Below are 55,526 nucleotides of genomic sequence, written 5' to 3'. Positions count from 1 at the left end.
GGTTCTCTACAATAGACTGAACAGGGATAAGATGAATCAATTTTTCTGGAGATTGAACGGTTCCCTGAAAGTCGGCTGTGAGGCATTCGGTTGGAGAATGTTTATCCATTAAGCCATTGATGCGGAAGAACGTCTTTTTCGAAAGGCCTGTGTGAAGAGAGAAAGCGACAAAAGGAGGCCACAATTATGATGTTTGGACGATTTACAGAACGGGCTCAAAAAGTGCTTGCACTTTCTCAGGAAGAGGCCATGAGGCTGGGCCACAATAATATTGGAACAGAACATATTTTACTCGGACTTGTCCGGGAAGGGGACGGAATTGCGGCAAAAGCCCTTCTCGCGCTGAACTTGAGTCCGGAAAAAATTCAAAAGGAAGTTGAAGCGCTGATCGGCCGGGGAACTGAAACGGTTCAGACCCCTCACTATACACCCCGAGCAAAACGGGTGATTGAATTGTCTATGGATGAGGCGAGAAAAATTGGCCACTCCTATGTCGGGACCGAGCACATCCTGCTCGGATTGATTCGCGAAGGGGAGGGTGTTGCCGCCCGAGTGCTGAACAACTTGGGCGTCAGCCTGAATAAAGCAAGACAGCAGGTGCTTCAGCTGCTTGGAAGCCATGAAGCGACTGCCGGAGGAGTGCAGGGAAGAAATACGGCTCATGCCAATACGCCGACTCTTGACAGCCTCGCCCGCGATTTGACAGCGATGGCAGGAGAAGGAAGTCTTGATCCTGTGATTGGTAGAAGCAAGGAAATTGAACGGGTGATTGAAGTACTCAGTCGTCGTACAAAAAATAATCCGGTTCTGATCGGTGAACCGGGTGTCGGAAAGACAGCAGTAGCCGAAGGGTTGGCACAGGAAATCATTAATAATGAAGTTCCAGAGATTCTGCGCGATAAACGTGTCATGACTCTTGATATGGGTACGGTCGTCGCCGGGACGAAATATCGCGGTGAATTTGAAGACCGGCTGAAAAAAGTGATGGATGAGATCCGCCAGGCGGGAAATATTATCCTTTTCATTGATGAACTTCATACACTGATCGGGGCCGGTGGCGCAGAAGGTGCAATTGACGCTTCAAATATTCTTAAGCCGTCACTTTCCCGTGGCGAGTTGCAGTGTATCGGCGCGACGACACTTGATGAATATCGTAAATACATTGAAAAAGATGCCGCTCTTGAACGTCGCTTCCAGCCGATTAAAGTAAAAGAGCCCACAAAAGATGAGTCTATCCAGATTCTGAAAGGGCTGCGTGATCGGTATGAGGCGCATCATCGGGTGAAAATTACAGATGAGGCCATAGAATCCGCAGTTCAGTTGTCAGATAGGTATATTTCCGATCGCTTTCTCCCGGATAAAGCGATCGATCTGATCGATGAGGCTTCTTCTAAAGTCCGGCTGCGTTCGTACACGGCTCCGCCAAATCTCAAAGAGCTGGAGCAGAAGCTAGAAACGGTGAAAAAGGAAAAAGACGCCGCGGTTCAGAGCCAGGAATTTGAGAAGGCGGCTTCGCTTCGCGATAGCGAACAGAAACTGAAAGAACAAGTAGATGTATGTGAAAAAGACTGGAAAGAAAAGCAGGGTAAAGAAAACACCCAGGTTCTTCCAGATGATGTGGCACAGGTTGTCGCTAACTGGACGGGAATTCCTGTTGTCCGTCTGGAACAGAAAGAAAGCGAGCGTTTGCTTCATATGGAGGACATTCTCCATAAAAGAGTTGTGGGGCAGGACGAAGCGATCAAAGCGATTTCCCATGCGATCCGCAGAGCACGCGCCGGTCTCAAGGATCCTAAGAGACCCATCGGATCATTTATTTTCCTTGGGCCTACTGGTGTCGGAAAAACTGAGCTGGCACGGGCAGTTGCTGAAACGCTTTTCGGTGATGAAGAGGCCATCATCAGGATTGACATGTCCGAATACATGGAGAAACATACTACTTCGCGGCTTGTCGGATCACCTCCGGGCTATGTCGGCCATGAGGAAGGCGGTCAGCTGACCGAAAAGGTGCGCCAGAAACCTTATTCTGTCATTTTGTTTGATGAGATCGAAAAAGCGCATCCGGATGTGTTCAACATTCTGCTTCAGGTGCTTGATGACGGACGTCTCACGGATTCAAAGGGAAGAACAGTTGATTTCCGCAATACGGCGATTATCATGACTTCCAACGTGGGCGCGAGCGAATTGAAGCGAAATAAATACGTCGGGTTCTCCGTGGACAGCGAAGGACGCGAATATAAAGAAATGAAAGACAAAGTGATGAGTGAGCTGAAGCGTGCCTTTCGTCCAGAGTTCCTCAACCGCATCGATGAGATCATTGTCTTCCACGAATTGAAAAAAGAACAGCTGCAGGAAATTGTCACGCTGCTGGCTGATCAACTGAAAAATCGTTTGTCAAGTCAGGGCATCGTTATTGACCTGACTGAGGCGGCGAAAGGCCAAATCGTGGAGGAAGGCTATGACCCTGAATACGGTGCGAGACCGCTTCGCAGAGCACTCCAGAGGCGTGTGGAGGACAAATTATCCGAAGAGCTGCTCATGGGAAATATTGAAAAAGGAACGCACGTCGTCATTGACTATAAAGATGGTGATTACGTCGTCAATAAAAAGGAAGAGGCTGTGGCAAAGTCCTGATGTGCCACAAACGGTCTGACGGAGTCATGCAGCAATGATAAAGGAGCCAAAGTTTGATATAAGCCTTGGCTTCTTTATCTATTCAGACAGACCGCTCATTGTAGCCGATGGATTAAATACTGGCTCCGGCCAGGGAACGGACGGGTGAACCCGATGGCAAAATCAAAGACAGTTTTCATCTGTCAAGAATGCGGTTATGAAAGCCCGAAATGGATGGGACGCTGTCCCGGTTGCCAAAATTGGAATACAATGGTAGAAGAGACAATCCGCCCTGCATCGTCCGCGGGTATTTCCTCGGTCGGAAGGGATAATAAACCGTCGCTGTTGAACCAGATTATACTTGATGAAGAGCCGAGAATCGTTACCGAGCTAAAGGAGTTCAACCGGGTTATGGGCGGCGGGGTTGTTCCGGCTTCGCTGACACTGGTCGGCGGGGATCCGGGGATTGGTAAATCGACACTGTTGCTTCAAGTTTCGGATCAGCTCGCAAGGAAGGGACATACCGTACTCTATATTTCAGGAGAGGAATCCGTCCGCCAGACCAAGATGAGGGCGGGACGTCTGAATGTCGCTTCGGACAATTTGTATGTGCTTTCAGAAACAGACATCAGGCAGATCGAGGCTCATATGCAGGATGTTCAACCTGAAATTATGATTATCGACTCCATTCAGACCATTTACAATTCCGAAATGTCCTCGGCACCCGGAAGCATCTCGCAGGTTAAGGCGTGCACCGGCGATCTTCTGCGGATTGCAAAAACCCGCGGCACGGCGATTTTTATTGTCGGTCATGTCACAAAAAACGGGGCACTTGCCGGACCAAGGACTTTGGAGCACATGGTGGACACGGTTCTCTATTTTGAAGGTGAAAGGCATCATACATTTCGCATCCTCAGGGCGGTTAAAAACCGTTTTGGTTCGACGAATGAAATGGGTGTGTTTGAAATGAAGGAGTCCGGGCTTGCGGAAGTCGCCAACCCCTCAGAAATTTTTCTTCAGGAACGGGCCAGGGGAGCGTCCGGGTCAGCAATTGTGGCCGCAATGGAAGGCACACGCCCGATTCTGGTTGAGGTACAGGCTTTGGTGTCACCGACGAGTTTCGGAAATCCGCGCAGAATGGCAACGGGGATGGACGATCACCGGATATCGCTGCTGATGGCTGTGCTTGAGAAGCGGGTCGGGCTGTTGCTGCAGAATCAGGACGCCTATGTCAACGTGGCGGGAGGTATCAAGCTCGATGAACCGGCGACTGACCTGGCCGCCGCGGTCAGCATTGCTTCGAGTTTCAGCAACCGTCCTACCGGGATATCCGATGTGTTCATCGGTGAAGTGGGTCTGACAGGTGAAATCAGAGGGGTTTCACGCATTGAGCAGAGAGTGAACGAGTCCTGTAAATTAGGCTTTTCCAGAGCCTTTATTCCCGAAAAAAATCTGAGTGGCTGGTCACATCCTGAAGGAATGGAAGTCATAGGTGTTGCGTCTCTGGCCCAGGTTATGGGTCTGGCGCTTGGAGGGACTGAAAGCGGCGCGCCCGACCCCGCTTATTTCCCGGCGGATCTGTAAAGTACTCGTCGGCCCCGTATTGTGATTCGGGTGTCCTTTAAAAAGTTATTTATCTCGCAAATTGTTTTGATTTCATTTATTTGTCAATAATGCTTTAAGGAGGTGATGGAATGTGTTTAAAAGAGTCATTCAGCTGTTCTTAATTCTTCTCGGAGGCACACTAGGCTTTGTCTATATACCGAAAATTATCCTGCTTCTGAATTTTGGCAACGATATTCCGAGGTGGTTCGAATCCCCTTTTTCAGGAATGGTCATCGGGGCACTGATTGTAGCACTTTTAACTTTTTGGTTTGTGGACTCATTGGTAAATTTATTGAAGGCTTTTGAAGACAGGATCATTAAAGCTCCGGTTACGGATGTCGTTTTCGGTACGATTGGCCTGGTTTTCGGCCTTGTTATTTCTTTTCTGATTCAGCTTCCTTTGTCAGGTCTGAATATCGCGGGAATTAGCACAGTACTACCGATTTTTATTTACATCTTTCTGGGCTATTTTTTCTTTCAGGTTGGTTTCAAAAAGCGTGACGAACTCATCGGTCTTTTTCATCTGCCTGCAAGATCTAGAGAGAAGAAACGCGACGTAAAATCAGAAGGGACTCAGCAGACAGACTTTGTTCCCTATAAAATTTTTGACACAAGCGTGATCATTGACGGAAGAATCGCTGATATCTGTCAAACTGGTTTTTTGGAAGGCACGATGGTCATTCCGCACTTCGTTCTCGAAGAACTCCAGCATATAGCGGATTCATCCGATGTACTGAAGCGGAACCGCGGACGACGGGGACTTGACATCCTCAATAAGATTCAGAAAGACCATTCAATTCATGTGGATCTCTATGAAGGGGACTACGATGATATCACGGAAGTAGACAGCAAGCTTGTCCGTCTCGCAAAAGCGATGGGCGGCATTGTGGTGACTAACGATTTTAACTTGAATAAAGTATGCGAGTTTCAGGGAGTCCGCGTTCTGAATATCAATGATCTGGCCAATGCGGTCAAACCGGTTGTGCTTCCGGGGGAAGAACTGCAGGTGCAGGTGATCAAAGATGGGAAAGAACAGAACCAAGGTGTCGGGTATCTTGACGACGGCACAATGATTGTGGTAGAAGAAGGACATAGGTATATTGGCAAGACAATTGACGTGATTATTACCAGTGTTCTGCAGACTTCTGCAGGACGGATGATTTTTGCCAAACCTAAATTGCTTGAAAAGGCGTTGTGATTCCACTAAAACACGGATCAGCGCCGCCTATCCGGAGGTTTCGGCAGATGAATTATCAAGTAGTGGTTGTTGCGGCGGGTCAGGGCTCTCGCATGGGGGCGGATAGAAATAAAGTATTGCTTCCTTTGAAGGGGACACCGGTGATTATTCACACGCTTCGGATTTTTGAAAAGGATCCCTGCTGCGAAGGTATAGTCCTGGTTGTTAGAGAGAGCGAGAGGGACCTGTTCCGCGGACTGCTCGAAAAATACGGGATTCACAAGGTCGTCGCCTTGGCGGCGGGCGGAAGTGAACGCCAGGAAAGTGTTTTTAATGGACTCAAGAGTTTGAAAAGTTCTGATGATCGTATTGTTCTCGTGCATGACGGCGCGCGGCCGTTTATCGACCGACGCCGGATTGCGGGGGTTGTGGAAGCGGCGGACAAGCATGGTGCGGCGCTTCTTGCTGTGCCTGTAAAAGATACGATCAAACAGGTCGATAGCGGTGAAGTCCGGAAAACTTTGGAACGTAAAAGCCTGTGGGCTGCTCAGACACCCCAGGCTTTTCGGCTTTCAGTCATTTTGCGGGCCTATCGGGAAGGAGCTGATCGCCACTTCATGGCTACCGATGATGCTTCACTGGTCGAAGAAATGGGGATGCTAGTGGTGACTGTCTCCGGAAGCTATCGAAATATTAAGCTGACAACACCCGAAGACATGATCATTGCAGAAAAATTTCTTGAAGAGGAGAAAGAAGATGCGTGTGGGCCACGGATTTGATGTGCATCAATTTGCTGAACAACGGAAACTGATTATAGGAGGGGTGACCATCCCTTATCAGCTCGGATTAGCCGGGCATTCCGATGCCGACGTTCTGCTCCATGCGATCAGTGATGCGCTGCTGGGAGCCGCCGGCGAGGGGGACATCGGGGGACATTTTCCCGATACCGATGAAGCCTATAAAGATGCGGATTCGAAGGCTTTGCTGACTGAAGTTCTGGCTATTATCCGTGCCAAAGGATATACCGTCGGCAATGTCGACTGCGTTGTGATCGCCCAGAAACCGAAACTCGCACCGTATATCGGGGACATGCGGCAGACGATTGCAGCTATTCTGGAGACAGAGCCTGATCGGATCAATGTCAAGGCGACGACAACTGAGAAGCTGGGTTTTACGGGAAGAGGGGAAGGTATCGCTGCTGAAGCTGTTTGCCTTCTTGAAACCAGTCCGGAGAAAGATTGAGTCAAGACTTTCAGCGAAAGTCGTTGGATTCCGGCTGAATCTGCCGGATTCACATGGAAAAAGTAGAAAAAAATGATACTCCGGCCGTCATCCGTGCTAAAATAAAAAAGAATAACAGAAAGTGGTGAATACAGTGACAGAAGAAGTCAGGGTACGCTATGCACCGAGTCCGACAGGCTTTTTGCATATTGGCAACGCGCGTACCGCAATATTTAATTATCTTTTCGCACGCCACGCAGGCGGAAAATTTATCATCCGTATCGAGGATACCGACCTAAAACGTAATGTTGAGGGCGGGGAGGAAAGCCAGCTGAAATACTTGAAGTGGCTAGGCCTTGAATGGGATGAAAGTGTCGATGTAGGCGGCGAATACGGTCCTTATCGGCAGATGGAAAGGCTGGATATTTATAAAAAATATTGGCAGGAACTGCTCGACAAAGGGCTGGCCTATAAGTGTTACTGTACGGAAGAAGAGCTAAAAGCTGAACGGGAAACCCAGATGGCAAACAAGCAGGCGCCGCATTATTCCGGGAAATGCCGGCACCTGACCAAAGAGCAGATCGCGCAGTATGAAGCGGAAGGCAGAAAACCAACGATCCGCTTCAGGATACCTGATGATCAGAAAATTGAGTTTGACGACATTGTTAAAGGGCATGTCTCCTTTAATTCAAGTGACGTCAGTGATTTTGTAATCGTCAAGCAGAACGGCGTGCCAACCTATAACTTTGCGGTCGTCGTCGATGACCATCTGATGAAAATGACCCATGTCCTGCGCGGTGAAGAGCATATTTCGAATACCCCGAAACAAATCATGCTTTTCCACGCCTTTGGTTGGGAGCCGCCGGTTTTTGGTCATATGACGCTGATTGTAAACGAACAGCATAAGAAGCTGAGCAAGCGCGACAATAGCATTGTTCAGTTTATTGAGCAGTATAAAAATATGGGTTTCCTCCCTGAAGCGCTTTTTAATTTCATCACGCTTCTTGGCTGGTCACCAAAAGGTGAAGAAGAAATCTTCTCGCGTGAAGATTTTATCAAGTTATTTGATGCTGAGAGATTAAGTAAATCACCGGCCATGTTTGATAAATCAAAACTGGAATGGATGAATGGGCAGTATATCAATCAGCTTCCGGCTGATGAGTACGTAAAGTTCACCATTCCATACTTAGTTGATGCGAAACTTCTTCCGGCGCAGATGTCTCCAGAACAGCTGAAGTGGGCGGAGCGTGTTGTATTGCTTTATCAGGAACAGTTGCACTATGGTGCGGAAATCGTTCAGGTAAGCGATATGTTCTTCAACAAAAGCATTGTGAACGATGACCTGACCAAGGATGAGGAGAAAATCCTTTCCGGAGAACAGGTTAACGATGTGATCTCATCGTTCACAGATGAACTTAAAAGTTTGACGGAGTGGACGGCGGAAGCGATCGCACCGAAGATTAAAGTCGTGCAGAAGGAAACCAAGCAGCGCGGATGGAAACTATACATGCCAATCCGGGTCGTTGCTACAGGTTCTCAGCATGGTCCTGAATTGCCCGAGGCGCTTGAACTTCTGGGAAGGGATCTTGTCCTCAACCGGCTGGATCATTACCTGGACGTTCAGAAAACGGTCTGATTGCTTTTTTAACAGTGACTGCGGCTCTTCCTGTTGCGGGACTGACGGCTCATGCATAATGTAAAAGAAAATAAATCTTAAAGCGTTGAAGAGGTTAAGTAAGGATTGTTTCTTCCTTCACAGAGAGGACGGTTAAAGCGCTGAAAGCCGTCCGGGAGGAACTGTCGCTGAATTGCTCCTCTGAGTTTTTTGCTGAATCTTAAGTAGGCGAAGACGGCGGCCGCCGTTACCGGCAATAGAGTGGAGATTTATTCTCAAACAAAGTGGAACCGCGTCTCAGGGCGTCTTTGTGTCACATCGACATGAAGGCGCCCTTTTTATACAGCAGCTGTTGACGATTGGAAAGTCCGGTGTCCATTAGCTGCACGTATTGAAAAAAGTATCGTTTTATACAGAGATTTTAAAGAAAGGCTATGTTAAATAGTGAATGTTGATTTTGTTGCATTATGGATTCGAGCGGAAAGCGAGTGCCTAGAGCGAAAAACAACAGACACGTTTAACAAAGCCTAAGAAAAGCAGAACATGGAGGTGAATCCAGAGTGCGGAACATTATTGCCGAAGATCTGAAAAATGTGTTTGACCAGGATCCTGCGGCGCGAAGCAAGCTGGAAGTAATTTTGACCTACTCCGGACTTCATGCGATCTGGGCGCACCGGATCGCGCATTGGCTGTGGCGGAAAAATTTATTTTTTGCGGCAAGGGTGTTGTCCCAACTGACCCGCTTTTTGACCGGCATTGAGATCCATCCCGGAGCAAAGATTGGCAGACGTTTTTTCATGGATCACGGGATGGGCATTGTCATCGGTGAAACGTGTGAAATAGGTGATGATGTTACCCTTTTCCAGGGTGTGACACTGGGAGGAACAGGGAAAGAAAAAGGAAAAAGACATCCGACGGTTGGAAACGATGTGCTGATTTCAGCAGGAGCGCGGGTGCTCGGATCGATCACGATCGGCGACCATTCCAAAATAGGCGCTGGTTCTGTGGTGCTGCAGGATGTCCCCGCTGATTCAACAGTTGTCGGCATTCCGGGACATGTCGTCCGCCAGAACGGATTTAAAGTGCATCATCATGATCTGGATCATGCAGATCTTCCGGATCCCGTGGCGGATAAAATCAAACAGCTTGAGAAAGAAATAGAGACCATGCAAATGGAAATTGGCAAATTAAAAACTTTGCAAAAAAAGGAGTGACACCAATGGGCCTCAAAGTATTCAATACGCTGACAAGGAAAAAAGAAGCATTTGTTCCTCTGGAAGAGGGAAAGGTCCGAATGTATGTCTGCGGACCGACGGTGTACAATTACATCCATATTGGCAATGCGAGACCGGTTGTTGTGTTTGACACAGTCAGACGGTACTTTGAATATCGCGGATACAACGTCACTTATGTCTCGAATTTTACAGACGTTGATGACCGACTGATCAATGCATCAAAAGAGCGGCACATTTCCGTTCCGCGGATTGCTGACGAGTTCATCAAGGCATATTTGGATGATGTCGGGGCGCTGAATGTCAAAAAGGCAACCTTCAACCCAAGAGCCACGGAAACGATGCCGGAGATCATTTCTTTTATCAAAAAACTGGTCGATGCCGGTTACGCCTATCCTGTAGATGGGGATGTCTATTTCAGAACGAGAAAATTCCAAGGCTATGGGAAACTGTCCCATCAGTCGGTTGACGACCTGAAATCAGGCGTGCGGATTGAGATTGGTGAAAATAAAGAAGATCCTCTTGACTTTGCACTTTGGAAGGCAGCGAAGCCCGGAGAAATCAAGTGGGAGAGCCCGTGGGGCGAGGGCCGTCCCGGTTGGCATATTGAATGCTCGGCAATGGTTGAGAAATATCTTGGGGATACCATTGACATTCATGCCGGCGGGACAGATCTCGTTTTTCCCCATCATGAAAATGAAATTGCCCAGTCAGAGGCGCTGCATCATAAGACAATGGCGCACTATTGGCTTCACAATGGTCATATTCAGATTAATAACGAGAAAATGTCGAAATCTATCGGCAATGTGATTCTCGTCCATGATCTGATCAAGAAATATGATCCGCAGGTCATCCGGTTTTTCATATTGACCGTTCAGTACAGGCACCCGATTAATTTCAGCGATGAACTGTTGAATGATGCGGTTCAGGCGTTCGGCAGGCTTAAGACAGCGTACTATAATCTTGATCACCGTTTGAAAGGGAACGAAGCTGTTTCGGAAGGGCCATCAGAAAAATTAGATCAGTACCGGTATGATTTTATTGAATCAATGGATGATGACTTTAACACAGCCAATGCGATCGCCGTTTTGTTTGATATCGTCAGAGACGCAAACATTGCACTACAGGATGAAAAATCGGATGCGGTTTCTCTAGCCGGATATCGAGACATTCTTGAGGAATTGTCCGGGGTGCTTGGACTGAAACTTGAAGATCAATCGGAAAGTATATTAGACAGTGATATTGAAGAGTTGATCCAGAAGCGTGAAGCGGCAAGGAAAGAAAAAAGGTTTGACATCGCCGATGAGATACGCGACGCGCTGAAAGAAAAGGGCGTTATTCTTGAGGACACCGCTCAAGGCGTGCGCTGGAAAAGAGGCCATGAATAATCATGAACAAAGAAAAAGTGGATCCGGAGACATTAAACAGTCTCGTTTTGGCTTTTATGGGAGACGCGATTATTGAGACCTATGTCCGGGAGGCGGTCATTGCCGGCGGGAAAACAAAGATTCACGCCTTACATGAACAAACGGTCGGCTACGTATCGGCGAGGGCTCAGTCTGTTTTCCTCCATGAACTGATTGATCATGATTTTCTGACCGACGAAGAACTGGATATCGTCCGACACGGCCGCAATGCCAAATCACACTCCGTGCCAAGAAATACAGATGTCCAGACCTATAATTTCAGCACTGGATTTGAGGCGCTGATCGGTTATCTGCATTTTGGAAACAAGAGGGAACGTATTGATGAGATCATGGATAAAATGTTCGCCAATCATCCGGTAGAAGGGAGCCGAGCCTAGTGAACGATGAATGGATCATGGGCCGCCATCCTGTCGCGGAAGCGATACGGTCTGGGCGCGAAATCAACAAAGTGTGGCTGAATAAGGAGGGCAAAGGATTCAGCGAACTGCTGGATCTCATTAAAAACAATGGGATCGCAGTACAGTTTGTACCGAGACAGAAGCTGGATCAGCTTTCTCAATCGTCCCAGCATCAGGGTGTTGTCGCTTCCGTTGCAGCCTACCATTATTCGGAACTCTCCGATTTATTCGAGCTGGCGAAAGAGCGCGGTGAAAAACCATTTTTCCTGATGCTTGACGATATTGAGGATCCCCATAATCTGGGTTCGATCCTCAGAACGGCCGATGCTTCCGGATGCCATGGTGTGATCATACCACGAAGGCATTCGGTCGGTCTGACTTCGGTCGTGGCCAAAGCGTCCACTGGCGCGATTGAGTACATTCCAGTCGTGCGTGTCGCTAACCTCGCGAATACCATGGACAGCCTGAAAGAGCAGGGGATTTGGTTCGCGGGAACCGCCGCCGACGGAAGCGAAGAGTACTCAGCAGCTGACTATTCCATACCGATATGCCTCGTGATTGGTAATGAAGGATCGGGCATGTCGAAACTTGTCAGAAAGAAATGCGATTTTCTGATCAATATCCCGATGGCCGGGAAAGTAACGTCATTGAATGCTTCCGTTGCGGCCGGCTTGCTCATGTATGAAGTTTTCAGGCACCGGAAACAGGAACAAGGGTGAGAGTCATGAATGACATCCTGATTGTTGACGGATATAATGTGATCGGCGCGTGGATGGAACTGAAATCGCTGAAGACCAAAGAATTTGAAAATGCCAGGGATTTGTTGATTGATAAAATGGCAGAATATCAGGCGGTGACTGGCTGGCGGGTCATCGTTATCTTTGACGCATACCTGATCCCCGGAAAAGAAACTAAGACCCACAAATCAAAGGTTGAGGTCATTTACACGAAAAAAAGTGAAAAAGCAGATCAGAAAATAGAGGGCCTGATCAGAAAACTGCAGAATGTGAAAACGCGGATTCATGTTGCCACATCGGATATGGCCGAACAGTGGGCTGTTTTTTCCCAAGGGGCGCTGAGAAAGCCGTCCAGAGAACTGATCGAAGAAATTAAGAAGATTGACAGAGAAATAGGGGCTGCGACGACGAATAAGCAGGCCCCTGCAAGAGGAACGAAAATTCCGATGGATGAAGCGACACGGGAAAAACTCGAAAAGATGCGGAGAGGTTTTTGAATTTTCTTGACGTTTTGATTTTTGTTACTGTATAATTTTCAAAAAGACATCCAAGTGCTCGGAGGGATAAAGATGAGTTACGATCCGGTAAAGACAGATGCAGCAGTATTTCGGTCACTCGATGATGAAAAAATACTGGAAGTGGTTCACGATGGCAATGGCGACGCGCTGGAGTATCTCATCTATAAGTATAAAAATTTTGTCCGGGCAAAAGCAAAAGCTTACTTTCTTGTCGGGGCAGACCGTGAAGATATCATTCAGGAGGGCATGATTGGCCTCTACAAGGCCATCCGTGATTATAGGGGAGACAAGCTCGCTTCTTTTAAAGCGTTTGCAGAACTATGTATCACACGTCAGATGATTACGGCGGTTAAGACAGCGACCCGTCAGAAACACATCCCCCTGAATTCCTACGTTTCTCTGGACAGGCCTATCTACGACGAGGAATCGGAACGCACATTGATGGATGTAGTCGGTGAAACTCATTCGTCAAATCCGGAACAACTGCTGATCAGCAGAGAAGAATATGACGACATTGAGGCAAAACTCTCAAAGGTTCTAAGTGATCTTGAAAGGGATGTACTAAACCAGTATCTTGACGGAAGGACTTATCAGGAAATATCCGCTGATCTGAAACGCCATGTCAAATCGATTGATAACGCGTTACAAAGAGTGAAAAGGAAACTCGAACATTGCCTGCAACTGAAAGAGCTCAGCCTGTGACGCAGTTCAGACTTTATTGACAGGGCATTTCCCCTGTGATAGATTATGAATAGTGTGTATTAATTTGAAGAGAGGCGGCTGGTCGCCTTTCTTTATTTTACTTTCAGAAAGTAAACGACTGGCAGAAACGGGTAGTCAGTTTCTGATTGCCGGTTAGAAACGCACGGAATTAAAAGTGCCTGCATTGAGAAAAAAGGTTATTCTCTCCTGTTCGGTTTGCCATACGAGAAACGATTCATCTTCAAAAAAAAGAGGATCATGATGCCGGACGGGTTGAAATGAATAGATTCTGCAAAAACTGCTAGTAGCGACACATTGCATCGTGAAACGAAGTAGACTTTTCAGGCGGAGGTATGGATAAGCATGGCTGGTATTGTTAAAGGGACCGGGAAATTTTTTCGGGACATCGTTGCAGAAATAAAGAAGGTTACCTGGCCGACACGCAAAGAGCTTTTCAAATACACGGTCACAGTGGTTGTGACTGTTATTTTTCTCGCTGTTTTCTTTGTCCTGATCGATCTGGGCGTCACACAGCTTTTGCACTTGATCACAAAACAATAATGACCGGACAGGCCGGTCATTTGGAGGAAGAAAGTTATGGAGAAGAACTGGTATGTTATACACACATACTCGGGTTATGAGAATAAAGTCAAAACCAATCTGGAAAAAAGAGTAGAGTCTATGGGGATGGCCGATAAGATTTTTCGTATTCTTGTTCCGATGGAAGAGGAAACGGAAATGAAGAACGGTCAGAAAAAGACCGCTATGAAAAAGGTTTTTCCCGGTTACGTGCTGACGGAAATGATTATGACGGATGACTCATGGTATGTCGTCCGCAATACACCGGGCGTTACGGGTTTTGTCGGATCAACCGGCGCGGGTTCCAAACCGATTCCGCTGCTTCCCGAAGAAGTAGACGCAATCCTGAAGCAGATGGGCCTGAAAGAACGGACTGTTGATGTGGACTTCTCGATTAAGGAACAGGTGAAAGTCAAAGAAGGTCCTTTTGCCGACTTTATCGGGAGTGTTGAGAGCATCGATCAGGAAAAGAGCAAGCTCAAAGTCCACGTAAACATGTTTGGCCGTGAAACACCGGTTGAACTGGACTTCAATCAGGTTAAAAAGCTCGACTGATTTCGTTGGAACCGGTATTTCATGGGTTCGAAATGAATCTTGCATTTTGCCCGGTACATGTGTATAATTTTGATGTTTGTATGATTAATACTGATCTTACCCATCGTCAGTACAGAGTTTGATTCGGCCATAGAGATTTATGAATGAGTGGAAGGGATTGCCCCGTACCACAAACTGTTTCAGGGAGGTGCTCTCATGGCAAAGAAAGTCATTAAATTAGTTAAGCTGCAGATTCCGGCAGGAAAAGCAAATCCAGCTCCGCCTGTTGGTCCGGCGCTGGGCCAGGCGGGCGTTAATATTATGGGCTTCTGCAAGGAGTTCAACGCACGTACATCTGATCAGGCTGGCCTGATTATTCCGGTTGAAATCACAGTATTTGAAGACCGTTCGTTTACGTTTATTACAAAGACGCCGCCTGCGGCTGTTCTTTTGAAAAAGGAAACTGGTGTTGAATCGGGATCCGGCGAACCGAACAAGAAAAAAGTTGCGACAATCAAGCGTGATAAAGTCCGCGCCATCGCGGAACTGAAAATGCCTGATTTGAATGCGGCCAACGTTGAAGCAGCGATGCGGATGGTTGAAGGAACCGCACGTAGCATGGGTATCGTAGTCGAGGACTGATTTTTTCAAGACTATAGGTATCGCGGATCGGATCCGCAGGTTTTATGATCGGTGGGAGGTCAATGCAAACCGCTAGTACCACAAAGGAGGATTTCGAATGGCTAAAAGAGGAAAGAAATATCTTGAGGCAGTTAAGGCTGTCGATCGTTCCAAGGCATACAGCATTGATGAAGCTGTCAGCTTGGTGAAGAAAATTGCTGCTGCCGGATTTGATGAATCTGTTGATGTCGCTGTCCGTCTCGGCGTTGATACGCGTAAAAATGATCAGCAGGTCCGCGGTGCGGTCGTGCTTCCAAACGGAACCGGCAAGACCCAGCGCGTCCTTGTTTTCGCAAAGGGTGACAAAGCAAAGGAAGCTGAAGCGGCAGGCGCAGATTATGTCGGTGAACAGGAATATGTGGAGAAGATCAGCGGCGGTTGGTTTGATTTCGATGTCGTTGTTGCTACTCCGGATATGATGGCTCAGGTCGGCCGTCTCGGACGCGTGCTCGGACCGAAAGGCTTGATGCCGAACCCGAAAACAGGCACCGTTACTTTTGATGTTGAAAAGGCTGTTAAGGAAATCAAAGCCGGTAAAGTTGAATACCGCGCTCAGAAAGACGGAAACGTCCACGTTCCGATCGGCAAAGTTTCATTTGAAGACAGCAAACTGGTTGAAAACTTCAATGTTCTGGTTGGAACACTTGTCAAAGCGAAACCCGCTGCGGCTAAGGGAACGTATCTGAAGCATATTGCGATTTCCTCGACGATGGGACCGGGCGTCGCTGTTTCGACAGCCGTTGCCCGCTGATCCGTCCTGAATGGGGTCTGGTAACAGGTTGACAGGGATCCTGGGAATCACTATAATAAACAATTGTTGAAATCAATTAAATGTTTGATTACCGTAGACAGCAGGGGCATGGTAAATGCTTAATTTATTCCCGGCCGAGGTTCTGAAGAATCCTGATAACTCTTTATGTATCAGATAGAATCTTACCCTCATGTCTGCAAAGACTGAGGGTTTTTTAATGGCTTGCCTGTGGGGAATGATTTTCTGAATACGGAAAATTGAAGCGGGGAGGTGTACCATACAATGAGCAATGATAAAATTCTTGCAGAAAAAAAGAAGATTGTCGATGAAATCGCCGGAAAACTGAAAGAAAGCGTGGCAACGATTGTTGTCAATTATCGCGGACTTTCCGTGTCCGAAGTGACGGAACTTCGGAAACAACTTCGTGAAGCCAACGTGGATTATAAAGTATATAAAAATACTTTTGCCCGTCGTGCGGCTGAAATCGCTGGCGTGACTTCTCTTGATGAAGCTCTTACAGGTCCGACGGCTGTTTCTTTCAGCAAAGATGACGTTATCGCTCCGGCGAAAGTACTTTATAATTTTTCAAAAGATCATGAGGCACTGGAAATCAAAGCCGGTGTGATTGAAGGCAAAGCGGCATCTGTGGATGAAATCAAGGCACTTGCTGAACTTCCGTCCAAAGAAACACTTCTGTCGATGCTGGCAAATGTTCTTCAGGCTCCGATCCGCAATTTTGCAATCGGCGTAAAGGCAGTCGCAGAACAAAAGGGACAGCAGGAAGCCTGATTCCTGCGGCGTGAAACGCACTTAAAAATTAAATTAAAAGGAAATTTAAGGAGGATCTATTCAATGACTAAAGAAGATATCATTGGCGCAATCAAAGAGATGTCTGTTCTCGAACTGAACGATCTCGTTAAAGCAATTGAAGATGAATTTGGCGTGACGGCAGCTGCTCAGGTTGCTGCTCCAGCCGGTGCAGGTGCTGTTGCTGAAGAAGAACAGACTGAATTTGATGTTGTTCTTGCAGAAGCTGGCGAACAGAAGATCAAGGTCATCAAGGTTGTCCGCGAAATCACAGGTCTTGGCCTGAAAGATGCAAAGGCACTGGTTGATGGTGCACCAAAGGCTGTTAAGGAAGGCGCCGCTAAAGAAGAAGCCGAAGAAATTAAAGGCAAACTCGAAGAAGTTGGCGCAAAGGTAGAACTGAAATAAGTTCGAGAAAAAGCCCGCGCTTGCGCGGGCTTTTTTATTTCCTGAAACAGTGAAACTCCTATTCGAATCCCGAATGACTATTCCTCTTATTAAGGTGGGTTGTGCAAATGAGTGAACATTATTATTCAGAACATCCCCATGCGGCAAGCGACCGCCAACGGCTGACGGAGGAATTAAGAGGAACGGCTTTTTCGTTTGTGACTGATTCAGGTGTTTTTTCGAAAAAGGGGATTGATTTCGGCTCAAGACTTTTGATTGAAAGCTTTCATGAGCCGGAAATTCCAGGGAAGATACTGGATATGGGATGTGGCTACGGCCCGATTGGCATTTCGCTGGGCAAGGCATTTCCGCACCGCCAGATAACGATGGCGGATATCAATGAACGAGCTGTAGCACTGGCCAGAGAAAATGCGAGAATAAACAGAGTGGATGCCCAAGTGTTTCAAAGTAATCAGTTTGCAAAAGTTGACGGGACATTTGCTGCAATAGTGACAAATCCGCCCATCCGCGCAGGGAAAAAGATCGTCAGTCAGATACTTGCCGAATCCCTTCAGTTTCTCGAAAGCGGAGGTGAACTGTGGGTGGTTATCCAAAAGAAACAGGGCGCTCCGTCCGCACTCACTTTGCTTCAGGAAATATTTAGTCGGGTTGATGTTATCTCACGCAAAAAAGGCTACCATGTTTTTTGTGCAAGAAAAGATTGACATTGAAAATTGACTATGATATTATGTTTTAATGCTAACATTGATATATTTGTAAGTATGGGCTATCCTATTTTTGGGAAAACTAATTAAATAATTTTTGGACTGCGGTAAGCTCAGTGCTCGGTTTGCCGGTTTTTTCAATATGCTTGATTTGAGGGGTGAAATAGTTGACAGGTCAACTCGTACAATACGGACGCCACCGCCAACGCAGGAGCTACGCTCGGATTAAAGAAGTACTGGAACTCCCTAATCTCATTGAAATTCAGACTGCCTCCTACCAATGGTTTTTGGATGAAGGCATCCGGGAGATGTTTCAGGACATTTCCCCGGTGGAAGATTTTACGGGAAATCTGATTTTGGAGTTTGTCGACTATAGTTTGGGAGAACCCAAATACTCGGTTGATGAATCAAAATCGCGTGATGTAACTTATGCGGCACCACTGCGCGTTAAAGTCCGGCTGATTAATAAAGAGACGGGCGAAGTAAAAGAGCAAGAAGTATTTATGGGTGATTTCCCTCTCATGACGGAGGCAGGAACGTTTATTATCAATGGTGCGGAACGTGTCATTGTTTCACAGCTGGTACGTTCGCCTGGCGTTTACTTCAATGAAAGAGTTGATAAAAACGCTAAAAAAGGCTATGGCGCAACGGTTATCCCGAACAGGGGCGCGTGGCTTGAATACGAAACGGATGCTAAAGATGTTGCTTACGTGAGAATTGACCGTACGAGGAAAGTGCCGGTTACGGTTCTTTTGCGTTCTCTCGGCTTTAGCACTGATCAGGAAATCATCGATCTTCTTGGCGATGATGAGTATCTCAGAAATACTTTGGAGAAAGACAACACAGATAGCACAGACAAGGCTTTAGTTGAAATTTACGAACGTCTGCGTCCAGGTGAACCGCCGACTGTCGAAAATGCGAAGAGCCTTCTTGAAGCACGTTTTTTCGATCCGAAACGCTATGATCTGGCAAACGTCGGTCGTTATAAAATGAACAAGAAACTGAACATCAAAAACCGTCTTTTCAATCAGCGCCTCGCTGAAAAGCTGATCGATCCGGAAACAGGGGAAATTGTGGCCAATGAGGGGACTCTGCTTGACCGCCGGACACTCGACCGGCTGCTTCCGATCATTGAAAAAAAGATTGGTTTTGTTGAATATACACCTCGTGATGGCGTGATTGCCGGCCAGAACGTCAGAGTTCAGTCGATCAGCGTCTATTCGCCGCTGGATGAAGACAGGGGCAAAGTGATTAAAGTGATGGGTAATTGCGGCATCGATAAGTCGATCAAGCACATTACCCCGGCCGATATTCTGTCGTCAATGAATTATTTCTTTAATCTAATGCATGGCATTGGGGACACCGATGATATTGACCACCTGGGCAACCGCCGTTTGAGGTCCGTCGGAGAACTTTTACAGAATCAGTTCCGCATTGGGCTTTCCCGTATGGAGCGTGTCATTCGTGAAAGAATGTCCATACAGGATACGAACAGCATTACACCGCAGGCACTGATCAATATCAGACCGGTCATCGCTTCCATTAAGGAATTTTTTGGCAGCTCTCAGCTTTCACAGTTCATGGACCAGACGAACCCGTTGGCTGAGCTGACCCACAAACGCAGGCTTTCTGCACTTGGACCAGGTGGTCTGACGAGAGAGCGCGCCGGAATGGAAGTTCGTGACGTCCACTATTCGCACTATGGCCGCATGTGCCCGATTGAAACGCCTGAAGGTCCGAACATCGGACTGATCAACTCTCTGTCGAGTTATGCGCGTGTCAATAAGTATGGATTTATTGAAACCCCGTACCGCCGCGTCGATCCGGATGCCGGAAAAGTTACAGAACACATTGACTACTTGACCGCGGATGAAGAGGATAATTACGTTGTTGCTCAGGCAAACGCGGAATTGAATGACGACGGGTCATTTAAGGATGATCATATTCTCGCACGTTTCCGTAGTGAGAATCTTGTTGTTCACCGCGACCGCGTGGATTACATGGACGTATCGCCAAAACAGGTTGTGTCGGTTGCTTCGGCATGTATTCCGTTCCTGGCGAACGATGATTCAAACCGTGCGCTGATGGGAGCGAATATGCAGCGCCAGGCCGTTCCGCTACTCAACCCGGAAGCACCGCTTGTCGGAACCGGTATGGAATATGTTTCGGCCCGTGATTCTGGAGCAGCCATCCGTTCAAAGCATCGCGGACGTGTTGAATTCGTGTCTGCAAATAATATAAAGATTCGGACTTTGGAAACAGTTGAAGGCAAAGAGACCGAAGGAGATATTGTTACTTACAAGCTATCTAAGTTTGAACGATCAAACCAGGGTATGTGCTACAATCAGAAGCCTATTGTTGAAAAAGGCATGGTTGTGGACAAGGGCGAGATCATTGCCGATGGCCCGTCTATGGACAAGGGAGAACTTGCGCTCGGTCGTAACGTACTTGTCGGTTTCATGACATGGAACGGTTACAACTATGAAGATGCTGTCATCATGAGTGAGAAGCTGGTCAAAGACGATGTTTATACATCGATCCATATTGAAGAGTATGAATCCGATGCCCGTGATACGAAACTTGGCCCTGAAGATATTACCCGTGATATTCCGAACGTCGGCGATGATGCCCTGAAAAATCTGGATGACCGCGGAATTATCCGTATTGGTGCGGAAGTCCGCGATGGTGACATTCTTGTCGGCAAAGTAACGCCTAAGGGTGTAACGGAACTGACAGCCGAGGAACGTCTGCTTCACGCCATTTTCGGTGAAAAAGCACGTGAGGTTCGTGATACCTCTCTGAAAGTTCCACATGGTGGCGGAGGAATCGTCCACGACGTCAAGATTTTCACCCGTGACGCCGGAGACGAGCTACCTCCGGGTGTCAATGAACTTGTCCGTGTTTATATTGTTCAGAAGAGAAAGATCCATGAAGGCGACAAAATGGCTGGCCGTCACGGTAACAAGGGTGTCATTTCCAAAATCCTTCCGGAAGAGGACATGCCTTTCCTACCGAGTGGACGTCCGCTCGACATCATGCTGAATCCTCTGGGTGTACCTTCGCGAATGAATATCGGGCAAGTGCTGGAACTTCACCTTGGAATGGCAGCCCGCGAACTTGGCATTCACGTTGCGACACCGGTATTTGACGGTGCCCGTGAAGAAGATGTTTGGAGCACGCTGGAAGAAGCTGGACTTTCAAGAGACGGAAAGACAGTTCTGTATGATGGGCGCACCGGAGAACCATTTGACAACCGCGTCTCGGTCGGTGTCATGTACATGATCAAACTGGCACACATGGTTGACGATAAACTGCACGCGCGGTCAACAGGACCGTATTCACTTGTTACGCAGCAGCCTCTTGGAGGCAAGGCACAATTCGGCGGCCAGCGTTTCGGTGAAATGGAAGTCTGGGCATTGGAAGCCTATGGAGCCGCACACACACTTCAGGAAATTCTGACAGTGAAATCGGACGATGTTGTCGGACGCGTAAAGACTTACGAAGCGATTGTCAAGGGTGAAAATGTGCCGGATCCTGGTGTTCCGGAAGCCTTTAAAGTATTGATCAAGGAACTGCAGAGCCTTGGCATGGACGTCAAAGTTTTGGCTGAAGACAAATCAGAGATTGTCATCAAGGAACTTGAAGATGAAGAAGAAACACTGGATGACAGCCTGAACGTACAAGTTTAAGATATTCAGAATCAACCTCTTCTAGTAAACAGCAGCTCGGTGAAACAACTCGGTGGCATAAATGCCAACAGACTGAAAATATAAGGGAGGTTGCCCCCTTGCTGGATGTTAATAAATTTGAATTTATGAAGATTGGATTGGCATCGCCGGATAAAATCCGTTCTTGGTCGCACGGTGAAGTCAAGAAGCCGGAAACGATCAATTACAGGACGCTGAAGCCTGAAAAGGACGGCTTATTTTGTGAACGGATTTTCGGACCGACAAAAGACTGGGAATGTCACTGTGGTAAATACAAACGTGTCCGATATAAGGGCGTTGTCTGTGACCGATGCGGCGTTGAAGTAACCCGTGCAAAGGTCAGAAGAGAGAGAATGGGGCATATTGAACTTGCCGCTCCGGTCTCTCACATCTGGTATTTTAAAGGGATACCAAGCCGAATGGGGCTTCTTCTCGATATGTCACCCCGTGCGCTTGAAGAAGTTATTTACTTTGCGTCTTATGTAGTAACAGAACCAGGAGATACTCCGCTCGAGAAGAAACAGCTTCTTTCTGAAAAAGAATATCGGAGTTATCGTGATAAGTACGGTGCCGCTTTTAAAGCCGGCATGGGCGCGGAGGCAATTAAAAAGCTGCTGCAGGATATTGATCTGGACAAGGAATCACAAACACTTCAGGAAGAACTGAAAAGCGTCCAAGGGCAGCGCAGAACACGGGCGGTTAAACGGCTTGAAGTTGTTGAAGCCTTCCGTGAATCAGGCAACGAACCTTCATGGATGATTCTTGACGTTTTACCTGTTATCCCTCCTGAACTGCGTCCTATGGTGCAGTTGGATGGCGGACGTTTTGCAACGTCCGACCTGAACGACCTTTACCGCCGCGTCATCAACCGCAATAACCGGCTGAAAAGGCTTCTTGAACTGGGAGCGCCAAGCATCATCGTCCAGAATGAAAAGCGTATGCTTCAGGAAGCTGTCGATTCATTGATCGATAACGGCCGTAGAGGCCGCCCGGTAACAGGTCCTGGCAACCGCCCGCTCAAGTCTCTTTCCCATATGCTGAAAGGGAAGCAGGGGCGTTTCCGTCAAAATCTGCTCGGAAAACGTGTCGATTATTCCGGCCGTTCGGTTATTGCCGTTGGCCCGAGCCTTCAGATGTATCAATGCGGACTTCCAAAGGAAATGGCGCTTGAACTGTTTAAGCCGTTTGTTATGAAGGAATTGGTAGGTCGCGGCATTGCCAATAACATTAAGAGTGCAAAACGCAAGGTTGAAAAGGTTAACCCGGAAGTTTGGGGCGTTCTTGAAGATGTGATCAAAGAACATCCTGTTCTTCTCAACCGTGCCCCTACACTGCACCGGCTCGGAATTCAGGCCTTTGAGCCTAGAATTGTTGAAGGGCGTGCCATTCGACTCCATCCTCTTGTCTGCACAGCGTACAACGCTGATTTCGATGGCGACCAGATGGCGGTTCACGTTCCGCTTTCAACGGAAGCACAGGCTGAAGCCAGACTGCTGATGCTCGGTGCCCAAAACATCCTGAACCCGAAAGACGGCAAGCCAATTGTTACGCCTTCACAGGATATGGTGTTGGGGAACTATTACCTGACCCTTGAAAGAAAAGGGGCGGTCGGTGAAGGCAAGGTATTCAAAGATCCAAATGAAGTGATGCTGGCCTATCATAACGGTTATGTCCATTTCCATTCACGGATCGCGATCCCTGCCGTGTCAACACATAATCCGACGTTTACTGAAGAACAAAATGAAAAGTACCTGCTGACAACAGTCGGGAAACTGATTTTCAACCGTATTTTGCCTCCAGCGTTCCCTTATATTAACGAACCGACGGATCACAATCTACAGGTTGCGACACCGGACAAATATTTTGTACCAATGGGTGCGGATATTAAAAAGGAAATTGCATCCCGCGATGAAATTCCTCCCTTCAAGAAGGGGTATCTGGGACACATTATTGCTGAAGTGTTCAAACGGTACAAGGTAACGGAAACTTCCAAATTCCTTGACCGGTTGAAAGCGCTGGGTTTCCAGTATTCAACCAAAGCGGGAATTACGGTAGGTGTCTCTGATGTCATCGTGCTTCCTGAGAAAAAAGAGATTCTGGATAAGGCTGAAGAAGATGTCCAGAAGGTCATGAAACAGTTCCGGCGTGGCTTAATTACTGAAGATGAGCGGTACGAGCGTGTCGTTGGAATCTGGAGTGACGCTAAAGACACAATCCAGTCAAAACTGATGGACTCTTTGGCCAAGACAAACCCGATCTTCATGATGAGTGATTCGGGTGCCCGAGGAAATGCATCGAACTTTACTCAGCTGGCCGGTATGCGTGGACTGATGGCAGATCCTTCAGGCCGAATTATCGAGCTGCCAATTATTTCAAGCTTCCGTGAAGGCCTGACTGTGCTGGAATATTTCATTTCCACTCACGGCGCCCGCAAGGGGCTTGCAGACACGGCGTTGAAGACAGCCAACTCTGGTTATCTGACGCGTCGTCTCGTCGATGTCGCCCAGGATGTTATTGTCAGGGAAGATGATTGCGGCACAGACCGCGGCCTTGTTGTCCGCGCAATCCGTGAAGGTACAGAGGAAATTGAAAGCTTGTATGACCGTCTTGTCGGCCGTACGTCCAACCAGACAATCTATAACCCTGATACGAATGAGCTACTTGTTGAGAGGGACGGACTGATCAATGAGGACACGGCAACCAAAATTGTAAATGCAGGCATTGAAGAAGTAGAGATCCGATCGGTATTCACTTGCGAAACCCGTCACGGCGTATGTAAGAAGTGCTATGGACGCAATCTGGCAACAGGTTCGGAAGTAGAAGTAGGCGAGGCGGTCGGTATTATAGCTGCACAGTCTATCGGCGAACCTGGTACTCAGCTGACCATGCGTACTTTCCATACCGGCGGTGTTGCCGGAGACGATATTACACAAGGTCTCCCGCGTATTCAGGAATTGTTTGAAGCCCGCAATCCTAAAGGTCAGGCAACGATTTCTGAAATCAACGGTATTGTCACTTCTGTCAACGAACTGAAGGACAAACGGGAAGTCACTGTCAAAGGCGAACTTGAAACACGGAGCTATACGATTTCGCTGAGCGCACGCATGAAAGTCGGAGAGGGCAGCGAAATCAAGGCTGGCGAACCCCTGAATGAAGGATCTATTGACCCGAAGGAACTGCTTCATGTTGTTGGGCTTAGAGGGGTTCAGAACTATCTGCTCCGTGAAGTGCAGAAAGTGTACCGGATGCAGGGTGTTGAAATCGGTGATAAGCACGTTGAAGTCATGGTCCGACAGATGATGCGGAAGATCCGTGTCATTGATAACGGAGATACTTCAGTGCTTCCGGGCGCACTCGTTGATATCCACAGATTTAAAGAGGATAACCGTGATGTCCTGCTTCACCGGAAAATGCCAGCAACCGGGCATCCTGTCCTGCTTGGTATTACAAAGGCAGCCCTTGAAACAGAATCCTTCTTGTCTGCCGCTTCTTTCCAGGAAACAACGAGGGTGCTGACTGATGCAGCTATCAAGGGCAAGGTCGACGAACTGATTGGCCTCAAAGAAAATGTGACGATCGGTAAATTGATTCCTGCTGGAACCGGTATGCCAAAATATCGCAATATCGAGATTCTGGCGGCTGAAGATGAAGAAAATAAGACTTTGGAAGAGAAACCTGCCGATGAGCTAATCAATCAGCAGAGCTAATTAGGTGTTGACAATGAAGAATGCCAGGTGCTATTATATCTGAGTGTTCTTGAAGATTTGTTGCTTTGGAGGATGTTGCCTGATGTCTTATGAAAAAGTGACACAAGCAAAGAACGGAATTATTATTGGCACGAAACAGGCGTTGAAAGCTTTGAAGGAAAACCGTATCAAGGAAGTTATCATTGCTGAAGATGCCGATGTTCGTGTAACCAATAAAGTGCTGACACTTGCGGAAGAATTACATGTGCCGGTATACCCTGTCGACTCAATGAAGAAGCTGGGTCAAGCATGCGGCATTGAAGTCGGGGCATCGGCAGTTGCAATAAAAAGATGATGTTTTTGCAAAAGACATTTCTTTTGCAAAAACACTTTTTTGCGCGAAAAAGGAACCGCCTGGATCAGTGGGTTTAGAATTTTGAAAGGAGGAACAGGAATATGCCAACAATCAACCAATTAATTCGTCAGGGACGCAAGTCGAAAATCAAAAAGTCCACATCACCTGCTCTGAACAGGGGATACAATAGCTTCAAAAAAGCACTGACCGATGATTTCGCACCACAGAAACGCGGTGTGTGCACTCGTGTCGGCACACTGACTCCTAAGAAGCCGAACTCAGCGCTCCGTAAGTATGCCCGTGTCCGTCTGTCGAACAACATTGAAGTGAATGCTTATATCCCGGGAATCGGACACAATCTGCAGGAACACAGTGTTGTCCTGATTCGTGGAGGCCGTGTCAAGGACCTTCCTGGTGTGCGTTATCACATCGTTCGTGGCGCTCTCGATACAGCCAGTGTTGTTGACCGTAAGCAGGGTCGCTCAAAATACGGCGCAAAGAAGCCTAAGGAATAAGCAAATAACCGAATAGGGAAGGAGGAGTTATCATGCCTAGAAAAGGACCTGTTGAAAAAAGAGATGTTCTGCCTGATCCGCTGTACAATTCGAAGCTGGTCACACGCCTGATTAACCGTATGATGAAGGACGGCAAAAGAGGCAAATCCCAGACTATACTCTATCAGGCATTTGATTTAATCAAGGAACGCACCAATACGGAACCTATGGAAGTATTCGAACAGGCACTGAAGAATGTTATGCCTGTTCTCGAAGTAAAGGCACGCCGTGTCGGCGGTTCAAACTATCAGGTGCCGGTCGAAGTGCGCCCGGAACGTCGGACGACTTTGGGCTTGCGCTATCTGGTCAATTACTCAAGACTTCGTGGCGAAAAGACCATGGTCGAGAGATTGGCAAACGAAATTATCGATGCTTCGAACAATACCGGAGCGTCCGTAAAGAAACGCGAAGATATGCATAAAATGGCTGAGGCCAACAAGGCTTTTGCTCATTACCGCTGGTAATTGCAATTCACACTGAGGAAGGAGTGAAAACCATGGCAAGAGAATTCTCTCTGGAGAAAACGCGCAACATTGGCATTATGGCTCACATTGATGCCGGCAAGACAACGACAACGGAGCGTATTTTGTTCTATTCCGGACGCATTCACAAAATTGGTGAAACCCATGAAGGGGCTTCACAAATGGACTGGATGGATCAGGAAAAGGAACGCGGTATCACAATCACATCCGCTGCAACAACGGCACAATGGAAAAACCACCGGATTAATATCATCGACACCCCGGGACACGTCGACTTCACTGTTGAAGTTGAGCGTTCACTTCGTGTCCTTGATGGCGCCGTCACAGTTCTTGATGCCCAATCAGGTGTCGAACCTCAGACAGAAACTGTTTGGCGTCAGGCGACCACATACGGTGTACCAAGAATCGTGTTTGTAAACAAAATGGATAAAATCGGTGCCAACTTCCTCTATTCGTGCAAGACTCTGCATGAACGCCTTCAGGCCAATGCTCATCCGATTCAGCTGCCGATGGGCGCTGAAGACAATTACAAGGGCGAAATTGACTTGGTTAATATGCAGGCTTACATCTATGAAGACGATCTGGGATCGATCGTTGAAGCCGAAGAAATTCCGGATGAATATAAGGAACAGGCTGAAGAATACCATGATAAACTTGTCGAAGCCGTTGCCGACGTCGATGATGATATCATGGAGAAATACCTGAATGGCGACGAAGTTTCTGTAGAGGAGCTTAAAGCAGCCATCCGTAAAGCGACTTGCGCTGTTAAATTTTATCCGGTGCTTTGCGGAACAGCCTTTAAAAACAAGGGTGTTCAGCATGTACTCGATGCGGTCATTGATTATCTTCCATCTCCGCTTGACGTACCGCCGATCAAGGGTACACTTCCTGACAACGGTGAAGAAGTCGAACGCGAGGCGGACGATAATGCACCATTCGCTGCGCTGGCTTTTAAAGTCATGACTGACCCCTTTGTCGGAAAACTGACTTTCTTCCGTGTCTATTCGGGTACCGTAGAAGCAGGCTCATATGTTCAGAACTCGACGAAGGATTCGCGTGAACGTCTTGGCCGTATTTTGTTGATGCACGCCAATCACCGGAGCGAAATCAAAAAGGTTTACTCAGGTGATATCGCTGCAGCAGTTGGTTTGAAGAATACGACAACCGGAGACACACTCTGCGATGAAAGCAATTTGATCGTTCTGGAATCAATGGAATTCCCTGATCCGGTTATTCATGTGGCGATTGAACCGAAGTCAAAAGCTGACCAAGATAAGATGGATGTTGCACTCGCCAAATTGGCGGAAGAAGATCCGACTTTCAAGACACATACAGATGAAGAAACTGGCCAGACCATCATCGGTGGTATGGGTGAGCTTCACCTTGATATTATCGTTGACCGTATGCGCCGCGAATTCAAAGTGGAAGCGAACGTCGGTGCGCCGCAGGTTGCCTACCGTGAAACGCTCACAAAACCAGGTCGGGCTGAAGGTAAGTTCATCCGTCAGTCTGGTGGCCACGGCCAGTACGGACATGTGTGGATCGAATTTGAACCGCTTGATGAAGGCGAAGGATTTGTCTTTGAAAACAAGATCGTCGGTGGTGTCGTTCCGCGTGAGTACATTCCAGCAGTTGAAGCCGGCCTGAAAGAATCACTTCAGAACGGTCTGCTGGCGGGTTATCCAATTATCGACGTCAAGGCCAGCCTGGTTGACGGTTCATATCATGATGTTGACTCGAGTGAAATGGCCTTCAAAATTGCGGCATCCATGGCACTGAAATCTGCCAAGAGTGTCTGTGCACCGGTCATTCTCGAACCGATCATGAAGGTTGAAGTCAATATGCCTGATGAGTATCTGGGCGATATCATGGGTGATATCACCAGTCGTCGCGGAAGGGTTGACGGCATGGAAGCCCGTTCGGGTGCCCAGGTTGTTGACGCTCACGTACCTCTGGCCGAAATGTTCGGTTATGCGACATCACTCCGTTCATCAACTCAGGGACGCGGCACATTCACGATGCAGTTTGATCATTACGAACAAGTGCCAAAGAGTGTCGGTGAAGACATTATTAAGAAAGCAACCGGTGAATAATTTTATTTGCTGATTGCCTGATTGTCACACTTTGTTTTTTATTGTAAGCTAAGGGAGATGGCATGTACTTTTGCCAGTTTCCTTACTGCATATAAATCAAAAAAACTTTGCATTGAATTAAAGGAGGATAATAAGATCCATGGCTAAAGAACATTATGAACGCACAAAGCCGCATGTTAACATTGGTACAATCGGCCACGTTGATCACGGCAAAACAACATTGACTGCAGCAATCACTACTGTACTTGCTAAACAAGGCAAAGCACAGGCACGTGCATATGACTCCATTGACGGAGCACCGGAAGAAAGAGAACGTGGGATCACGATTTCAACAGCTCACGTTGAATACGAAACAGATTCCCGTCACTATGCACACGTTGACTGCCCAGGGCACGCTGACTATGTCAAGAACATGATCACCGGTGCAGCACAGATGGACGGCGCTATCCTGGTTGTTTCCGCTGTCGACGGCCCAATGCCTCAGACACGTGAACACATCCTGCTTGCTCATCAGGTCGGTGTTCCTGCGATCATCGTATTCCTGAACAAGACCGACCAGGTTGACGACCCTGAACTTCTTGAACTGGTTGAAATGGAAGTTCGCGACCTTCTGAGTGAATATGATTATCCGGGCGACGATGTACCGGTTATCAAGGGCTCAGCTTTGAAAGCTCTCCAGGGTGACCCTGAAGAAGAGAAACATATTCTTGAATTGATGGACGCTGTTGACAGCTACATCCCGACTCCTGTCCGTGAAAATGACAAGCCGTTCATGATGCCTGTCGAAGACGTTTTCTCGATTACAGGACGTGGAACAGTTGCTACTGGCCGTGTAGAACGCGGAACCGTTAAAATCGGCGACGAAGTTGAAATCCTTGGTCTGGCAGATGCCCCTAAGAAAACGATTGTAACGGGTGTCGAAATGTTCCGCAAAACTCTGGACTATGCTGAAGCCGGCGACAACATCGGCGCACTTCTCCGTGGCGTTGAACGTGAAGGCGTTGAACGTGGTCAGGTTCTTATCAAACCAGGCACCGTTACGGCTCACAAAAAATTCAAGGCTCAGGTTTATGTATTGAAGAAAGAAGAAGGCGGCCGTCACACTCCGTTCTTCACAAACTACCGTCCGCAATTCTATTTCAGGACAACCGACGTAACCGGTACGATTACGCTTCCGGAAGGCACTGAAATGGTAATGCCTGGCGACAACGTCACCATGGATGTTGAACTGATTGCCCCTATCGCAATTGAACAGGGCACGAAGTTCTCTATCCGTGAAGGTGGCCGCACGGTCGGCGCCGGATCTGTTGCCGAAATCGTTGAATGATTTCAAAATAAAACGATAAAAAAAGCGTCTCCTTGTGAGGCGCTTTTTTTATCGTTTTTTTCTCTATAAAAGGCGAATAATAATTATTTGAATTTAACTTTCGGTTGAACTTTAAATTAAAACTCTTTATAATGTATAAGTCACTGAAAAAACGGTCTTCCGCCTTGCTTTCACCATTCAAGTCAGGTATAATAGTGAAGTTGGTTTTGCAGCGATGATGCGGAAGGTTGCGGATACACCCGGCTCCTTTGCCAAGGCGGGATAGACGGAAATTTTCGCGGAGCAAGTCTGTTTTTGAAAAATGGACGAAAAAAGGAGGGAATTTAAGATGGCAAAACAAAAGATTCGCATTCGTCTGAAGGCATATGATCACCGTATTTTAGATCAGTCCGCAGAAAAGATCGTAGAAACGGCAAAACGTTCCGGTGCAAAGGTATCCGGACCGATTCCGCTTCCGACTGAAAAGTCGATCTACACGATTTTACGTGCGGTACACAAATACAAGGACTCACGTGAACAGTTCGAAATGCGCACACACAAGCGTCTGGTCGACATTGTTGAGCCGACACCGCAGACGGTTGATTCTCTGATGAGACTTGATCTTCCGTCCGGTGTTGACATCGAAATCAAGCTATAAATTAATTTAACTTGTATGGGAGGTGTAACGGATGACTAAAGGAATCTTAGGCAAAAAGGTTGGTATGACTCAGATTTTCGCTGAAAACGGAGATGCAATTGCTGTAACAGTTGTTGACGTATCTGATAACGTTGTTCTTCAAAAGAAAGACGTTGAAACAGACGGATATGAAGCTGTCCAGATCGGCTTCGATAAAGCGAAAGCATCACGAATTACCAAACCGGCTCAGGGCCACGCTGATAAGGCAAAGGCAGAACCTAAGCGCTTCATTCAAGAAATCCGTAATGTAAATCTGGCTGACTATGAACTTGGCCAGGAAATAACTGCAGAAACATTCAAAGCAGGAGATATTGTTGATGTAACAGGCACATCAAAGGGTAAAGGCTATCAAGGCCCGATCAAGCGTAACAACCAGTCACGCGGACCTATGGCTCACGGTTCACGCTACCATCGCCGTCCAGGTTCTATGGGCGTTATCGATCCGGCCCACGTATTCAAGGGCAAGAAGCTTGCCGGACGTATGGGCGGAGAAACAGTCACAGTTCAGAATCTGGTTATTGCAAAAGTAGATGCAGAGCGCAAACTGATCCTCATCAGAGGAAATGTACCGGGCGCAAAAAAAAGCTATATCACAATCAAATCTGCTCTCAAAGCAGCAGTAAAAGATAAATAAGAAAGGAGGATACTTCCATGCCAAAATTAACAGTTTTTGATCAAAAAGGTGCTGAAGTCGGAGCAGTTGAACTTTCAGATACGGTCTTCGGCATCGAACCTAATGAACATGTCGTTTACCAGGCCGTTGTGATGCAACAGGCATCTCGGCGCCAGGGAACGCACGCAGTTAAAAATCGTTCTGCAGTACGCGGCGGCGGACGCAAGCCGTGGCGCCAGAAGGGGACCGGTCGTGCACGTCAGGGTTCCATCCGTTCCCCTCAATGGGTAGGCGGAGGTACGGTATTTGGACCGACACCACGCAGCTATGCTTATAAACTTCCTAAAAAGGTTCGGAAACTGGCAATCAGGTCGGTATTATCCGGAAAAGTAGGCGAAAGCGATCTAATCGTTCTCGACAACCTGAAACTGGATGCTCCGAAGACAAAAGATTTTGTTTCAGTTCTGAAGAATCTTTCCGTTACAGAAAAGGCATTGGTTGTAACTAATGAGTTTGATGACACAGTGATTCTTTCCGCACGCAATGTTCCGGGAGTGAAAGTGCTCACGGCAACTCAGGTTAATGTCCTGGATGTCGTCGCATACGACAAACTGATCGTCACCAAGGAAGCCGCCGAAAAGCTTGGGGAGGTGCTTGGATAATGAAAGATCCACGCGATATTATAAAGCGCCCCGTAATGACTGAACGGACGACTGATCAGATGGCTGATAAGAAATACACGTTCGATGTTGAAATTCATGCGAATAAGTCAGAAATCAAGCGTGCAGTTGAAGCCATTTTTGATGTTAAAGTCGTCAAGGTCAACACCATTACCGTCAAAGGAAAGCCGAAACGCTATGGCCGTTACTCGGGGTACACTCAAAAACGTAAGAAAGCAATCGTCACTTTGACACCCGAAAGCAAGGAACTGGATTTCTTATCGGGTAACTAAGTATCACTAAAGAAGGAGGTTACTGATCGTGCCACTTAAAAAGTACAAACCGACATCCAACGGGCGCAGAAATATGAGCTCACTGGATTTCGCTGAAATAACAGCAACAAAACCAGAAAAAAGTTTGCTTCAGTCATTGCCAAACAAAGCTGGCCGCAACAATCAAGGTAAGCTGACTGTTCGCCATCAGGGCGGCGGTCACAAACGCCAGTATCGTATTATTGATTTCAAACGCAACAAGGATGGCGTACCAGGTCGTATTGCCACAATTGAATATGATCCGAACCGTACCGCCAATATCGCACTGGTTCATTATGCCGATGGCGAGAAACGTTACATTCTTGCACCACAAGGCCTCAAAGTAGGCATGCAAATTGAATCAGGTGTTGATGCCGACATCAAAACCGGTAATGCACTTCCGCTAAAAAACATTCCTGTGGGTACAACGGTACACAATATCGAACTGAAACCAGGCAAGGGTGGACAGCTTGTTCGTTCAGCCGGTGCTTCAGCACAGATTCTTGGTAAAGAGGGCAAATACGTTCTTGTCCGTCTTGTATCCGGTGAAGTCAGGATGATTCTTGAAACGTGCCGCGCATCAATCGGACAGGTAGGAAATCTCGAACATGGCCTGGTTTCAATTGGCAAAGCCGGCCGTTCGCGTTGGAAGGGCGTTCGCCCGACAGTCCGTGGTTCAGTAATGAACCCGAACGACCATCCGCATGGTGGTGGTGAAGGTAAAGCTCCTGTCGGACGCAAGTCGCCGATGTCACCATGGGGCAAGCCGACAATGGGTTACAAGACGCGTAAGAAAAAGAACCAGTCAGAACAGTTTATTATCAGACATCGCAAGAAATAATTGCGCGTAGATAATTTATTTTGGAAGGAGGCCTATCAATGAGCCGAAGCCTGAAGAAAGGGCCTTTTGTCGATGATCATCTGATGACAAAGGTTGCCGCTTTAAACGAAAAAGACGAAAAAAGAGTCGTAAAGACCTGGTCACGCCGGTCGACTATTTTCCCTGATTTTATCGGCCATACCATTGCCGTATATGACGGGCGCAAACACGTGCCGGTTTACGTCACGGAAGACATGGTAGGACATAAACTTGGAGAATTTGCCCCGACCAGAACATACCGCGGACATGCATCTTCTGACAAGAAAACGAGCGCTCGCTAAACGAAAGGAGGAACGATGATGCAAGCTAAAGCTGTTGGCAGACAAATTCGTATTGCTCCTCGTAAGGCACGTCTTGTAATTGATCTTATCAGGGGCAAGGAAGTCGGATATGCGCTGGCTGTCCTGAAAAACACTCAGAGAGCAGCGTCCCCGATTATCGAAAAAGTACTCAAATCTGCAGTTGCAAATGCAGAACATAATTATGATATGGATACCGATGACCTGTATGTTGAAAAAGCATATGTGGACGAAGGAGCAACACTCAAGCGTTTCCGTCCCCGTGCGAAGGGCAGCGCAAGCAAAATTAATAAGCGCACAAGCCACATTACGATTATCGTATCGGAAAAGAAGGAGGGATAATGCGTGGGTCAGAAAATTAATCCCATTGGTTTCAGAGTCGGAATTATCCGTGACTGGGAATCCAAATGGTATGCAGATAAGAATTACGCTGAATATCTTCATGAAGATATCAAAATTCGCAAGTACGTTGAAAACAGGCTGAAGGATGCTGCCGTCTCAGGAATTGAGTTGGAACGTGCCGCTAACCGTATCAATATTACGATCAAAACAGCGAAACCGGGCATGGTCATCGGAAAAGGCGGATCTGAAGTTGAAGAACTCAGAAAAGCACTGAATGACCTGACGGGCAAAAAAGTACATGTCAATATCTTCGAAATCAAGCAGGCTGATCTGGATGCCAAGCTGGTAGCGGAAAATATCGCCCGCCAGCTAGAAAGCCGTATTTCATGGAGACGCGCTCAGAAGCAGACGCTGCAGAGAGCCATGAGAGCAGGCGCCAAGGGTATTAAAACCCAGTGCGCAGGCCGTCTCGGTGGTGCAGATATGGCCCGTACCGAAGATTACAGTGAAGGAACTGTACCGCTGCATACATTGCGGGCTGATATTGACTATGGAACTGCAGAAGCAGATACAACCTATGGCAAAATTGGTGTAAAAGTATGGATTTATCGCGGAGAGGTCCTTCCGACGAAAGGAACGAACAATAAGGAAGGAGGCAGATAATTATGTTAATGCCAAAACGTGTAAAATATCGCAGACAGCACCGCGGAAGAATGCGCGGACAGACCAAGGCAGGCGCAACGGTGACTTTCGGTGAATATGGATTGCAGGCTCTGGAATCCGCATGGATTACAAGCCGTCAGATTGAAGCCGCTCGTGTCGCTATGACGCGTTTTATGAAACGTGGCGGAAAAGTCTGGATCAAGATTTTCCCACAGAAATCATATACAAAGAAACCTCTTGATGTCCGCATGGGTTCCGGTAAAGGTGCTCCAGAAGGATGGGTGGCTGTCGTTAAGCCGGGCCGCGTGCTTTTTGAAGTTGGCGGTATTAACGAGGAAGTGGCAAACGAGGCATTGAGACTGGCCAGCCACAAGCTGCCTATTAAGACGAAAATCGTGAAACGCGAAGAAGTGGGTGGTGACGCAAATGAAGGCTGATGAAATTCGTAATTTAACCACTGCCGAGGTTGAACAGAACGTCAAGTCTCTCAAAGAAGAACTGTTTAACCTGCGCTTTCAGTTGGCAACCGGACAATTGGAAAACCCTGCCCGCATTCGTGAAGTTCGGAAATCTATTGCTCGCGCAAAAACGATTTTGCGTGAACGTGAACTGAATGTTCAAAACGGCTGAAAAGGAGGTTATCTGAATGGCTGAAGAAGCTCGCAATGCCCGTAAAGTTCTGGTTGGACGCGTCGTATCGGATAAGATGGATAAGACAATTACAGTTCTGGTCGAAACATATAAGAACCACCGCCTTTACGGAAAACACGTGAAATATTCAAAGAAATTTAAAGCACATGACGAAAACAATCAGGCAAAAACTGGCGATATTGTTGAAATTATGGAAACTCGCCCGCTTTCGAAGGATAAACGTTTCCGCCTTGTGAAAATCGTAGAGGAATCCGTTATCATCTGATCTCAGGTTTTAAAATCCTGAGATCGAAGGGAGGTCGCATTTAATGATCCAGCAGGAAAGCCGTTTGAAGGTAGCCGATAATTCCGGAGCCCGCGAAGTCCTGACCATCAAAGTTCTTGGAGGATCCGGACGCAAGACGGCCAATATCGGCGATGTTATTGTTGCTACGGTAAAACAAGCAACACCAGGTGGCGTTGTTAAGAAGGGCGAAGTTGTTAAGGCTGTTGTTGTCCGGACACGACATGGTGTCAGAAGAACGGACGGATCCTACATCCGATTCGACGAAAACGCCGTTGTTCTGATCCGTGATGACAAGAGCCCGCGCGGAACCCGTATCTTCGGACCAGTCGCCCGTGAACTTCGCGACGGACAGTTTATGAAGATTGTATCTCTCGCACCGGAAGTATTGTAATCTCGGATGTTCAGAAAAAGGAGGTGCTAAACAACATGACAAAGCTGCATGTCAAAAAAGGCGATAAGGTTCAGGTCATCACCGGGAAAGACAAGGGCAAGCAGGGAACGATTCTTGCTGCCTATCCTGCAAAGGAACGAGTTCTTGTTGAAGGTGTCAACATTGTCAAGAAACATTCAAAGCCGTCACAGGCTGCTCCTCAGGGCGGAATTCTTGAACACGAAGCGCCAATTCATGTTTCAAATGTTATGCTGGTTGATCCGAAGACAAACGAGCCTACACGCGTAGGCCATAAGATAGTTGATGGGAAAAAAGTACGTGTTTCTAAAAAATCAGGCGAAGTGATTGAGTAACTCGCCAGTCTGTGAAAGGAGGTAAACTCATGGGCCGTTTCAAAGATAAATATGAAAATGAAGTAGTTCCGGCTTTAATTGAAAAGTTTAAATACACATCCATTATGCAGGTGCCGGCAATCGAGAAGATTGTCATCAATATGGGTGTCGGTGATGCCGTCCACAATTCGAAGGTTCTGGACAGCGCTGTTGAAGATCTGACTGCTCTGTCAGGACAAAAGCCTGTTATTACACGGGCGAAGAAGTCCATTGCTGCTTTCAAGCTGCGTGAAGGGGTTGCCATTGGAGCAAAGGTTACACTTAGGAAGGACCGGATGTATGACTTCCTTGACAAACTAATTACTGTGGCGCTCCCACGTGTCCGTGATTTCCGTGGGATTTCCAAGAAAGCATTCGATGGCCGTGGCAACTATACGCTTGGCATCCGCGAACAACTGATATTTCCAGAAATCGACTATGACAAGGTTGATAAGGTACGCGGAATGGACATCGTCATTGTGACCTCCGCGAATACCGATGAAGAAGCATCTGCTTTGCTTACATTGCTTGGCATGCCATTTGTAAAATAATCATCGATAAGGAGGATATGAATTTTGGCAAAAACATCAATGCTTGTATCCGCACATCGTCCTAAGAAATTCAAGGTGCAGGAATATACACGCTGTGAACGCTGCGGACGTCCTCATTCGGTTCTCAGGAAATTCAAATTATGCAGAATTTGCTTCCGTGAACTGGCTCACAAGGGACAGATTCCCGGTGTCAAAAAGTCCAGCTGGTAAAATTTTAAGTGATAGGGAAGGAGGTCGATTTGCATGGTCATGACAGATCCTATTGCAGATATGCTGACCCGCATTCGTAACGCGAACATTGTTCGTCATGAACAGATTGAGCTGCCAGGTTCCAGGGTAAAGAGAGAAATCGCTGAAATTCTGAAACGTGAAGGCTTCATCAAAGATGTTGAATACGTAGAAGATGACAAGCAGGGTGTACTCCGTCTGTTCCTTAAATTCGGCGGAAACAAAGAGCGTGTGATTTCAGGGCTGAAAAGGATCAGCAAGCCGGGACTTCGCGTTTACGCAAAGGCAGACGAAGTGCCTAAAGTGCTTGGTGGTCTCGGTATTGCAATTGTTTCGACATCAAAGGGAATTGTTACAGATAAAGAAGCCCGTCAGCAGAATGTCGGCGGAGAAATCCTCGCATACGTTTGGTAAGCAGGAAATTAGATTGGAGGTGTACACATGTCCCGTATTGGATTAAGACCAACAGTTGTTCCTGAAGGTGTCACGGTCACCCTTGAAGGTCAGAAAGTGACTGTCAAAGGACCAAAGGGAGAAATGTCTCGTACTTTTCACCCGGATATGATCATCAAGCAGGAAGACAATGAGATCAAAGTTGAAAGGCCGGATGATTCGAATCAGCATCGGGCACTGCACGGCACGACAAGCAGCCTGATCAGCAATATGGTTGAAGGTGTAACCAAGGGCTTTACCAAGAACCTTCAACTGGTCGGTGTCGGCTATCGCGCAAATAAGCAGGGTAAGAATTTGGTCCTAAATGTCGGCTATTCTCATCCGGTTGAAATTGTTCCGGAACAGGGAATTGAGCTTAACGTTGAAGGTAATGACAAAATATCCGTCAGCGGTATCGATAAGCAGCGTGTCGGAGAAGTAGCAGCAAACATCCGCTCCGTACGTTCACCAGAGCCTTACAAGGGTAAGGGAATTCGTTATGAGGGCGAGCAAGTACGCCGCAAGGAAGGTAAGACCGGTAAGTAATTAACCGAAACGTCAGGTAGAAAGGAGCGACTCAAGCATGATCACTAAGAAGGACAAGAATGCAATCCGCCAAAAAAGACATCTTCATGTCCGTCATCGCATCAATGGAACGAGCGAACGTCCACGTTTGAATGTTTTCCGCTCTTCCAAAAATATCTATGCACAGCTGATTGATGATACAAAGGGCGTTACACTCGTATCTTCCTCATCAGTTGACAAAGCATTTGATCTTGAAAAGGGCAGCGATGTTACTGCCGCTAAAAAAGTCGGTGAACTTATCGGACAGCGCGCGCTGGATAAGGGTATCGATACCGTTGTATTCGACAGAAGCGGTTATCTCTATCACGGGCGCATCCAGGCTGTTGCCGACGGTGCCCGGGAAGCCGGATTAAAATTCTAAAAATAAGGAGGGGAATCCATGGCTAATAATGATCGCAACAAATCAGATCGTAATAAATCAGAGTTTGAAGAACGTGTCGTGACGATTAACCGTGTTGCAAAGGTTGTGAAAGGCGGACGTCGTTTCCGTTTTGCAGCACTGGTTGTTGTCGGTGACAAAAAAGGCAGAGTCGGTTTCGGACAGGGCAAGGCTCATGAAGTGCCAGAAGCCATCAGGAAAGCGATTGAAGATGCCAAGAAAAATATATTTAATGTCCCGATCGTTAACACAACGATCCCGCATCAAGTTGTTGGACATTCAGGTGCCGGAAGTGTTCTCCTGAAACCTGCATCTGCCGGTACCGGTATTATTGCGGGCGGACCTGTCCGCGCCGTAATCGAATTATCTGGACTGAAGGACATTCTTTCGAAGTCGCTCGGTTCGAATAATCCGATCAACATGGTTCGCGCCACAGTTGAAGGTCTGAAGAACCTGAAACAGGCAGAACATGTTGCCAAACTTCGCGGTAAATCTGTTGAAGAATTGCTGGGATAAGGAGGGAACAAAATGGCAAAGAAATTGGAAATCACCCTCAAACACAGCGTCATCGGCCGTCCCGAATCACAGCGTGTGACGGTCAGGACATTGGGACTTAGAAAAACATATCAGACAGTCATTCAGGAAGATAATCCTTCAATCCGCGGAATGATCAGCAAGGTCTCACATTTGCTGGCTGTTCGCGAACTGAATGACTGATCTGCAACATACTGAGAACAAGGAGGTGCCAAGATGAAACTCCATGAATTGAAACCGGCTGAAGGTTCCCGCTTTGCGAGAAAAAGAGTGGGCCGCGGCTATGGTTCCGGACTTGGCAAAACATCTGGTCGAGGACAAAAAGGACAGAAGGCCCGTTCAGGCGGCAATATCCGCCCGGGATTTGAAGGTGGACAGCTGCCTTTACTTCAGACTCTGCCTAAGAAGGGATTTAAAAACCCGACACGCAAAGTCTATTCAATTGTCAATGTTGAAAAGCTCAACCGCTTTGAAAACGGGACAGAAGTCACACCGGAACTTTTACTTGAAACACGCGTTATCAGGAAACTGAACGATGGTGTCAAGATTTTGGGTGAAGGCAAACTTGAAGCTAAATTAACAGTGAAGGCGACTAAATTTTCTGCTTCTGCCAAGGAAGCTATTGAATCTGCAGGCGGAAACACTGAGGTGATCTGATGTTTCAAGTGCTTTCCAGTATGTGGCGAGAAGCTGAAATACGGAAAAAAATTATCTTCACATTGATCATGCTTGTTATCTTCCGTATCGGGACATTCATTCCTGTGCCGGATATTAATACACAATTGATTAATATCAGCGATAACAGTGCTTTCGGCTTGTTTAATACTTTTGGAGGCGGCGCGCTGCAAAACTTCTCTATCCTTTCGATGGGGGTTATGCCGTATATCACCGCTTCCATCATTGTGCAGCTTCTTCAAATGGATGTTGTACCTAAACTGACTGAATGGTCGAAGCAGGGGGAAATGGGAAGGCGGAAGTTAAATCAGTTGACCCGGTACAGTACAATTGTACTTGGTTTTATTGAAGCGATCGGCCTCTCCTATTCATTCAACTCGAGATTCCAGGGGCTTGTGAGCAATCCAAGTATCTGGACATTTCTTATCATCGCACTGGTTCTGACCAGCGGTACCGCATTTCTGATGTGGCTGGGCGATCAGATCACGGCCAACGGTGTGGGCAACGGTATTTCCATTCTTATCTTTGCCGGCATTGTGGCTAGGATCCCGACGTCTATTAATCAAATTTACGCACAGCGCTTTTCCGGCGCAGCCAACACCTTTATGGAATTGCTTGGTTTGCTGGCGATCGTCGTTGTCGTATTGCTGATCGTTGTTGGTACGATTTTCGTACAGCAGGCCATGAGGAAGATTCCGATTCAGTATGCGAAGAGGACAATTGGCACGAAAACGTATAGCGCGGAACCAGCTCATCTCCCGATCAAGGTTAATGCCGCTGGTGTCATCCCGGTTATCTTTGCGATTTCACTGATGATCACACCGCCGACAATTGCTCAGTTCTTCCATCAGAATTCGGTCACAACCTGGATCGTCAGGATATTTGATTACTCAACGGTTTATGGAATGATCATCTATGCCATCTTGATTATCGCGTTCACCTATTTTTATACGTTTGTTCAGGTGAATCCGGAAAAAATGGCGAAGAACCTTGGCGAGCAGGGTGGATACATTCCTGGCATCCGTCCTGGTAAAAGCACGGAAAAATACATCACAACCATTTTGTACCGGCTGACTTTTTTAGGAGCTATCTTCCTGGCGATTATCTCACTATTGCCTATTGTATTCGGACAATTGGGGGGTCTTCCGGCAAGTGCCCGAATCGGTGGAACAAGCCTGCTGATTGTCGTTGGTGTCGCTCTGGATACAATGAAACGTATTGAAAGCCAGCTTGTGAAGAAAAATTATCAGGGATTTATCAAAAGGTAACAGATTCGCCGAAAGAGTCAGGAGGGTGTAATGTGAATCTAATCTTAATGGGGCTGCCCGGTGCAGGAAAGGGAACCCAGGCTGAACGGATTGTGGATCACTTTGGTCTTCCGCATATTTCGACAGGTGATATGTTCCGGCAGGCAATTAAGGATGGCACAGAATTAGGGAAAAAGGCAAAGTCATTTATGGATAAAGGGGATTTAGTTCCTGATGAAGTCACGATTGGCATTGTTCGGGAACGACTTGGCAAAGAGGATTGTAAGGACGGATTCCTACTTGATGGATTCCCGAGAACAGTGCTCCAGGCTGAAGCCCTTGACGAGATAATGGCCGATAATGGCGGAAAAATCGATGCCGTTCTTTACATCAATGTCGATCCCGAAAATCTGCTGACCCGCCTGACCGGGCGCCGCGTCTGTGAAAACTGCGGGGCCACCTATCATCTCGTATACAATCCCCCTAAAAAAGAGGGTGTGTGCGACAAATGTGGCGGAGTGCTCAGGCAGCGCGCGGATGACAGCGAAGAGACAGTTCACGAAAGACTGCAAGTCAATATCAAGCAGCAGCAGCCTCTTGTCGCTTTTTACGAAAGCAAAGATGTACTGAAGAAAATAAACGGCGATCAGTCAATTGACGCTGTTTTTAATAATGTTTCTTCAATACTTGGAGCATTGGCTAAGTGATTCGGTTGAAAACCGGGTTTAAAGTCGATAAAATTCGATATACGAGGGAAATCGTCGCAGGGGCTCTGCAGCTCTTCGGCAATTGATTCGACCCGGCGTTTCGACGATTGAGCTTGATGCACTTGCAGAGCGCTCGATCAGGCAGGAGTAAGGTCATCTTTTAGAGGGGCTGTGACGGGTTTTCAAACTGTACTGTACATCTGTGAATCATTAGCTGGCTCATGGCATTACCGGATTCCATGATCTGAAAGACGGGGGCATGATCAGCATCGGTATCGGTGCTCAGTATGCATGCTTCCATACAGGCTCCACGTACAATCGTCATTACAAAAAATGGCAATGAAATCTTGACAAAGCAATAAGCGAAGGTGATGATTGATGGGTAGTGATCAGGCTCCGCTGCCTGTCCCCGGCCAGCTTGCTCAAGTATTAAAAGGGAAAGAAACCGGTTCTTATTTTGTGATTGTGCGTCTGCTTAACCACCGTATGGTTGAAATTGCTGATGGAGACAGACGAAAGTTTGACAACGCAAAAAAGAAGAACATCAGCCATCTTGATCTTCAGTCGTATGTATCGGTCGAAGTTCAGAAAAGCTTACGTGAGACAGGTCGTGTCACGAATGGAAAACTTCGTTTTGCGATCGCTCATTATCTGGACATAGGCTTCAGTAATATAAGGAAGGGTGAGTCAGCCGATGGCTAAAGAAGATGTCATTGAAGTTGAAGGCACCGTCATTGAACCACTGCCAAATGCAATGTTTCGTGTGGAATTGGAAAACGGCCACAAGATTTTAGCTCATGTCTCCGGAAAGATACGCATGCATTTTATCCGTATCCTGCCGGGTGATAAAGTGACTGTTGAGTTGTCACCTTATGATGTGTCACGCGGCCGTATTACGTTCAGACATAAATAACCAAGAGATGCTCTGCGGTGTATAAGGAGGATTCAGCAATGAAAGTCAGACCATCAGTTAAAAAAATGTGTGAAAAATGCAAGGTTGTCCGTCGAAAAGGCGTTGTTATGGTAATTTGTGAAAATCCGAAGCATAAACAAAGACAAGGTTAAGGAGGTGCTTTAACGCATGGCTCGTATTGCAGGTATCGATATTCCAAGAGAAAAAAGAGTCGTTATTTCTCTGACTTACATTTATGGTATCGGACTGACGACTGCTAAAAAAATTCTGGCGGAAGCAAAGGTTTCCGAAGATACACGTGTGCGTGACCTGACAGAAGAAGAGCAGACACGCATCCGTGAAGTCGTTGACCATTACCGCGTTGAGGGAGACCTCCGCCGTGAAGTTTCTCTGAATATCAAGAGGCTTATTGAAATCGGATCATACAGAGGAATCCGTCACCGCCGGGGTCTTCCGGTGCGCGGACAGAACACGAAAAATAATTCACGTACGCGTAAGGGTCCTAAGCGCACGATGGCAAATAAGAAGAAATAAGTAAGGGAGGGTTAAACATCTATGGCAAAACAACAACGCACAACGCGTAAACGCCGTATCAAGAGAAATATCGAAAATGGAATTGCTCACATCCGCTCAACATTCAACAATACGATTGTTACGATTACAGATCCGCACGGCAATGCGATTTCATGGGCAAGTGCCGGCGGCCTTGGGTTCAAAGGTTCAAGAAAGTCGACACCGTATGCAGCTCAGACTGCTGCGGAAGCAGCGGGAAAAAGCGCTTTGGACAGTGGAATGAAGACGGTCGAAGTTTCTGTCAAAGGACCGGGTGCGGGCCGGGAAGCCGCGATTCGTGCACTTCAGGCTGTCGGACTGGAAGTTACGACCATCCGCGACGTGACTCCGATTCCACACAATGGCTGCCGTCCGCCGAAACGCCGTCGCGTCTGATCTGCTTGCGTATAGTCTGAAAACAATCTGTTTATAATGCTACTATTATATTCAGATGAGACGATTGAAAGAAGCAAGCCGTAAGCCTTAAGAAGATAATATCGGGAAATTCTGGCCAGCTCCGTCTGGTCACCATTTCGACGTTTTGAAGGAGGGTTCTTATTTGATGATTGAGATCGAAAAGCCAAAGATCGATACGGTTGAACTTGCAGATGATGGGAGTTACGGCAAGTTTGTTGTAGAACCGCTCGAACGTGGATACGGTACGACTCTGGGTAATTCTTTACGTCGAATTTTACTTTCTTCCCTTCCAGGCGCGGCTGTTACGACAGTTCAGTTTGATACTGTGCTTCACGAGTTTTCCACTATCGAAGGCGTTGTTGAGGATGTAACGGCGATCATTCTGAATATCAAGAAACTCGCTTTGAAACTCTATTCAGATGAAGAAAAGACATTGGAAATCGACGTTCAAAGAGAAGGAAAAGTGACAGCTGCAGATATTATCCATGACAGCGATGTTGAGATTTTGAATCCGGAACTGGAGATCGCAACCCTGGATAAGTCAGCGCATTTCCATTTAAGGATGCTGGCGAAAAAGGGTCGTGGATATGTACCTGCCGAGGGGAATAAATCAGATGAACTGCCGATTGGTGTCATTCCGATTGATTCCATTTACACACCGATTCAGCGTGTAAACTATCAAGTTGAAAAAACAAGAGTCGGCCAGGTAGCCAACTACGACAAACTGACCCTTGATGTATGGACTGACGGCAGCATCCGCCCTGAAGAAGCTGTTTCGCTTGGCGCCAAGATTCTTTCCGAACACTTGAATATTTTTGTCGGTCTGACCGATCAGGCTCAGAAAGCAGAGATCATGATCGAAAAAGAAGAAGATAAAAAAGAGAAAGTGCTCGAAATGACGATTGAGGAACTGGATCTGTCTGTGCGTTCCTATAATTGTCTGAAACGCGCGGGCATCAATACGGTACAGGAATTGACTCAGAAATCTGAAGAAGATATGATGAAAGTCAGGAATCTTGGCCGCAAGTCTCTGGAAGAAGTAGAAGAAAAGTTAAATGATCTTGGCCTCGGGCTGAGAATTGAAGAGTAATGTTTTGACAGACAAGTGATTATTTTTCTTTTTTGCGCAAAAAAGAAAGAATCAGGACAGGAAAAAGGAGGTACAGGTGCATGGCATATGCAAAACTGGGTCGGGACTCGGCTGCGAGAAAGGCGCTGTTCCGTGATCTGGCGACCGATTTGATTATTAGTGAACGGATTCAGACAACACATTCCAAGGCAAAGGCAGTTCAGCCGTTCGTCGAAAAGATGATCACGCTCGCCAAGCGTGGCGATCTCGCTGCCCGCAGACAGGCAGCCGCATTTATCAGAAATGAAGTTGCGGATGAGGAAGTCAGCCAGAACGCCATTCAGAAGCTGTTCAATGATATTGCGAAACGCTATGAAGAACGTCAGGGCGGTTACACTCGCGTTCTGAAAGTCGGCCCCCGCAAGGGTGACGGCGCGGAATTGGCAATTCTTGAATTGGTTAAATAATTAAATTAAGCTTGAGGGCAGAAGCCTGGTTCCGTCGAACCTGATTTCTGCCTTTTTTTCAAATCGGCCAACAGTGATAAGATGAGCGTTAACGGAATGCCCTCAAGGCATTTTCCGATACATAGAAAGAGCTGAGTCCGAGGGGAGAGCAAGGAATGGAAAAGATTATTGAAGTCAGCGGGGTTTCGTATTTTTACGCGGAAGACGATCCATGGGTTCTTGATGATGTCACACTTTCAGTCAATAAGGGTGAATGGCTGTCCATTATCGGACATAACGGTTCGGGAAAGTCGACACTCGCAAAATGCCTGAACGGATTGATTGTGCCGCAGAAGGGCTCTGTACGCGTCGGCGGTTTCGACACAAAAGATGAAACTAATATCTGGGAAATCAGGCGTCTTGTCGGCATGGTCTTTCAAAACCCGGACAACCAGTTCGTCGGGGCTACAGTAAGGGATGATGTCGCATTTGGTATGGAAAACCACGGAATACCCCGTGAAAAAATGATCGACCGGCTTGCTCAGTCGCTTCGACTCGTTAAAATGGAAAAATTTGCGGATAGTGAACCGCACAGATTGTCGGGCGGGCAAAAGCAGCGCGTGGCAATAGCGGGCATCGTTGCCCTGCAGCCTTTGATTGTCATTCTGGATGAGGCGACGTCCATGCTTGACCCGGAAGGCCGCAGAGAAATTATCAAGACTATGCGTACCTTAAATAAAGAACATGGACTAACCGTTCTGTCAATTACACATGATCTGGAAGAGGCCGTGAACTCAGACCGGATCCTTGTTATGAATCGCGGGAAAGTAGTCCGTGAAGGGAGTCCCAGGGAAATTTTTAAGACGCCGGAGCTGCTGGAGAAGATCGGGCTTGATCTGCCGCTTGCAATCAAACTGCGCAGACTTTTGAATCAAAGGGGAATATCACTCCAAGACACGGCACTAACTCAGGAAGATCTGGTGAATGAACTATGGACATTACGTTCAACAATGTGACCCATATATATAATTCGAAAACTCCATTTGAACGGGCCGCATTGGACCACGTCAGTCTGAAGATTTCTTCCGGTTCGTTCACCTCACTTATCGGCCATACCGGATCAGGTAAATCGACCTTGGTTCAGCATATCAACGGCTTACTCAGGCCTTCCTCGGGTTCGATTAGTGTCGGTGATTTTGTGATTGAACCGCAAAAAAAGAAACAGGACCTGAAGCCTCTGCGTGCCAGAGTCGGATATGTGTTCCAGTATCCGGAACACCAGCTTTTTGAGGAAACGGCAATCAAAGATGTTTGCTTTGGCCCGATGAATTTTGGTGTATCCGCGGCCGAGGCGACGAAAAGAGCCGAGGAGTGTCTGACTCTGGTTGGTCTTCCGTCTCTCTTCTGGCACCGTTCTCCCTTCGATCTCAGTGGAGGACAGATGCGCCGTGTCGCAATTGCCGGTGTGCTGGCTGTACATCCGGAAGTAATTATCCTGGATGAACCGACGGCCGGTCTTGATCCGCATGGACAGAAAGAAATTATGGAGCTTTTCCACAAGCTGAATAAAAATTCAAAGCTGACCATTATTATGGTGACACATAATATGGGGGATGCGGCGCTCTATTCGGACCAGATTCTCGTGATGGAGGCCGGCCAACTCAAAATGTCCGGCGCTCCTGAGGAAATCTTCTCGAGAGAACAGGATCTGAGAAACATGGGCCTCGATGTTCCGGAAACGATGGTTTTTTTGGATAAGTTGACGGATAAACTCGGGCTCGAGAAGGGGCGGCCGGTGTTTACTCTTTCCGAGACGGCGGATCGAGTGGCTGACCTTTTGAACGGGGGTGCCGCGCATGTTTAATCTGGTGATCGGGCAATATGTTCCGATGGAATCCCGCGTGCATCGGCTAGATCCCCGTTCGAAACTGATCAGTGTTTTTCTTTTTGTCATTATTGTTTTTTTGGCCAACAGCTGGCTGGCGAACATCGTGCTGCTTCTGTTTTGCTACGCCGGAATTCTGGAATCAAGAATTTCATTGCCTTTTATATTCAGAGGCCTCCGATCGATACTAGTGATTATTCTGTTCACTTTTTTCCTAAATCTTTTTTTTAGTTCGGGCGGCAGACTGCTGCTTAGCCTCGGCTGGATTCATATCTATCAGAATGCGTTGATCCAGTCAGTTTTTATCGTCATTCGAATCCTGGTCATTATCGTGGTAACGACGCTGCTGACGCTGACCACTTCACCCATGGAGATTACAGATGGAATGGAAAACCTGCTCAGTCCTTTTAAAAAAATAAAGCTGCCGGTACATGAATTCGCGCTGATGATGTCTATTTCACTGCGCTTTATTCCAACCTTACTGGAAGAAACTGAGAAGATTATCAAGGCGCAGGCAGCACGGGGCTCTGATTTTACATCAGGCTCTTTGAAAAACCGAATGAAGGCGATAGTTCCACTGCTCGTCCCGCTTTTTGTCAGTGCGTTCAAGCGGGCGGAGGATCTCGCAATGGCAATGGAGGCGCGGGGTTATCATGGTGACACCGGCCGCACGAGGCTTCATAAATTGGTCTGGAACCGGCGGGATACGGTCATGATGATGATCATGGCTCTTCTGGCCGCAATATTGATCCTGGTCAGAGTATCAGGATGCTGGTGAGAAAATGGCAAAAATGAAATGCACGGTTTCCTATGACGGAACATATTTTTTTGGCTATCAGGTGCAACCCGGAAAAAGGACGGTTCAAGGAGAAATTGAAACAGCACTTTCCCGGATGCATCATGGGAAGCCGGTAAAAATTACGGCGTCCGGCAGAACGGACAGCGGAGTCCACGCTTTCGGACAGGTCTTTCACTTTGAAAGCCCGCTGAACATTCCCGAGGAGAACTGGTCACGGGCGCTGAATAGTCTGCTGCCGGGTGACATCTGTATAAGGAAAACCGAAACGGTACCCGATGATTTTCACGCGCGATATAGCGTACGGGAAAAAGAATACCGTTATCGTTTATTAACCCGGCAAGAACCGGATCTGTTCCGCCGGCTTTATACATGGCACATCACCCGTCCGCTTGATCGCTCTAAAATGAATCAGGCTGCCGGATATATTACAGGCACCCATGACTTTTCCTGCTTCTGTGCGGCGAATACAAGCGTTAAGGATAAAGTCAGGACGATTTACAGGCTGGAAATTGTAGATGAAGAGAACAGTGAGACGGTCATCCGCATTGCCGGCAGCGGATTCCTGTATCAGATGGTCCGTATTATTACGGGGACACTGCTGGATGTCGGCTCCGAGGTATTTCCACCTGAACATGTGCGGACGATTATTGAAGGAAGGGACCGGCAGGCAGCGTCTCAAACGGCCCCCGCGTGCGGTCTGACACTCTGGAGGGTGACCTATTAAATTTTAGTAACTACTAGAAAGTGTAAAAAGTAAAAAGAAATTAATGGTAGGATCGAACAGAGGTCCGTGTTCTTTGGTAAGTTCTCTTTTAATGTCCCTACAAAGCTTGACAACGAGTCTGGGGTATTATAATATATACTTCGGCATTTCTATTTTGACCACTATAGCCCCAAATGATATTGGCTCAAATAGATGAACGGAAACGGGAAGCAAGCTTTCCGGCTCGGTGCGGTTGTGGGTCGCAGCGGGGAATGAAATAATAAAAGGGAGGAAATAATCGTGCGTACGACATATATGGCTAACGCGGCATCAGTAGACCGCAAATGGCTCGTCATTGACGCTGACGGGCAGATTCTGGGCCGTCTGGCAAGCGAAGTAGCTTCGATTCTTCGTGGCAAAAACAAGCCGACTTTCACACCGCATGTGGATGTCGGTGACAACGTGATTATTATCAATGCAAATAAAATTCAGCTGACCGGAAGGAAACTTCTGCAGAAGCAGTATATCCATCATTCGGGTTTTCCGGGCGGCATCAAGGCCCGCTCGGCTCTTGAGATGAGACAGACACGTTCAAGAGAAATGCTGGAACGGACGATCAAGGGCATGCTCCCGCACAATAGTCTCGGAGCACAGATGTTCAGAAAACTTCATGTCTACGAAGGCGCGGAACATCCGCATATTGCACAAAAACCGGAAGCTTACACACTTCGCGGATGATTAGGGAGGGAAAATAAGAATGGCACAAGTACAATATTACGGCACAGGCCGTCGTAAAAGCTCTATCGCCCGCGTCAGGCTCGTCGCAGGTGATGGCAAAGTCGTTGTTAACGGCCGTGACCTTGATGAATATTTTAATCTTGAAACGCTTCGCACGATTTTGAAACAGCCTCTTGTTTCAACTGAAACGGAAGGCAGATATGACGTGCTGGTCAGCGTGACCGGTGGCGGTTTCACAGGACAGGCCGGCGCGATCCGCCATGGCGTTGCCCGCGCGCTGCTTAAAGCGGATCCTGAATACCGCGCAGTACTGAAACAGGCTGGTTTCCTGACACGTGATCCAAGAATGAAAGAAAGAAAGAAATACGGACTCAAAGGCGCACGTCGTGCACCGCAGTTCTCAAAACGCTGATTTGTCGGCATTTATGGCTCCTTTCCATTATCATGGGGAGGGGCTTTTTTGTTCCTGTGAAAATCTGTAAAAAAATGTGTGAAAGATTTCAATAAGCGATTTTTGTCGAAATTAAAGAGCTATACTGTTAAATGAGTAGTGGGATACTCTCTTTAATTTTATTATTTTGATAAGCTCTTCATGGAGCTTATTTTTTTGCTATAAATCAGGCAAGTAAAAAGCGTCTCTTCAGAAATGGGGAGACGCTTTTTGCTTGTTCTATTAGGAAAGACTAATCAGGACTCAGACAAAACCGGAGGATCGGTTCCTCAGGTTTTACTCAAAGGGATTAATTGAGACGGCTCAAATCAAATGAAAAATGAACAATGCACACAGGCCTGCAATTAGTACCAGACTGCTGCCGAGGTAATAATGGTGCCTTGTACGCCCTTCAGTATGACGTCCTTTATTGGAAAAGCTTCTAATAAGGGACCAGATCAAAATAATAATCAGCAGGCTGGTGACAGCTATTACTGAAATAAGAATGGTCATGATGAACGACTGAATATGGCTCAAATTATAATTATTAGGTTCAAGAGATACTGAGAGGTATAAATGTGTTAGTAAAGACAATTCGATCACCCTCCTCCATTATTACTGTAATGGGAATGGATGAATGTAATAATCAAATAAATTACAAATAGATGACAACCATTATGGATGAAGCGATTCAGGCACGTGCCCAGCTGTATATCTTATGAATATCTTCTGGGCATGTGCGGCAGCAGCCTCCGATCAGCTTTGCCCCTTCTTCGTGCCACTGTTTGCTGAGAACGCCGTATTCATTGTGGCGCCCCGGATTGTGCCACGTTTTTGTCGCCGGATCATACTCTTCCCCGGAATTGGGGTACACGACGATCGGTTTATCCGTTAAAGTGCGGACAATCTCAATAATCGGAGTGATCAGGTCTGCGGATGCACAATTCACGCCGATCGCACAAATCTGCGGATAGTCATTAAAATACGGGACGGCCGCTTGTAGAGAGGTTCCGTCACAGAGGTGGTCATCCGAAATACTGAAGGAGAGCCACGCATAATCGTCCGGAAAATCAGTTTCGAGGAGGGCGGCCAGTGCGCGGCTCTCCTCGAAATTTGGTATCGTCTCGAATGCGAATAAGTCAGCATTTGCTTCTTTCAACAGTTTCATCCGTGGCAGATGAAAGCGGCGGAACGCTTCTTCGGAAAGATGATAATTGCCCGTGTACTCTGACCCGTCCGCGAGATAGGCACCATATGGACCAACACTGCCCGCAACCAAAGGGCGGGGCCGTTTCTTTTTTTCTGAGTCGCTGAGGTTGTTCCAAAATTCGTCGCGCGTTTCACGCGCAATCAAAACGGCTTGCTTTATAAAATGTTCTGCCTGGGCTTCTGACCAGCCGCTTTCCTGAAATCCGGCCAGATTTGCCTGATAGGTGTTGGTCGTGGCCATATCCGCCCCGGCCTTAAAATAATCCATGTGGACTTTTTTGATGAGGTCCGGATGATCGATCAGGGCCTGAGCGGACCAGAGGCTGCTACTTGTGTCCACGCCCTGCTTCTCAAGCTCGGTTGCCATGGCTCCGTCAAGGATGACTGTATTGAACCTGTTCAGAAGCTTGCCAATGGGGTCGGTTTTCATTAGATTATCTCCTCTTAGATTTGCTTAAATTCGGACATTTCGGGCTGTTTACATATAAGTATACAATACAAAAATTTATACGATTATCCGTATTTAAAAACAATTAGAGCTGGCAAAAGCTGTCACGGTTGAAAAAGGTGCCCGGGTCGGATGCTATAAGGAAAGGGGGACGCATTATGGGCATCGTCATGGACTTTCAGGAGAGGCAGCGGCATAAGCAGCTGGATTTTGAACGCCGCGCACTGCAGGATTTATCCTTTGAAAAAATAGAAAAAGCCATTCACCGCAGCTTTGATTTATTTATTCCGGCCATTCCGTCAGGGGGAGGCATCGCTCTGGAAATGTGCGCCGAGTATGCGTTGGAAGCATTCCTGCTGGGCTCCTCAATGAGCAGATTCGGTTTTTATGGGGAGAACAGGGAGACAGCCTATGAGCGCTGTGAGGCTTCATTTGCGAGGCTTCTGGATGACTTCTGCGATTTCTGGCAATTCTGGATGCCGGAGGACACACGGCTTAGCGATTTAAGACAGTCCTGTGAAAGATATCTCCGGGAGTGGTGGACGGACGGCTTTGAGACCTCCCTGAAACGCTGGAAACTGAAACTGCGCTGACCGGATCAGAGATCAGGCCGCATAAATCGCACGATTGTCCATATACATGTTCAAGAGACAGGCTTTGAGCATGGAGGGAATCGTGATGAAACGAAAATGGCTCGTCGTGACACTGATCGCGCTAACATTTTTTGCGACAACTGCCGGTGTGGGGTGGCTACTTGTCAGCCGGTATACCGGCCAGTCCTGGCATCTTCCGCTTGCCGGGCGTGTTATTGTTGTCGATGCGGGGCACGGGGGAGCAGACGGGGGCGCGGTTGGCGGAAATACCGTAGAAAAAGAGATTACATTAGCCATTGCGCAGGATCTTCGCAACTATCTGCAGGAATCCGGGGCGCTTGTCGTGATGACCCGGGAAAGCGACATGGATCTGGCCGACGAAAGTTATACGGGCAGGCATAAAACCCAGGATCTTCTGCGCCGTGCCGATTTGATAGAAAAAACACATCCCGACGCATTTATCAGTGTGCACCTGAACGCCATCCCCTCACCGCGCTGGTACGGAGCCCAGACGTTTTATCATCCAAAATCGGCTGAAAATCAAAAATTCGCCCGATTTATTCAGGATTCACTGAAACAAACACTGGGAAATACAGAACGTTACGCCAAGCCGATCGGTCATGTCTATATCCTGAAGAAAGCGACTCCCCCTGCGGCTCTTGTTGAAGTCGGTTTCTTATCCAATCCCCGCGAGCGCTCACTTCTTGTCCAAGACAGCTATCAGAAAGAAGCAGCCGCGGCGATCAGTCAGGGCATTATGCGCTATTTCACCAATGAAAAAGTGCCGTCCAATTAAAAACATCCTACGTGTACATTTTTCACGTCTTCCGGGCGAAGGTTTGGTATACTGATACTGGAAATGATGTTAGAGAAGGGCGGGGCTTGTCAATGATTACTCAGCAGCAAGTGACGGATGTTTTGAAAACGGTTCAAGATCCTTTTTTACATAAAAACCTGGTTGAGACGGGCGGATTGCGTGAACTGAAAATAAAAGAAGGCCTGATCAGCCTCAAGATTGCTCTGGCAAAAGAAGACAGGGTCAAACAAATGCAGATTCAGGTAGAAATTTCTTCGAAGCTCAAGAAGGCAGGCGCGGATTCTGTAGGCATGCGGTTCAGGATACTGACAGAAGACGAGATCAAGGCGCTTGGCGGCTTTCCTGAGGCTGCACCGTCCTTACTTTCACCGGAGAACAAAACGGTTTTTATTGCCGTAGCCAGTGGCAAAGGCGGTGTCGGCAAATCGACAGTGTCAGTCAATCTCGCTCTTGCCCTTGCAAGAAAGGGCAAAAAGGTAGGTCTGCTGGATGCCGACATTTACGGCTTCAGCGTGCCTGATATGATGGGCATTGAGAACAGGCCGGCAGTAGTCAACGACCGAATCATTCCGGTCAGCCGGCTTGGCATTCAGGTCATCTCGATGGGATTTTTTGTGGAAAATAATTCACCGGTAATTTGGCGGGGGCCAATGCTTGGAAAAATGCTGAACAATTTTTTTAACGATGTGAACTGGGGCGATCTGGATTATCTGATTCTTGATCTGCCGCCGGGCACTGGCGACATTGCCATGGACGTGCATGCCAGGCTGCCTCATTCCAAAGAAATTATCGTCACTACACCCCATCCGACAGCCGCATTTGTGGCCGCGCGCGCGGGGGCGATGGCTGAGAAAACGGAGCATGAAATCTTGGGTGTCATTGAGAACATGGCTTACTTCAAAAGCAGGAAAACCGGTGAGGTGGAGTATGTATTCGGCAAAGGCGGCGGTGATAAGCTGAGCGATTTATTACACACAGATTTGCTAGGCCGGCTGCCGCTGGGACAACCGGAACCAAAAGCGGGAGAATTCGCTCCGGGTGTCTATTTTGAAGACGATCCGATTGCTGAGGAATATGACCGCATCGCGGAAAAAGTGATCCTAAAAATAGAGACCGCAGAATAATGAATCAGAGGGTGCAAAAGTGTTCGCAGGCAGGTAGCGGACACTTTTTTGTACTTCATCTCTGCATAATCTTCCTCCAGGCTCACATATTAACAGGGAGGTCCCTGTGAGGAGGAAAATTCATGGCAAAAACAACGATAGCTATTTTGGTCGCTTTGTTGCTGACTGTTCAGGCCGGGTGCGGGAGCAATGAAGCCCAGCCTTCCTATCAGGAAAACAAGAAGATGGTCCTCGATATGCTGAAAACGGATGATGGAAAGAAAACAATCCGGGAGCTGCTTGGGGATCAGGAACTGAGAGGGGCCGTTGTATTCGATGAACCTGCTGTAAAAAAGACGATTGTCGAGACACTGACAACAGAGCAAGGTAAGAAACTCTGGGATGAGCTCATTCAGGATCCTGATTTCTCCGAAAAACTCGCTCAGACAATGGAGAAGGAAAATGAGCAATTACTGACAAAAATGATGAAGGATCCTGGCTATCAGGGAATGATGATGGACATTCTCAAAACGCCTGATCTTCAGACACAATATCTGGGACTACTCCGAACGAAACCCTTTCGTGAACAAATCATGCGTGATATCCAGGAAACCATGGCAGGGCCGTTCTTTAAAAAACAGATGACAGACGCGATAACCGAAACTTTAAAAAAGCAGGCTGAAAGTAGTAAATGAGACTGCTTCCCCACTGGAAATACAGGTCAATCATTTTCAATCAAGAAGGCGATGTTTCGCCTGTGCGTCGGAAATCAGGCTTTTTATTGTGACAAAAGAATAGCCACGGTTTTTCATCTCCCGTATTATCAATGGCAGCGCACGGTCTGTCTGCTTGGCAGAATCGGAAGCGTGAAGGCGGATGATGTCCCCTTTCCCGGCATCCTGAAGTACGTGACTGACAATCACCTCATAGCCCGGATTGGTTTCATCCTGTGGGTTGACGCTCCATAATACAGGCTGCATATGAAGGCCTGATATGCTCTGCAGAACATCAGTATTGATTTTTCCATAAGGAGGGCGAATCATCTGGGGACGAACGCCGCCTGCTTTATAAATAGCTTCTCTTGAAAGCAGCAGGTCGCGCCTGATCTGCTGTGTACTGAGCTGTGTGTAGTCTTCGTGTCTCATACCCTGCGTTTCGACTTCGTGGCCGTCTTTAATAACATCTTTGATGATATCGGGATGGCGTTCTGCCCATTCGCCTGAAAAGAAAAATGTTGCTTTAATCTTTTCAGCTTTGAGTGTCTCGAGAATCAGCGGGATTTGCTGATCACCCCAATTACTGTCGAAGGTCAGCGCCAATTGTTTTTGATTGGTTTCCACCCGTGACAGTGCTCCCTTATCGTTTATCGGTGCGAAGACACTTGTTTCCTGCTTCTGAACGAACAGGATCAGTGCCGCAACAAAAGCGGCGATCATGATCAATAGAATGTTCTTCACTTTTCTTCCGTTAATAATCCAAAGCATAGATACTCACTCCGCTTCCACTCTGTTTGTACCATTCTATGGCCAGGCTTTACAGTATATGCAAAGCCGCAGCCGACACCGCGAAAAATGGGAAAATTAGGGCGAAAGAAAATTCATTTAAAATGATTGACAAAATAAAATCCGCTGGTAGAATGAATATTGTTGTCTTTTCAATTGAGAGTTTTCGGATGAAAAAGCCGAGTAAAAAAACTGTTGACAAATGAAAAGAAACAATGTAACATTGTTTAAGTCGTCTGATAGACGATAACGAATGTTCCTTGAAAACTGAACAAAAGCCAAGCGTGATGTAAAGGGTAAAACCCTTATGTCAATTCAATTTTGCTGAGGATCGAATGAACGAAGAAGAAACAAACGGAAGCTGTGGTTTCCGATGCACTATTTTTTGGAGAGTTTGATCCTGGCTCAGGACGAACGCTGGCGGCGTGCCTAATACATGCAAGTCGAGCGCACAGAAGGGAGCTTGCTCCCGGAAGTGAGCGGCGGATGGGTGAGTAACACGTGGGCAA

69 protein-coding genes, 1 rRNA gene and 2 other annotated features are annotated in these 55,526 nt (G+C 47.3%); of the genes, 67 read left to right on the top strand and 3 right to left on the bottom strand.

Translation table 11 applies throughout. From position 1 onward, the window contains the following. Window positions 1-186 precede the first annotated feature (186 nt). The 62 genes from clpC (at window position 187) to rpsI (ending at window position 49,327) form a co-directional block, all read left to right on the top strand. Window positions 187-2,634, top strand: coding sequence for an ATP-dependent protease ATP-binding subunit ClpC (gene clpC / locus E4665_RS14245; RefSeq protein WP_135349471.1), 2,448 nt, complete (start codon window positions 187-189; stop codon window positions 2,632-2,634). 153 nt (window positions 2,635-2,787) lie between these two features. Continuing rightward, window positions 2,788-4,197 carry a DNA repair protein RadA gene (gene radA / locus E4665_RS14240; RefSeq protein WP_135349470.1) on the top strand — a complete coding sequence of 470 codons (1,410 nt, stop codon included), beginning with the start codon at window positions 2,788-2,790 and terminating at the stop codon, window positions 4,195-4,197. A gap of 112 nt (window positions 4,198-4,309) precedes the next feature. Beyond that, a complete protein-coding gene (locus tag E4665_RS14235) occupies window positions 4,310-5,416 on the top strand; it encodes a PIN/TRAM domain-containing protein (RefSeq protein WP_135349469.1) in 1,107 nt (368 codons plus the stop codon). 47 nt (window positions 5,417-5,463) lie between these two features. Next, window positions 5,464-6,174, top strand: coding sequence for a 2-C-methyl-D-erythritol 4-phosphate cytidylyltransferase (gene ispD / locus E4665_RS14230; protein WP_135349468.1), 711 nt, complete (start codon window positions 5,464-5,466; stop codon window positions 6,172-6,174). Next, on the top strand, window positions 6,152-6,637 hold the full coding sequence (gene ispF, locus E4665_RS14225) for a 2-C-methyl-D-erythritol 2,4-cyclodiphosphate synthase (RefSeq protein WP_135349467.1): 486 nt from the start codon (window positions 6,152-6,154) through the stop codon (window positions 6,635-6,637). Before ispD ends, ispF begins: the two co-directional genes overlap by 23 nt. Before the next feature lie 133 nt (window positions 6,638-6,770). After that, window positions 6,771-8,252, top strand: a complete 1,482-nt coding sequence (gene gltX / locus E4665_RS14220; protein ID WP_135349466.1) for a glutamate--tRNA ligase — start codon at window positions 6,771-6,773, stop codon at window positions 8,250-8,252. A gap of 76 nt (window positions 8,253-8,328) precedes the next feature. After that, window positions 8,329-8,544 (top strand) — a binding site (T-box leader). Window positions 8,545-8,791: 247 nt separating this feature from the next. Further along, window positions 8,792-9,445 carry a serine O-acetyltransferase EpsC gene (epsC, locus tag E4665_RS14215; protein WP_135349465.1) on the top strand — a complete coding sequence of 218 codons (654 nt, stop codon included), beginning with the start codon at window positions 8,792-8,794 and terminating at the stop codon, window positions 9,443-9,445. Between the two features lie 5 nt (window positions 9,446-9,450). Beyond that, a complete protein-coding gene (gene cysS, locus E4665_RS14210; protein WP_135349464.1) occupies window positions 9,451-10,851 on the top strand; it encodes a cysteine--tRNA ligase in 1,401 nt (466 codons plus the stop codon). Between the two features lie 2 nt (window positions 10,852-10,853). Continuing rightward, window positions 10,854-11,267, top strand: a complete 414-nt coding sequence (locus E4665_RS14205) for a Mini-ribonuclease 3 (protein WP_422067266.1) — start codon at window positions 10,854-10,856, stop codon at window positions 11,265-11,267. Further along, the gene (gene rlmB, locus E4665_RS14200) at window positions 11,267-12,007 is read left to right on the top strand and encodes a 23S rRNA (guanosine(2251)-2'-O)-methyltransferase RlmB (RefSeq protein ID WP_135349462.1); all 741 of its coding nucleotides are present in this window, start codon (window positions 11,267-11,269) and stop codon (window positions 12,005-12,007) included. Before E4665_RS14205 ends, rlmB begins: the two co-directional genes overlap by 1 nt. 5 nt (window positions 12,008-12,012) lie before the next feature. Then, window positions 12,013-12,522 carry an NYN domain-containing protein gene (locus E4665_RS14195; RefSeq protein ID WP_135349461.1) on the top strand — a complete coding sequence of 170 codons (510 nt, stop codon included), beginning with the start codon at window positions 12,013-12,015 and terminating at the stop codon, window positions 12,520-12,522. Between the two features lie 72 nt (window positions 12,523-12,594). After that, complete coding sequence (gene sigH, locus E4665_RS14190; protein WP_135349460.1) at window positions 12,595-13,245, top strand: RNA polymerase sporulation sigma factor SigH; 651 nt, start codon at window positions 12,595-12,597, stop codon at window positions 13,243-13,245. Between the two features lie 363 nt (window positions 13,246-13,608). Continuing rightward, complete coding sequence (gene secE / locus E4665_RS14185; RefSeq protein WP_135349459.1) at window positions 13,609-13,806, top strand: preprotein translocase subunit SecE; 198 nt, start codon at window positions 13,609-13,611, stop codon at window positions 13,804-13,806. Between the two features lie 36 nt (window positions 13,807-13,842). After that, window positions 13,843-14,379: a transcription termination/antitermination protein NusG gene (nusG, locus tag E4665_RS14180; protein ID WP_135349458.1), complete on the top strand. Its 537-nt coding sequence runs from the start codon at window positions 13,843-13,845 to the stop codon at window positions 14,377-14,379. Window positions 14,380-14,574: 195 nt separating this feature from the next. Then, window positions 14,575-15,000: a 50S ribosomal protein L11 gene (rplK, locus tag E4665_RS14175; protein WP_135349457.1), complete on the top strand. Its 426-nt coding sequence runs from the start codon at window positions 14,575-14,577 to the stop codon at window positions 14,998-15,000. A 97-nt stretch (window positions 15,001-15,097) separates the two neighbouring features. Next, a complete protein-coding gene (gene rplA / locus E4665_RS14170; RefSeq protein WP_135349456.1) occupies window positions 15,098-15,790 on the top strand; it encodes a 50S ribosomal protein L1 in 693 nt (230 codons plus the stop codon). A 73-nt stretch (window positions 15,791-15,863) separates the two neighbouring features. After that, window positions 15,864-16,015, top strand: a sequence feature (ribosomal protein L10 leader region). Between the two features lie 57 nt (window positions 16,016-16,072). Then, window positions 16,073-16,579, top strand: coding sequence for a 50S ribosomal protein L10 (gene rplJ / locus E4665_RS14165; protein WP_135349455.1), 507 nt, complete (start codon window positions 16,073-16,075; stop codon window positions 16,577-16,579). Window positions 16,580-16,642: 63 nt separating this feature from the next. After that, window positions 16,643-17,005 (top strand): 50S ribosomal protein L7/L12, encoded by a 363-nt coding sequence (gene rplL / locus E4665_RS14160; RefSeq protein ID WP_135349454.1) that lies wholly within the window; start codon window positions 16,643-16,645, stop codon window positions 17,003-17,005. Between the two features lie 107 nt (window positions 17,006-17,112). Next, window positions 17,113-17,709: a class I SAM-dependent methyltransferase gene (locus E4665_RS14155; protein ID WP_135349453.1), complete on the top strand. Its 597-nt coding sequence runs from the start codon at window positions 17,113-17,115 to the stop codon at window positions 17,707-17,709. 167 nt (window positions 17,710-17,876) lie between these two features. Continuing rightward, window positions 17,877-21,398: a DNA-directed RNA polymerase subunit beta gene (gene rpoB / locus E4665_RS14150; RefSeq protein WP_135349452.1), complete on the top strand. Its 3,522-nt coding sequence runs from the start codon at window positions 17,877-17,879 to the stop codon at window positions 21,396-21,398. Window positions 21,399-21,496: 98 nt separating this feature from the next. Then, window positions 21,497-25,123, top strand: a complete 3,627-nt coding sequence (gene rpoC, locus E4665_RS14145) for a DNA-directed RNA polymerase subunit beta' (protein ID WP_135349451.1) — start codon at window positions 21,497-21,499, stop codon at window positions 25,121-25,123. A gap of 82 nt (window positions 25,124-25,205) precedes the next feature. Continuing rightward, window positions 25,206-25,457, top strand: a complete 252-nt coding sequence (locus E4665_RS14140; protein WP_135349450.1) for a 50S ribosomal protein L7ae-like protein — start codon at window positions 25,206-25,208, stop codon at window positions 25,455-25,457. 101 nt (window positions 25,458-25,558) lie between these two features. Further along, complete coding sequence (gene rpsL / locus E4665_RS14135; RefSeq protein ID WP_135349449.1) at window positions 25,559-25,972, top strand: 30S ribosomal protein S12; 414 nt, start codon at window positions 25,559-25,561, stop codon at window positions 25,970-25,972. Window positions 25,973-26,004: 32 nt separating this feature from the next. Beyond that, complete coding sequence (gene rpsG, locus E4665_RS14130; protein WP_135349448.1) at window positions 26,005-26,475, top strand: 30S ribosomal protein S7; 471 nt, start codon at window positions 26,005-26,007, stop codon at window positions 26,473-26,475. Between the two features lie 32 nt (window positions 26,476-26,507). Further along, complete coding sequence (gene fusA / locus E4665_RS14125; RefSeq protein WP_135349447.1) at window positions 26,508-28,586, top strand: elongation factor G; 2,079 nt, start codon at window positions 26,508-26,510, stop codon at window positions 28,584-28,586. A gap of 139 nt (window positions 28,587-28,725) precedes the next feature. Beyond that, window positions 28,726-29,913 (top strand): elongation factor Tu, encoded by a 1,188-nt coding sequence (tuf, locus tag E4665_RS14120; RefSeq protein ID WP_135349446.1) that lies wholly within the window; start codon window positions 28,726-28,728, stop codon window positions 29,911-29,913. Between the two features lie 328 nt (window positions 29,914-30,241). Further along, window positions 30,242-30,550 (top strand): 30S ribosomal protein S10, encoded by a 309-nt coding sequence (gene rpsJ, locus E4665_RS14115; RefSeq protein ID WP_010024543.1) that lies wholly within the window; start codon window positions 30,242-30,244, stop codon window positions 30,548-30,550. Window positions 30,551-30,581: 31 nt separating this feature from the next. After that, the gene (gene rplC / locus E4665_RS14110; RefSeq protein WP_135349445.1) at window positions 30,582-31,223 is read left to right on the top strand and encodes a 50S ribosomal protein L3; all 642 of its coding nucleotides are present in this window, start codon (window positions 30,582-30,584) and stop codon (window positions 31,221-31,223) included. A gap of 17 nt (window positions 31,224-31,240) precedes the next feature. Continuing rightward, window positions 31,241-31,864: a 50S ribosomal protein L4 gene (rplD, locus tag E4665_RS14105; protein WP_135349444.1), complete on the top strand. Its 624-nt coding sequence runs from the start codon at window positions 31,241-31,243 to the stop codon at window positions 31,862-31,864. Further along, the gene (rplW, locus tag E4665_RS14100; protein WP_135349443.1) at window positions 31,864-32,154 is read left to right on the top strand and encodes a 50S ribosomal protein L23; all 291 of its coding nucleotides are present in this window, start codon (window positions 31,864-31,866) and stop codon (window positions 32,152-32,154) included. The genes rplD and rplW overlap by 1 nt, the downstream gene beginning before the upstream one ends. A gap of 28 nt (window positions 32,155-32,182) precedes the next feature. Further along, window positions 32,183-33,013 carry a 50S ribosomal protein L2 gene (gene rplB / locus E4665_RS14095; protein WP_135349442.1) on the top strand — a complete coding sequence of 277 codons (831 nt, stop codon included), beginning with the start codon at window positions 32,183-32,185 and terminating at the stop codon, window positions 33,011-33,013. A gap of 38 nt (window positions 33,014-33,051) precedes the next feature. After that, a complete protein-coding gene (gene rpsS / locus E4665_RS14090; RefSeq protein ID WP_135349441.1) occupies window positions 33,052-33,333 on the top strand; it encodes a 30S ribosomal protein S19 in 282 nt (93 codons plus the stop codon). 18 nt (window positions 33,334-33,351) lie between these two features. Further along, window positions 33,352-33,693, top strand: coding sequence for a 50S ribosomal protein L22 (gene rplV / locus E4665_RS14085; protein WP_135349440.1), 342 nt, complete (start codon window positions 33,352-33,354; stop codon window positions 33,691-33,693). A gap of 3 nt (window positions 33,694-33,696) precedes the next feature. Continuing rightward, the gene (gene rpsC / locus E4665_RS14080; RefSeq protein WP_135349439.1) at window positions 33,697-34,356 is read left to right on the top strand and encodes a 30S ribosomal protein S3; all 660 of its coding nucleotides are present in this window, start codon (window positions 33,697-33,699) and stop codon (window positions 34,354-34,356) included. Between the two features lie 2 nt (window positions 34,357-34,358). Then, window positions 34,359-34,793 (top strand): 50S ribosomal protein L16, encoded by a 435-nt coding sequence (gene rplP / locus E4665_RS14075; RefSeq protein ID WP_135349438.1) that lies wholly within the window; start codon window positions 34,359-34,361, stop codon window positions 34,791-34,793. Further along, entirely contained in the window at window positions 34,783-34,986 is a 204-nt protein-coding gene (rpmC, locus tag E4665_RS14070) for a 50S ribosomal protein L29 (protein ID WP_130032516.1), read from the top strand. The genes rplP and rpmC overlap by 11 nt, the downstream gene beginning before the upstream one ends. A gap of 16 nt (window positions 34,987-35,002) precedes the next feature. Further along, window positions 35,003-35,272 (top strand): 30S ribosomal protein S17, encoded by a 270-nt coding sequence (rpsQ, locus tag E4665_RS14065; protein WP_135349437.1) that lies wholly within the window; start codon window positions 35,003-35,005, stop codon window positions 35,270-35,272. Window positions 35,273-35,315: 43 nt separating this feature from the next. Then, window positions 35,316-35,684 carry a 50S ribosomal protein L14 gene (gene rplN, locus E4665_RS14060; RefSeq protein ID WP_135349436.1) on the top strand — a complete coding sequence of 123 codons (369 nt, stop codon included), beginning with the start codon at window positions 35,316-35,318 and terminating at the stop codon, window positions 35,682-35,684. 44 nt (window positions 35,685-35,728) lie between these two features. After that, window positions 35,729-36,037 carry a 50S ribosomal protein L24 gene (rplX, locus tag E4665_RS14055; protein WP_135349477.1) on the top strand — a complete coding sequence of 103 codons (309 nt, stop codon included), beginning with the start codon at window positions 35,729-35,731 and terminating at the stop codon, window positions 36,035-36,037. Between the two features lie 29 nt (window positions 36,038-36,066). Beyond that, window positions 36,067-36,606: a 50S ribosomal protein L5 gene (gene rplE / locus E4665_RS14050; protein ID WP_135349435.1), complete on the top strand. Its 540-nt coding sequence runs from the start codon at window positions 36,067-36,069 to the stop codon at window positions 36,604-36,606. A 24-nt stretch (window positions 36,607-36,630) separates the two neighbouring features. Then, window positions 36,631-36,816 carry a type Z 30S ribosomal protein S14 gene (locus E4665_RS14045; protein ID WP_135349434.1) on the top strand — a complete coding sequence of 62 codons (186 nt, stop codon included), beginning with the start codon at window positions 36,631-36,633 and terminating at the stop codon, window positions 36,814-36,816. A gap of 33 nt (window positions 36,817-36,849) precedes the next feature. Next, a complete protein-coding gene (gene rpsH / locus E4665_RS14040) occupies window positions 36,850-37,248 on the top strand; it encodes a 30S ribosomal protein S8 (RefSeq protein ID WP_135349433.1) in 399 nt (132 codons plus the stop codon). 27 nt (window positions 37,249-37,275) lie between these two features. Beyond that, entirely contained in the window at window positions 37,276-37,812 is a 537-nt protein-coding gene (gene rplF, locus E4665_RS14035; RefSeq protein ID WP_135349432.1) for a 50S ribosomal protein L6, read from the top strand. A 37-nt stretch (window positions 37,813-37,849) separates the two neighbouring features. Then, window positions 37,850-38,212 carry a 50S ribosomal protein L18 gene (gene rplR, locus E4665_RS14030; RefSeq protein WP_135349431.1) on the top strand — a complete coding sequence of 121 codons (363 nt, stop codon included), beginning with the start codon at window positions 37,850-37,852 and terminating at the stop codon, window positions 38,210-38,212. Between the two features lie 18 nt (window positions 38,213-38,230). Next, window positions 38,231-38,746 carry a 30S ribosomal protein S5 gene (gene rpsE, locus E4665_RS14025; protein WP_135349430.1) on the top strand — a complete coding sequence of 172 codons (516 nt, stop codon included), beginning with the start codon at window positions 38,231-38,233 and terminating at the stop codon, window positions 38,744-38,746. 12 nt (window positions 38,747-38,758) lie between these two features. Then, window positions 38,759-38,947, top strand: coding sequence for a 50S ribosomal protein L30 (rpmD, locus tag E4665_RS14020; RefSeq protein ID WP_135349429.1), 189 nt, complete (start codon window positions 38,759-38,761; stop codon window positions 38,945-38,947). A 33-nt stretch (window positions 38,948-38,980) separates the two neighbouring features. Then, window positions 38,981-39,421, top strand: a complete 441-nt coding sequence (rplO, locus tag E4665_RS14015) for a 50S ribosomal protein L15 (protein ID WP_135349428.1) — start codon at window positions 38,981-38,983, stop codon at window positions 39,419-39,421. Continuing rightward, on the top strand, window positions 39,421-40,707 hold the full coding sequence (gene secY, locus E4665_RS14010) for a preprotein translocase subunit SecY (protein WP_135349427.1): 1,287 nt from the start codon (window positions 39,421-39,423) through the stop codon (window positions 40,705-40,707). Before rplO ends, secY begins: the two co-directional genes overlap by 1 nt. Window positions 40,708-40,739: 32 nt before the next feature. Further along, window positions 40,740-41,393 (top strand): adenylate kinase, encoded by a 654-nt coding sequence (locus E4665_RS14005; RefSeq protein WP_135349426.1) that lies wholly within the window; start codon window positions 40,740-40,742, stop codon window positions 41,391-41,393. Between the two features lie 378 nt (window positions 41,394-41,771). After that, the gene (locus tag E4665_RS14000) at window positions 41,772-42,095 is read left to right on the top strand and encodes a KOW domain-containing RNA-binding protein (protein WP_135349425.1); all 324 of its coding nucleotides are present in this window, start codon (window positions 41,772-41,774) and stop codon (window positions 42,093-42,095) included. Further along, window positions 42,088-42,306, top strand: coding sequence for a translation initiation factor IF-1 (gene infA, locus E4665_RS13995; RefSeq protein ID WP_010024579.1), 219 nt, complete (start codon window positions 42,088-42,090; stop codon window positions 42,304-42,306). The genes E4665_RS14000 and infA overlap by 8 nt, the downstream gene beginning before the upstream one ends. 38 nt (window positions 42,307-42,344) lie before the next feature. Further along, window positions 42,345-42,458 (top strand): 50S ribosomal protein L36, encoded by a 114-nt coding sequence (gene rpmJ / locus E4665_RS13990; RefSeq protein WP_135349424.1) that lies wholly within the window; start codon window positions 42,345-42,347, stop codon window positions 42,456-42,458. Between the two features lie 16 nt (window positions 42,459-42,474). Then, window positions 42,475-42,840: a 30S ribosomal protein S13 gene (rpsM, locus tag E4665_RS13985; RefSeq protein ID WP_135349423.1), complete on the top strand. Its 366-nt coding sequence runs from the start codon at window positions 42,475-42,477 to the stop codon at window positions 42,838-42,840. Window positions 42,841-42,861: 21 nt separating this feature from the next. Then, window positions 42,862-43,254 (top strand): 30S ribosomal protein S11, encoded by a 393-nt coding sequence (rpsK, locus tag E4665_RS13980; protein WP_135349422.1) that lies wholly within the window; start codon window positions 42,862-42,864, stop codon window positions 43,252-43,254. 166 nt (window positions 43,255-43,420) lie between these two features. Further along, on the top strand, window positions 43,421-44,365 hold the full coding sequence (locus tag E4665_RS13975; protein ID WP_135349421.1) for a DNA-directed RNA polymerase subunit alpha: 945 nt from the start codon (window positions 43,421-43,423) through the stop codon (window positions 44,363-44,365). A gap of 80 nt (window positions 44,366-44,445) precedes the next feature. Next, complete coding sequence (gene rplQ / locus E4665_RS13970) at window positions 44,446-44,811, top strand: 50S ribosomal protein L17 (RefSeq protein WP_135349420.1); 366 nt, start codon at window positions 44,446-44,448, stop codon at window positions 44,809-44,811. A gap of 155 nt (window positions 44,812-44,966) precedes the next feature. Continuing rightward, window positions 44,967-45,806 (top strand): energy-coupling factor ABC transporter ATP-binding protein, encoded by an 840-nt coding sequence (locus E4665_RS13965; RefSeq protein ID WP_135349419.1) that lies wholly within the window; start codon window positions 44,967-44,969, stop codon window positions 45,804-45,806. Then, window positions 45,782-46,654, top strand: a complete 873-nt coding sequence (locus E4665_RS13960) for an energy-coupling factor ABC transporter ATP-binding protein (protein ID WP_135349418.1) — start codon at window positions 45,782-45,784, stop codon at window positions 46,652-46,654. Before E4665_RS13965 ends, E4665_RS13960 begins: the two co-directional genes overlap by 25 nt. Next, window positions 46,647-47,453, top strand: a complete 807-nt coding sequence (locus tag E4665_RS13955; protein WP_135349417.1) for an energy-coupling factor transporter transmembrane component T family protein — start codon at window positions 46,647-46,649, stop codon at window positions 47,451-47,453. The genes E4665_RS13960 and E4665_RS13955 overlap by 8 nt, the downstream gene beginning before the upstream one ends. Before the next feature lie 4 nt (window positions 47,454-47,457). Next, complete coding sequence (gene truA / locus E4665_RS13950) at window positions 47,458-48,198, top strand: tRNA pseudouridine(38-40) synthase TruA (protein ID WP_135349416.1); 741 nt, start codon at window positions 47,458-47,460, stop codon at window positions 48,196-48,198. A 279-nt stretch (window positions 48,199-48,477) separates the two neighbouring features. Beyond that, a complete protein-coding gene (gene rplM, locus E4665_RS13945) occupies window positions 48,478-48,915 on the top strand; it encodes a 50S ribosomal protein L13 (RefSeq protein WP_135349415.1) in 438 nt (145 codons plus the stop codon). 19 nt (window positions 48,916-48,934) lie between these two features. Next, window positions 48,935-49,327: a 30S ribosomal protein S9 gene (gene rpsI / locus E4665_RS13940; protein WP_135349414.1), complete on the top strand. Its 393-nt coding sequence runs from the start codon at window positions 48,935-48,937 to the stop codon at window positions 49,325-49,327. A gap of 342 nt (window positions 49,328-49,669) precedes the next feature. On the opposite strand, the gene E4665_RS13935 is transcribed toward rpsI, so the two are convergent. Further along, window positions 49,670-49,939 (bottom strand): hypothetical protein, encoded by a 270-nt coding sequence (locus E4665_RS13935; RefSeq protein WP_135349413.1) that lies wholly within the window; start codon window positions 49,937-49,939, stop codon window positions 49,670-49,672. Window positions 49,940-50,036: 97 nt separating this feature from the next. Continuing rightward, window positions 50,037-50,984 carry a homocysteine S-methyltransferase gene (mmuM, locus tag E4665_RS13930; protein ID WP_135349412.1) on the bottom strand — a complete coding sequence of 316 codons (948 nt, stop codon included), beginning with the start codon at window positions 50,982-50,984 and terminating at the stop codon, window positions 50,037-50,039. A gap of 176 nt (window positions 50,985-51,160) precedes the next feature. Here mmuM and E4665_RS13925 point away from each other — a divergent pair, with 176 nt between their 5' ends. The 4 genes from E4665_RS13925 to gerD all read left to right on the top strand — a co-directional run bounded on the left by E4665_RS13925 (window position 51,161) and on the right by gerD (window position 54,210). Next, on the top strand, window positions 51,161-51,595 hold the full coding sequence (locus E4665_RS13925; protein ID WP_135349411.1) for a DUF2521 family protein: 435 nt from the start codon (window positions 51,161-51,163) through the stop codon (window positions 51,593-51,595). Between the two features lie 85 nt (window positions 51,596-51,680). Then, a complete protein-coding gene (cwlD, locus tag E4665_RS13920) occupies window positions 51,681-52,391 on the top strand; it encodes an N-acetylmuramoyl-L-alanine amidase CwlD (protein WP_135349410.1) in 711 nt (236 codons plus the stop codon). 92 nt (window positions 52,392-52,483) lie between these two features. Further along, window positions 52,484-53,536 carry an Mrp/NBP35 family ATP-binding protein gene (locus tag E4665_RS13915; protein WP_135349476.1) on the top strand — a complete coding sequence of 351 codons (1,053 nt, stop codon included), beginning with the start codon at window positions 52,484-52,486 and terminating at the stop codon, window positions 53,534-53,536. Window positions 53,537-53,658: 122 nt separating this feature from the next. Continuing rightward, window positions 53,659-54,210: a spore germination lipoprotein GerD gene (gene gerD / locus E4665_RS13910; RefSeq protein ID WP_135349409.1), complete on the top strand. Its 552-nt coding sequence runs from the start codon at window positions 53,659-53,661 to the stop codon at window positions 54,208-54,210. A 36-nt stretch (window positions 54,211-54,246) separates the two neighbouring features. Here the strand turns inward: gerD and E4665_RS13905 are convergent, their stop codons facing one another. After that, window positions 54,247-54,999, bottom strand: a complete 753-nt coding sequence (locus E4665_RS13905; protein ID WP_135349408.1) for a polysaccharide deacetylase family protein — start codon at window positions 54,997-54,999, stop codon at window positions 54,247-54,249. Between the two features lie 400 nt (window positions 55,000-55,399). Here E4665_RS13905 and E4665_RS13900 point away from each other — a divergent pair. Next, a 16S ribosomal RNA gene (locus tag E4665_RS13900) occupies window positions 55,400-55,526 on the top strand; the annotation flags it as partial.

The sequence above is a fragment of the Sporolactobacillus shoreae genome (assembly GCF_004684935.1).
In the GTDB taxonomy this organism is placed as follows: Bacteria; Bacillota; Bacilli; order Bacillales; family Sporolactobacillaceae; genus Sporolactobacillus; species Sporolactobacillus shoreae.
This window is presented reverse-complemented; position numbering and strand designations above follow the sequence as displayed.

Excerpts from the sequence above, each read along its gene's own strand:
- clpC (WP_135349471.1), top strand. The coding sequence starts at position 187 with ATGATGTTTGGACGATTTACAGAACGGGCTCAAAAAGTGCTTGCACTT.
- radA (WP_135349470.1), top strand. The coding sequence starts at position 2,788 with ATGGCAAAATCAAAGACAGTTTTCATCTGTCAAGAATGCGGTTATGAA.
- ispD (WP_135349468.1), top strand. The coding sequence starts at position 5,464 with ATGAATTATCAAGTAGTGGTTGTTGCGGCGGGTCAGGGCTCTCGCATG.
- ispF (WP_135349467.1), top strand. The coding sequence starts at position 6,152 with ATGCGTGTGGGCCACGGATTTGATGTGCATCAATTTGCTGAACAACGG.
- cysS (WP_135349464.1), top strand. The coding sequence starts at position 9,451 with ATGGGCCTCAAAGTATTCAATACGCTGACAAGGAAAAAAGAAGCATTT.
- E4665_RS14205 (WP_422067266.1), top strand. The coding sequence starts at position 10,854 with ATGAACAAAGAAAAAGTGGATCCGGAGACATTAAACAGTCTCGTTTTG.
- E4665_RS14195 (WP_135349461.1), top strand. The coding sequence starts at position 12,013 with ATGAATGACATCCTGATTGTTGACGGATATAATGTGATCGGCGCGTGG.
- sigH (WP_135349460.1), top strand. The coding sequence starts at position 12,595 with ATGAGTTACGATCCGGTAAAGACAGATGCAGCAGTATTTCGGTCACTC.
- secE (WP_135349459.1), top strand. The coding sequence starts at position 13,609 with ATGGCTGGTATTGTTAAAGGGACCGGGAAATTTTTTCGGGACATCGTT.
- nusG (WP_135349458.1), top strand. The coding sequence starts at position 13,843 with ATGGAGAAGAACTGGTATGTTATACACACATACTCGGGTTATGAGAAT.
- rplK (WP_135349457.1), top strand. The coding sequence starts at position 14,575 with ATGGCAAAGAAAGTCATTAAATTAGTTAAGCTGCAGATTCCGGCAGGA.
- rplA (WP_135349456.1), top strand. The coding sequence starts at position 15,098 with ATGGCTAAAAGAGGAAAGAAATATCTTGAGGCAGTTAAGGCTGTCGAT.
- rplJ (WP_135349455.1), top strand. The coding sequence starts at position 16,073 with ATGAGCAATGATAAAATTCTTGCAGAAAAAAAGAAGATTGTCGATGAA.
- rplL (WP_135349454.1), top strand. The coding sequence starts at position 16,643 with ATGACTAAAGAAGATATCATTGGCGCAATCAAAGAGATGTCTGTTCTC.
- E4665_RS14155 (WP_135349453.1), top strand. The coding sequence starts at position 17,113 with ATGAGTGAACATTATTATTCAGAACATCCCCATGCGGCAAGCGACCGC.
- E4665_RS14140 (WP_135349450.1), top strand. The coding sequence starts at position 25,206 with ATGTCTTATGAAAAAGTGACACAAGCAAAGAACGGAATTATTATTGGC.
- rpsL (WP_135349449.1), top strand. The coding sequence starts at position 25,559 with ATGCCAACAATCAACCAATTAATTCGTCAGGGACGCAAGTCGAAAATC.
- rpsG (WP_135349448.1), top strand. The coding sequence starts at position 26,005 with ATGCCTAGAAAAGGACCTGTTGAAAAAAGAGATGTTCTGCCTGATCCG.
- fusA (WP_135349447.1), top strand. The coding sequence starts at position 26,508 with ATGGCAAGAGAATTCTCTCTGGAGAAAACGCGCAACATTGGCATTATG.
- tuf (WP_135349446.1), top strand. The coding sequence starts at position 28,726 with ATGGCTAAAGAACATTATGAACGCACAAAGCCGCATGTTAACATTGGT.
- rpsJ (WP_010024543.1), top strand. The coding sequence starts at position 30,242 with ATGGCAAAACAAAAGATTCGCATTCGTCTGAAGGCATATGATCACCGT.
- rplC (WP_135349445.1), top strand. The coding sequence starts at position 30,582 with ATGACTAAAGGAATCTTAGGCAAAAAGGTTGGTATGACTCAGATTTTC.
- rplD (WP_135349444.1), top strand. The coding sequence starts at position 31,241 with ATGCCAAAATTAACAGTTTTTGATCAAAAAGGTGCTGAAGTCGGAGCA.
- rplW (WP_135349443.1), top strand. The coding sequence starts at position 31,864 with ATGAAAGATCCACGCGATATTATAAAGCGCCCCGTAATGACTGAACGG.
- rpsS (WP_135349441.1), top strand. The coding sequence starts at position 33,052 with ATGAGCCGAAGCCTGAAGAAAGGGCCTTTTGTCGATGATCATCTGATG.
- rplV (WP_135349440.1), top strand. The coding sequence starts at position 33,352 with ATGCAAGCTAAAGCTGTTGGCAGACAAATTCGTATTGCTCCTCGTAAG.
- rplP (WP_135349438.1), top strand. The coding sequence starts at position 34,359 with ATGTTAATGCCAAAACGTGTAAAATATCGCAGACAGCACCGCGGAAGA.
- rpmC (WP_130032516.1), top strand. The coding sequence starts at position 34,783 with ATGAAGGCTGATGAAATTCGTAATTTAACCACTGCCGAGGTTGAACAG.
- rpsQ (WP_135349437.1), top strand. The coding sequence starts at position 35,003 with ATGGCTGAAGAAGCTCGCAATGCCCGTAAAGTTCTGGTTGGACGCGTC.
- rplN (WP_135349436.1), top strand. The coding sequence starts at position 35,316 with ATGATCCAGCAGGAAAGCCGTTTGAAGGTAGCCGATAATTCCGGAGCC.
- rplE (WP_135349435.1), top strand. The coding sequence starts at position 36,067 with ATGGGCCGTTTCAAAGATAAATATGAAAATGAAGTAGTTCCGGCTTTA.
- rpsH (WP_135349433.1), top strand. The coding sequence starts at position 36,850 with ATGGTCATGACAGATCCTATTGCAGATATGCTGACCCGCATTCGTAAC.
- rplF (WP_135349432.1), top strand. The coding sequence starts at position 37,276 with ATGTCCCGTATTGGATTAAGACCAACAGTTGTTCCTGAAGGTGTCACG.
- rplR (WP_135349431.1), top strand. The coding sequence starts at position 37,850 with ATGATCACTAAGAAGGACAAGAATGCAATCCGCCAAAAAAGACATCTT.
- rpsE (WP_135349430.1), top strand. The coding sequence starts at position 38,231 with ATGGCTAATAATGATCGCAACAAATCAGATCGTAATAAATCAGAGTTT.
- rpmD (WP_135349429.1), top strand. The coding sequence starts at position 38,759 with ATGGCAAAGAAATTGGAAATCACCCTCAAACACAGCGTCATCGGCCGT.
- rplO (WP_135349428.1), top strand. The coding sequence starts at position 38,981 with ATGAAACTCCATGAATTGAAACCGGCTGAAGGTTCCCGCTTTGCGAGA.
- secY (WP_135349427.1), top strand. The coding sequence starts at position 39,421 with ATGTTTCAAGTGCTTTCCAGTATGTGGCGAGAAGCTGAAATACGGAAA.
- E4665_RS14000 (WP_135349425.1), top strand. The coding sequence starts at position 41,772 with ATGGGTAGTGATCAGGCTCCGCTGCCTGTCCCCGGCCAGCTTGCTCAA.
- infA (WP_010024579.1), top strand. The coding sequence starts at position 42,088 with ATGGCTAAAGAAGATGTCATTGAAGTTGAAGGCACCGTCATTGAACCA.
- rpmJ (WP_135349424.1), top strand. The coding sequence starts at position 42,345 with ATGAAAGTCAGACCATCAGTTAAAAAAATGTGTGAAAAATGCAAGGTT.
- rpsM (WP_135349423.1), top strand. The coding sequence starts at position 42,475 with ATGGCTCGTATTGCAGGTATCGATATTCCAAGAGAAAAAAGAGTCGTT.
- rpsK (WP_135349422.1), top strand. The coding sequence starts at position 42,862 with ATGGCAAAACAACAACGCACAACGCGTAAACGCCGTATCAAGAGAAAT.
- E4665_RS13975 (WP_135349421.1), top strand. The coding sequence starts at position 43,421 with ATGATTGAGATCGAAAAGCCAAAGATCGATACGGTTGAACTTGCAGAT.
- rplQ (WP_135349420.1), top strand. The coding sequence starts at position 44,446 with ATGGCATATGCAAAACTGGGTCGGGACTCGGCTGCGAGAAAGGCGCTG.
- E4665_RS13965 (WP_135349419.1), top strand. The coding sequence starts at position 44,967 with ATGGAAAAGATTATTGAAGTCAGCGGGGTTTCGTATTTTTACGCGGAA.
- E4665_RS13960 (WP_135349418.1), top strand. The coding sequence starts at position 45,782 with ATGGACATTACGTTCAACAATGTGACCCATATATATAATTCGAAAACT.
- E4665_RS13955 (WP_135349417.1), top strand. The coding sequence starts at position 46,647 with ATGTTTAATCTGGTGATCGGGCAATATGTTCCGATGGAATCCCGCGTG.
- truA (WP_135349416.1), top strand. The coding sequence starts at position 47,458 with ATGGCAAAAATGAAATGCACGGTTTCCTATGACGGAACATATTTTTTT.
- rpsI (WP_135349414.1), top strand. The coding sequence starts at position 48,935 with ATGGCACAAGTACAATATTACGGCACAGGCCGTCGTAAAAGCTCTATC.
- mmuM (WP_135349412.1), bottom strand. The coding sequence starts at position 50,984 with ATGAAAACCGACCCCATTGGCAAGCTTCTGAACAGGTTCAATACAGTC.
- E4665_RS13925 (WP_135349411.1), top strand. The coding sequence starts at position 51,161 with ATGGGCATCGTCATGGACTTTCAGGAGAGGCAGCGGCATAAGCAGCTG.
- cwlD (WP_135349410.1), top strand. The coding sequence starts at position 51,681 with ATGAAACGAAAATGGCTCGTCGTGACACTGATCGCGCTAACATTTTTT.
- E4665_RS13915 (WP_135349476.1), top strand. The coding sequence starts at position 52,484 with ATGATTACTCAGCAGCAAGTGACGGATGTTTTGAAAACGGTTCAAGAT.
- gerD (WP_135349409.1), top strand. The coding sequence starts at position 53,659 with ATGGCAAAAACAACGATAGCTATTTTGGTCGCTTTGTTGCTGACTGTT.
- E4665_RS13905 (WP_135349408.1), bottom strand. The coding sequence starts at position 54,999 with ATGCTTTGGATTATTAACGGAAGAAAAGTGAAGAACATTCTATTGATC.